This is a genomic window from Methanobrevibacter sp. (genome assembly GCF_045577275.1).
In the GTDB taxonomy this organism is placed as follows: Archaea; Methanobacteriota; Methanobacteria; order Methanobacteriales; family Methanobacteriaceae; genus Methanobrevibacter.
Genome location: NZ_JAZNIB010000252.1, coordinates 1 through 46,871, shown reverse-complemented (window position 1 = coordinate 46,871; position 46,871 = coordinate 1). Strand labels below are relative to the sequence as shown.

General features: G+C 34.8%; 67 protein-coding genes. 64 read left to right on the top strand and 3 right to left on the bottom strand.

Annotated elements, in window-relative coordinates; translation table 11 throughout:
• The 3 genes from ACKI67_RS07435 to ACKI67_RS07425 form a co-directional block, all read left to right on the top strand.
• Positions 1-691: TIGR04255 family protein (locus ACKI67_RS07435; RefSeq protein ID WP_407462844.1), on the top strand; the 691-nt coding region annotated here is incomplete at its 5' end.
• On the top strand, positions 684-1,169 hold the full coding sequence (locus ACKI67_RS07430) for a hypothetical protein (RefSeq protein WP_407462843.1): 486 nt from the start codon (positions 684-686) through the stop codon (positions 1,167-1,169). The genes ACKI67_RS07435 and ACKI67_RS07430, both read left to right, overlap by 8 nt.
• Before the next feature lie 5 nt (positions 1,170-1,174).
• The gene (locus ACKI67_RS07425; protein WP_407462842.1) at positions 1,175-1,537 is read left to right on the top strand and encodes a hypothetical protein; all 363 of its coding nucleotides are present in this window, start codon (positions 1,175-1,177) and stop codon (positions 1,535-1,537) included.
• A gap of 404 nt (positions 1,538-1,941) precedes the next feature.
• Here the strand turns inward: ACKI67_RS07425 and ACKI67_RS07420 are convergent, their stop codons facing one another.
• Positions 1,942-2,118 carry a hypothetical protein gene (locus tag ACKI67_RS07420; RefSeq protein WP_407462841.1) on the bottom strand — a complete coding sequence of 59 codons (177 nt, stop codon included), beginning with the start codon at positions 2,116-2,118 and terminating at the stop codon, positions 1,942-1,944.
• A gap of 187 nt (positions 2,119-2,305) precedes the next feature.
• Between ACKI67_RS07420 and ACKI67_RS07415 the strand changes: the two genes are divergently transcribed.
• From ACKI67_RS07415 to ACKI67_RS07340, 16 genes are all read left to right on the top strand, one after another.
• Positions 2,306-2,485: a hypothetical protein gene (locus ACKI67_RS07415; protein WP_407462840.1), complete on the top strand. Its 180-nt coding sequence runs from the start codon at positions 2,306-2,308 to the stop codon at positions 2,483-2,485.
• On the top strand, positions 2,485-2,718 hold the full coding sequence (locus tag ACKI67_RS07410) for a hypothetical protein (protein WP_407462839.1): 234 nt from the start codon (positions 2,485-2,487) through the stop codon (positions 2,716-2,718). The genes ACKI67_RS07415 and ACKI67_RS07410 overlap by 1 nt, the downstream gene beginning before the upstream one ends.
• Positions 2,719-2,886: a hypothetical protein gene (locus ACKI67_RS07405; protein WP_407462838.1), complete on the top strand. Its 168-nt coding sequence runs from the start codon at positions 2,719-2,721 to the stop codon at positions 2,884-2,886.
• A gap of 91 nt (positions 2,887-2,977) precedes the next feature.
• On the top strand, positions 2,978-3,157 hold the full coding sequence (locus tag ACKI67_RS07400; protein ID WP_407462836.1) for a hypothetical protein: 180 nt from the start codon (positions 2,978-2,980) through the stop codon (positions 3,155-3,157).
• A gap of 20 nt (positions 3,158-3,177) precedes the next feature.
• Positions 3,178-3,609 (top strand): hypothetical protein, encoded by a 432-nt coding sequence (locus tag ACKI67_RS07395; protein ID WP_407462835.1) that lies wholly within the window; start codon positions 3,178-3,180, stop codon positions 3,607-3,609.
• Complete coding sequence (locus tag ACKI67_RS07390; RefSeq protein ID WP_407462833.1) at positions 3,610-4,596, top strand: hypothetical protein; 987 nt, start codon at positions 3,610-3,612, stop codon at positions 4,594-4,596.
• Positions 4,593-4,889 (top strand): hypothetical protein, encoded by a 297-nt coding sequence (locus tag ACKI67_RS07385; RefSeq protein ID WP_407462832.1) that lies wholly within the window; start codon positions 4,593-4,595, stop codon positions 4,887-4,889. The genes ACKI67_RS07390 and ACKI67_RS07385 overlap by 4 nt, the downstream gene beginning before the upstream one ends.
• Entirely contained in the window at positions 4,882-5,349 is a 468-nt protein-coding gene (locus ACKI67_RS07380) for a hypothetical protein (protein ID WP_407462830.1), read from the top strand. Before ACKI67_RS07385 ends, ACKI67_RS07380 begins: the two co-directional genes overlap by 8 nt.
• Positions 5,350-5,529: 180 nt before the next feature.
• Complete coding sequence (locus tag ACKI67_RS07375; protein WP_407462829.1) at positions 5,530-5,802, top strand: hypothetical protein; 273 nt, start codon at positions 5,530-5,532, stop codon at positions 5,800-5,802.
• On the top strand, positions 5,795-6,205 hold the full coding sequence (locus ACKI67_RS07370) for an HNH endonuclease signature motif containing protein (protein WP_407462827.1): 411 nt from the start codon (positions 5,795-5,797) through the stop codon (positions 6,203-6,205). Before ACKI67_RS07375 ends, ACKI67_RS07370 begins: the two co-directional genes overlap by 8 nt.
• A 110-nt stretch (positions 6,206-6,315) precedes the next feature.
• On the top strand, positions 6,316-6,594 hold the full coding sequence (locus ACKI67_RS07365) for a hypothetical protein (protein WP_407462825.1): 279 nt from the start codon (positions 6,316-6,318) through the stop codon (positions 6,592-6,594).
• A gap of 4 nt (positions 6,595-6,598) precedes the next feature.
• Positions 6,599-7,075, top strand: coding sequence for a hypothetical protein (locus ACKI67_RS07360; protein WP_407462823.1), 477 nt, complete (start codon positions 6,599-6,601; stop codon positions 7,073-7,075).
• On the top strand, positions 7,075-7,233 hold the full coding sequence (locus tag ACKI67_RS07355; RefSeq protein WP_407462822.1) for a hypothetical protein: 159 nt from the start codon (positions 7,075-7,077) through the stop codon (positions 7,231-7,233). The genes ACKI67_RS07360 and ACKI67_RS07355 overlap by 1 nt, the downstream gene beginning before the upstream one ends.
• Positions 7,234-7,419: 186 nt before the next feature.
• A complete protein-coding gene (locus tag ACKI67_RS07350) occupies positions 7,420-7,629 on the top strand; it encodes a hypothetical protein (RefSeq protein ID WP_407462821.1) in 210 nt (69 codons plus the stop codon).
• 189 nt (positions 7,630-7,818) lie between these two features.
• Positions 7,819-8,016: a hypothetical protein gene (locus tag ACKI67_RS07345; protein ID WP_407462819.1), complete on the top strand. Its 198-nt coding sequence runs from the start codon at positions 7,819-7,821 to the stop codon at positions 8,014-8,016.
• Positions 8,013-8,177 (top strand): hypothetical protein, encoded by a 165-nt coding sequence (locus ACKI67_RS07340; RefSeq protein ID WP_407462818.1) that lies wholly within the window; start codon positions 8,013-8,015, stop codon positions 8,175-8,177. The genes ACKI67_RS07345 and ACKI67_RS07340 overlap by 4 nt, the downstream gene beginning before the upstream one ends.
• 29 nt (positions 8,178-8,206) lie before the next feature.
• Here ACKI67_RS07340 and ACKI67_RS07335 read toward each other — a convergent pair whose 3' ends face one another.
• Positions 8,207-8,341 carry a hypothetical protein gene (locus ACKI67_RS07335; protein ID WP_407462817.1) on the bottom strand — a complete coding sequence of 45 codons (135 nt, stop codon included), beginning with the start codon at positions 8,339-8,341 and terminating at the stop codon, positions 8,207-8,209.
• Positions 8,342-8,425: 84 nt separating this feature from the next.
• On the opposite strand from ACKI67_RS07335, the gene ACKI67_RS07330 reads away from it, so the two are divergent.
• The 15 genes from ACKI67_RS07330 (at position 8,426) to ACKI67_RS07260 (ending at position 17,336) form a co-directional block, all read left to right on the top strand.
• Positions 8,426-8,782, top strand: a complete 357-nt coding sequence (locus tag ACKI67_RS07330; protein WP_407462816.1) for an ASCH domain-containing protein — start codon at positions 8,426-8,428, stop codon at positions 8,780-8,782.
• On the top strand, positions 8,779-8,916 hold the full coding sequence (locus ACKI67_RS07325; RefSeq protein ID WP_304103838.1) for a hypothetical protein: 138 nt from the start codon (positions 8,779-8,781) through the stop codon (positions 8,914-8,916). The genes ACKI67_RS07330 and ACKI67_RS07325 overlap by 4 nt, the downstream gene beginning before the upstream one ends.
• Positions 8,892-9,110 carry a hypothetical protein gene (locus ACKI67_RS07320; protein WP_407462815.1) on the top strand — a complete coding sequence of 73 codons (219 nt, stop codon included), beginning with the start codon at positions 8,892-8,894 and terminating at the stop codon, positions 9,108-9,110. Before ACKI67_RS07325 ends, ACKI67_RS07320 begins: the two co-directional genes overlap by 25 nt.
• Positions 9,097-9,366, top strand: coding sequence for a hypothetical protein (locus ACKI67_RS07315; protein ID WP_407462814.1), 270 nt, complete (start codon positions 9,097-9,099; stop codon positions 9,364-9,366). The genes ACKI67_RS07320 and ACKI67_RS07315 overlap by 14 nt, the downstream gene beginning before the upstream one ends.
• Positions 9,363-9,842, top strand: coding sequence for a hypothetical protein (locus tag ACKI67_RS07310; RefSeq protein ID WP_407462812.1), 480 nt, complete (start codon positions 9,363-9,365; stop codon positions 9,840-9,842). The genes ACKI67_RS07315 and ACKI67_RS07310 overlap by 4 nt, the downstream gene beginning before the upstream one ends.
• Positions 9,843-9,848: 6 nt before the next feature.
• Complete coding sequence (locus ACKI67_RS07305; RefSeq protein WP_407462811.1) at positions 9,849-10,010, top strand: hypothetical protein; 162 nt, start codon at positions 9,849-9,851, stop codon at positions 10,008-10,010.
• Positions 10,011-10,348: 338 nt separating this feature from the next.
• A complete protein-coding gene (locus ACKI67_RS07300) occupies positions 10,349-10,681 on the top strand; it encodes a hypothetical protein (protein ID WP_407462810.1) in 333 nt (110 codons plus the stop codon).
• A gap of 186 nt (positions 10,682-10,867) precedes the next feature.
• A complete protein-coding gene (locus ACKI67_RS07295; RefSeq protein ID WP_407462809.1) occupies positions 10,868-11,119 on the top strand; it encodes a hypothetical protein in 252 nt (83 codons plus the stop codon).
• Between the two features lie 556 nt (positions 11,120-11,675).
• Positions 11,676-11,870 (top strand): hypothetical protein, encoded by a 195-nt coding sequence (locus tag ACKI67_RS07290; RefSeq protein WP_407462808.1) that lies wholly within the window; start codon positions 11,676-11,678, stop codon positions 11,868-11,870.
• Positions 11,871-11,967: 97 nt separating this feature from the next.
• Positions 11,968-12,549 carry a hypothetical protein gene (locus ACKI67_RS07285; RefSeq protein ID WP_407462807.1) on the top strand — a complete coding sequence of 194 codons (582 nt, stop codon included), beginning with the start codon at positions 11,968-11,970 and terminating at the stop codon, positions 12,547-12,549.
• A complete protein-coding gene (locus ACKI67_RS07280) occupies positions 12,542-13,816 on the top strand; it encodes a PBSX family phage terminase large subunit (RefSeq protein WP_407462806.1) in 1,275 nt (424 codons plus the stop codon). The genes ACKI67_RS07285 and ACKI67_RS07280 overlap by 8 nt, the downstream gene beginning before the upstream one ends.
• A 5-nt stretch (positions 13,817-13,821) precedes the next feature.
• Complete coding sequence (locus ACKI67_RS07275; protein WP_407462805.1) at positions 13,822-15,120, top strand: phage portal protein; 1,299 nt, start codon at positions 13,822-13,824, stop codon at positions 15,118-15,120.
• On the top strand, positions 15,110-16,705 hold the full coding sequence (locus ACKI67_RS07270; RefSeq protein WP_407462804.1) for a phage minor head protein: 1,596 nt from the start codon (positions 15,110-15,112) through the stop codon (positions 16,703-16,705). The genes ACKI67_RS07275 and ACKI67_RS07270 overlap by 11 nt, the downstream gene beginning before the upstream one ends.
• A gap of 62 nt (positions 16,706-16,767) precedes the next feature.
• On the top strand, positions 16,768-17,001 hold the full coding sequence (locus ACKI67_RS07265; protein ID WP_407462803.1) for a hypothetical protein: 234 nt from the start codon (positions 16,768-16,770) through the stop codon (positions 16,999-17,001).
• 185 nt (positions 17,002-17,186) lie between these two features.
• Positions 17,187-17,336 (top strand): hypothetical protein, encoded by a 150-nt coding sequence (locus ACKI67_RS07260; protein WP_407462802.1) that lies wholly within the window; start codon positions 17,187-17,189, stop codon positions 17,334-17,336.
• A 6-nt stretch (positions 17,337-17,342) separates the two neighbouring features.
• Here ACKI67_RS07260 and ACKI67_RS07255 read toward each other — a convergent pair whose 3' ends face one another.
• Positions 17,343-17,852, bottom strand: a complete 510-nt coding sequence (locus tag ACKI67_RS07255) for a GNAT family N-acetyltransferase (RefSeq protein WP_407462801.1) — start codon at positions 17,850-17,852, stop codon at positions 17,343-17,345.
• A gap of 184 nt (positions 17,853-18,036) precedes the next feature.
• On the opposite strand from ACKI67_RS07255, the gene ACKI67_RS07250 reads away from it, so the two are divergent.
• The 30 genes from ACKI67_RS07250 (at position 18,037) to ACKI67_RS07105 (ending at position 46,720) form a co-directional block, all read left to right on the top strand.
• Positions 18,037-19,101: a hypothetical protein gene (locus tag ACKI67_RS07250; RefSeq protein ID WP_407462800.1), complete on the top strand. Its 1,065-nt coding sequence runs from the start codon at positions 18,037-18,039 to the stop codon at positions 19,099-19,101.
• A gap of 59 nt (positions 19,102-19,160) precedes the next feature.
• Positions 19,161-20,204: a phage major capsid protein gene (locus ACKI67_RS07245; RefSeq protein ID WP_407462799.1), complete on the top strand. Its 1,044-nt coding sequence runs from the start codon at positions 19,161-19,163 to the stop codon at positions 20,202-20,204.
• 66 nt (positions 20,205-20,270) lie between these two features.
• Positions 20,271-20,762, top strand: a complete 492-nt coding sequence (locus ACKI67_RS07240; RefSeq protein WP_407462798.1) for a hypothetical protein — start codon at positions 20,271-20,273, stop codon at positions 20,760-20,762.
• Between the two features lies 1 nt (position 20,763).
• On the top strand, positions 20,764-21,102 hold the full coding sequence (locus ACKI67_RS07235) for a hypothetical protein (protein WP_407462797.1): 339 nt from the start codon (positions 20,764-20,766) through the stop codon (positions 21,100-21,102).
• Entirely contained in the window at positions 21,102-21,473 is a 372-nt protein-coding gene (locus tag ACKI67_RS07230; protein ID WP_304093943.1) for an HK97-gp10 family putative phage morphogenesis protein, read from the top strand. Before ACKI67_RS07235 ends, ACKI67_RS07230 begins: the two co-directional genes overlap by 1 nt.
• On the top strand, positions 21,474-22,088 hold the full coding sequence (locus tag ACKI67_RS07225; protein ID WP_304093941.1) for a hypothetical protein: 615 nt from the start codon (positions 21,474-21,476) through the stop codon (positions 22,086-22,088).
• On the top strand, positions 22,085-22,330 hold the full coding sequence (locus ACKI67_RS07220) for a hypothetical protein (RefSeq protein WP_407462796.1): 246 nt from the start codon (positions 22,085-22,087) through the stop codon (positions 22,328-22,330). Before ACKI67_RS07225 ends, ACKI67_RS07220 begins: the two co-directional genes overlap by 4 nt.
• A gap of 12 nt (positions 22,331-22,342) precedes the next feature.
• The gene (locus ACKI67_RS07215; protein ID WP_407462795.1) at positions 22,343-23,506 is read left to right on the top strand and encodes a hypothetical protein; all 1,164 of its coding nucleotides are present in this window, start codon (positions 22,343-22,345) and stop codon (positions 23,504-23,506) included.
• A gap of 2 nt (positions 23,507-23,508) precedes the next feature.
• Positions 23,509-23,916 (top strand): hypothetical protein, encoded by a 408-nt coding sequence (locus ACKI67_RS07210; RefSeq protein ID WP_407462794.1) that lies wholly within the window; start codon positions 23,509-23,511, stop codon positions 23,914-23,916.
• Positions 23,917-24,046: 130 nt separating this feature from the next.
• Positions 24,047-24,796 (top strand): hypothetical protein, encoded by a 750-nt coding sequence (locus tag ACKI67_RS07205; protein ID WP_407462793.1) that lies wholly within the window; start codon positions 24,047-24,049, stop codon positions 24,794-24,796.
• 211 nt (positions 24,797-25,007) lie between these two features.
• Positions 25,008-28,370 carry a hypothetical protein gene (locus ACKI67_RS07200; protein ID WP_407462792.1) on the top strand — a complete coding sequence of 1,121 codons (3,363 nt, stop codon included), beginning with the start codon at positions 25,008-25,010 and terminating at the stop codon, positions 28,368-28,370.
• Positions 28,371-28,376: 6 nt separating this feature from the next.
• Positions 28,377-28,895, top strand: coding sequence for a hypothetical protein (locus ACKI67_RS07195; RefSeq protein ID WP_407462791.1), 519 nt, complete (start codon positions 28,377-28,379; stop codon positions 28,893-28,895).
• Positions 28,896-28,908: 13 nt separating this feature from the next.
• Complete coding sequence (locus tag ACKI67_RS07190) at positions 28,909-29,844, top strand: transglutaminase domain-containing protein (RefSeq protein ID WP_407462790.1); 936 nt, start codon at positions 28,909-28,911, stop codon at positions 29,842-29,844.
• Positions 29,845-29,856: 12 nt separating this feature from the next.
• Complete coding sequence (locus ACKI67_RS07185) at positions 29,857-30,948, top strand: hypothetical protein (RefSeq protein WP_407462789.1); 1,092 nt, start codon at positions 29,857-29,859, stop codon at positions 30,946-30,948.
• Between the two features lie 14 nt (positions 30,949-30,962).
• On the top strand, positions 30,963-31,607 hold the full coding sequence (locus tag ACKI67_RS07180; protein ID WP_407462788.1) for a hypothetical protein: 645 nt from the start codon (positions 30,963-30,965) through the stop codon (positions 31,605-31,607).
• 6 nt (positions 31,608-31,613) lie between these two features.
• Complete coding sequence (locus ACKI67_RS07175; RefSeq protein WP_407462786.1) at positions 31,614-32,048, top strand: hypothetical protein; 435 nt, start codon at positions 31,614-31,616, stop codon at positions 32,046-32,048.
• A complete protein-coding gene (locus ACKI67_RS07170; protein ID WP_407462785.1) occupies positions 32,045-33,199 on the top strand; it encodes a baseplate J/gp47 family protein in 1,155 nt (384 codons plus the stop codon). The genes ACKI67_RS07175 and ACKI67_RS07170 overlap by 4 nt, the downstream gene beginning before the upstream one ends.
• A gap of 1 nt (position 33,200) precedes the next feature.
• Positions 33,201-35,591: a hypothetical protein gene (locus ACKI67_RS07165; RefSeq protein WP_407462783.1), complete on the top strand. Its 2,391-nt coding sequence runs from the start codon at positions 33,201-33,203 to the stop codon at positions 35,589-35,591.
• Positions 35,592-35,594: 3 nt separating this feature from the next.
• On the top strand, positions 35,595-35,984 hold the full coding sequence (locus tag ACKI67_RS07160) for a hypothetical protein (protein WP_407462782.1): 390 nt from the start codon (positions 35,595-35,597) through the stop codon (positions 35,982-35,984).
• On the top strand, positions 35,981-36,667 hold the full coding sequence (locus tag ACKI67_RS07155) for a hypothetical protein (protein WP_407462781.1): 687 nt from the start codon (positions 35,981-35,983) through the stop codon (positions 36,665-36,667). Before ACKI67_RS07160 ends, ACKI67_RS07155 begins: the two co-directional genes overlap by 4 nt.
• A gap of 3 nt (positions 36,668-36,670) precedes the next feature.
• On the top strand, positions 36,671-39,166 hold the full coding sequence (locus ACKI67_RS07150) for a hypothetical protein (protein ID WP_407462780.1): 2,496 nt from the start codon (positions 36,671-36,673) through the stop codon (positions 39,164-39,166).
• Between the two features lie 3 nt (positions 39,167-39,169).
• Positions 39,170-39,922: a hypothetical protein gene (locus ACKI67_RS07145; RefSeq protein WP_407462778.1), complete on the top strand. Its 753-nt coding sequence runs from the start codon at positions 39,170-39,172 to the stop codon at positions 39,920-39,922.
• A 67-nt stretch (positions 39,923-39,989) separates the two neighbouring features.
• Complete coding sequence (locus tag ACKI67_RS07140) at positions 39,990-40,601, top strand: hypothetical protein (RefSeq protein ID WP_407462777.1); 612 nt, start codon at positions 39,990-39,992, stop codon at positions 40,599-40,601.
• Positions 40,602-40,604: 3 nt separating this feature from the next.
• Positions 40,605-41,888, top strand: coding sequence for a hypothetical protein (locus tag ACKI67_RS07135; protein WP_407462776.1), 1,284 nt, complete (start codon positions 40,605-40,607; stop codon positions 41,886-41,888).
• A 29-nt stretch (positions 41,889-41,917) separates the two neighbouring features.
• Complete coding sequence (locus tag ACKI67_RS07130; protein ID WP_407462775.1) at positions 41,918-42,916, top strand: Ig-like domain-containing protein; 999 nt, start codon at positions 41,918-41,920, stop codon at positions 42,914-42,916.
• A gap of 193 nt (positions 42,917-43,109) precedes the next feature.
• On the top strand, positions 43,110-43,286 hold the full coding sequence (locus ACKI67_RS07125) for a hypothetical protein (RefSeq protein ID WP_407462774.1): 177 nt from the start codon (positions 43,110-43,112) through the stop codon (positions 43,284-43,286).
• Positions 43,258-44,325, top strand: coding sequence for a cysteine peptidase family C39 domain-containing protein (locus ACKI67_RS07120; RefSeq protein ID WP_407462773.1), 1,068 nt, complete (start codon positions 43,258-43,260; stop codon positions 44,323-44,325). Before ACKI67_RS07125 ends, ACKI67_RS07120 begins: the two co-directional genes overlap by 29 nt.
• 12 nt (positions 44,326-44,337) lie before the next feature.
• The gene (locus ACKI67_RS07115) at positions 44,338-44,514 is read left to right on the top strand and encodes a hypothetical protein (RefSeq protein ID WP_407462771.1); all 177 of its coding nucleotides are present in this window, start codon (positions 44,338-44,340) and stop codon (positions 44,512-44,514) included.
• A gap of 23 nt (positions 44,515-44,537) precedes the next feature.
• Positions 44,538-44,879: a hypothetical protein gene (locus tag ACKI67_RS07110; protein WP_407462770.1), complete on the top strand. Its 342-nt coding sequence runs from the start codon at positions 44,538-44,540 to the stop codon at positions 44,877-44,879.
• 119 nt (positions 44,880-44,998) lie between these two features.
• On the top strand, positions 44,999-46,720 hold the full coding sequence (locus ACKI67_RS07105) for a phage minor head protein (RefSeq protein ID WP_407462768.1): 1,722 nt from the start codon (positions 44,999-45,001) through the stop codon (positions 46,718-46,720).
• The last annotated feature ends 151 nt before the right edge of the window (positions 46,721-46,871 follow it).

Below are 46,871 nucleotides of genomic sequence, written 5' to 3'. Positions count from 1 at the left end.
TAATAAAGAAGCTGCAAAAGATTTCCGTGAAAAAATCTCTAAAGAATTCCCAAACCTAACCATAAAAAGACATCATGAATTAAACATAGGGATTGATGTAGAGACAGGCGAACCTACAAAAATAACTCCAGATGGAACTTACATTTGGGTTTTCAAAAACAGGTTACATAACAAATCTGTAGAATTAACCTCAAAAAGTTTAATTCTCCATTATAAAAAAGGGGCTTACACACACTTCAGATATTTCCTAGATGATATCATCCTATTAACCGATGCAATAAAAGGTTATGATCCAAAGGATATCTCATTTTTGGGTTTAAGATACATCAACCAAATCGATGGAAAATCTATTCCTGAACTTAAAGAACGCATTGAACCAAAATATTTCTCCAGTTATATTATGGACCTTGATGAGGATGAAGAGTTCATACAGATTTTAAACAGATTGTCCATTAAGAAAGGAGATTATATTTTAAATTTCCAATATGGTTTATTTAATGCTGCATATCCTAATCCTAATTTTGATAAGGATTTTATCCTGGACTTGGATTGCACCACTAAAAAGGTTAAGGAAATTGATGAAGTTATTGATGAATTAAAACAAATGAACAGTTTTATATGGTTCAAATATAATGCAGCCATTACAGATGTTTTAAGAGAAGAAATGAATAAGGAGGATTCACATGAATGATATAGCTACAACTACCACTATAAGAGACACTGTATCCATTAATGATAATATGGGGACAGAGGAATCATTTGATGTTAGTTTTAGTCAGGACAGTTCAAGTATAAATGGAAGTTACTCTGTTACCAATGTTGAGAATTATCCTTCTATTGTATATTTCATTCAAAATACTTTAAGTAATTTTGATTTGGTCAATGAGGATGATATAATTGATTTTATTATTAAAAATATTGGTCTTATCGAATTAATCGAAAAAGTTGCTCCCGTATTAAAAAATCATTTCCCAAGATATGGTTTTGGTCTAGAGTTTGATAAAGATCCGGAAATCCCAAGCTTCAATAAAATAATAGTGTATGTAAAAGGAGATGATGGCTCCTTTGATGAAGATTGGGAAGAGGTAAAAAAAGTCAATAGGGAGATTAGAAAGTTATCTCTTTATGATGATTCAGTGAAAAATTTATTATCTGTAGATTTGTGGTAATTATTATGGTTTTTGATTGGAAAGAATTTAATGATGTGGGGGTTCATTTGGAAGAGCATTCTTCAGAAGAGGCTTATCAGCGTTCTGCTGTAGGACGTTACTATTATTCCTGTTATCATCTTGTGAAGAATTATTACGAAAAGAAGTATCATTCTTTAGGGTACCAAAAACATCCTCATGAAACATTGATTGAGCGTTTAAATTTTTATGGGGATGAGGAAGAAGTTGATCTTGCTGAGGCATTAAGTAAGTTGAGGACTTATCGTAATAGGGCTGATTATTATCAAGGTTTTAGGAATAATATTATCCGAAATGCTAAAAAGGCTCGTGATGATATTAATTCTTTATTAGAAAGTTTAGAAAATTAGTTTAATATTTATTGGTGTGGTTATGTTATGTGAGAAGTAGTAAATTTATAATGCATTGGTTATAATAAAAATGAGTCATTTATGGTTAATGGCATAGTTTCAAGCGAAATACTAGTAGTACAATGGCAGTTGTCTACACAGTATTTCATCAACTATGCAGACATCAGAATAAAAAAAATAGCTAAAACGTCCAAGTGATAGTATTTTTAGTGTCTGTGTCGTAATATTATATATTGTTATGATTTTATTTAAACTTTACTTACAGGAATAGTTTAATATAAGATACTAAAATTTTATTGTCAAGTGGTAGAAATGGAATTTTGTAGAGATGGTGTTCTTTACAGTTTCGCAATATCACGAACAAAGCTATTTTTAAAAAAAATTTTTTAATAAATTTAAAATTTTTATTCTGATTTTTCAACAATTATTACAATTTTATCATTTTCACTATTGATTTTCCATTCAAGAGTGTCCCCTGCTTCTAATTGTAATATTTGTTTAACGTTTTGAGGTATAATTACTCTTAGGGAATCATTTATTGTGTTTGCTTTCCCTACTTTCGATTTTACTTTCATTAGCATATTCATACGCTCCTTTTTATTTTTTTATAATATTAAATATGTAATATCAATTATATATATTTATGTATATTAAGTTGCATAAATAATTGCATAAGTATATATATAAGAAAAACATATATAACTTTAAGTGAATTTTTGTGAATGGCAGTTCCAAAAATTTGCAAATTTATTGTCCAAGTGATAGTTTATGGAATTTTGTAGAGATGGTGTTCTTTACACTCACAAGGAACATGACGAAGCACAACGTGCAATCGCATGCGTCCACGAACTGCAAAGAACACGAAACGGAAAATCCACAACAAAAGTGGATAAAAATGTAACTGGTTTTAATACAAACAACAAAGCAGTCGTTGAAGGTGGTAAATGATGGAAACAATAATCCCCATCTACTCCACCAACCACACCCCCCTCAAAAAGGGTGAGATCATCTACACAACAAGCGCATGCTTCAAATTCGACAACAGAACCTCCCACTTCAACACAGAGGTAAAACTCGTAGGCGAAGCAAACTGCAAACACATGGAAACATACAAGGATCCAAGCCCAAGCGGAAACACAAACTACACCTATGACAAATGGGAAATCCTCGAGGTGATCTAAATGGTACGCAAAGAAAACAGTTACCTCATAATCCACAACAAGGGAACCTCCCACATAAGAGGACTAGAGGAAACAGCCAAGGAAGCAAGAGACAAATTCCACCCAGAAGGCCAAATCTACCTAACATGGAGTGAAAATACAGGCCACACCAGGGAGCTGATAGAATGAACACAGATTTCTTTGATGAGCTAGACCAAGACGCAAAAGAATGCCTTGAAGCAATTGAAGACCTTAAAAACTTTGAGGAGGACTACTAAAAATGTTCACAAAACCAAACAGTTCAAGAACACTTGAAAGAGCAGACCCAAGACAATCAATCCTACAGAATGACTTGGTGATTAGAATAAGCATCACAACACTAATCATCCTAGCCATTATATTATTCCTAATTGTTTGCTTCATACTCATACCTCCAACCTATGGATATTTCCACTGGTAAAAATGGGGAGGCGAATATTTATGGTTGCAAGCATTGAGGAACTAAAAAGGAAATATCCCGAATACCCTGAGGATATGAAAGTGTTCAACGATTTCATACAAATCAACAAAACACGGCTCTTGCTTTTAAGGGAAAAAGCCAGAACCAACAATGACGAAAGGCTATACGAGGCAGTCCAGCACCTATTCGAGGACTACTTCCAATACACACATGACAAGACATTATATGACCATTTCCCACTTGAATTGGGAAATGGGGATTATGATCCATACCTATTATCATGTGTAAAAGAGGAAGCCGAAAAAGTGAGAGACCATTACGCTCCAATGTGGAAAGACAGCAGAGGAATACCATTATACAATGGAAGACACCATAGCGCAGGTGTCATCCGTTGGGGCGATGCAGCCAGCGGCTGCAATAGGTTAGCAACAGACATAAAGAGGAGGATGTGAATGATGAATTTACCAATGACCAATGAAAACAATGTTCCTGATGTCAAGACAGCAATAGCCCAATGGGACGCTTACCAGGAACTATGCAAAGGATTACTGAATGACACAGATTACCAGGAAATCACTGTCAAGCAAAAAGATGAAAACGGAAAATATGTTAAAGTCCAAAAACAGTTCAAAAAGAAATCAGCATGGCAAAAATTGGGAAGAGCATTCAATGTTGACACAGAGATAGTGGCCCGTGAACTCGAAAGAACAAACACTGGTAGGGTTAAAGAGGCATATTACTGCATACGTGCCAGCCTTCCCAACGGAAGGCATGTGGAATCTGATGCCATATGTTCCAGGTCTGAAACTGGAAAAGATAAATCAACTGACCACACTATCATGTCCACTGCAAAGACTCGTGCAACTAACAGGGCCATTGCAGAACTCATAGGTGCAGGCGAGGTAAGTGCTGAGGAATTGGACCCAAGCTATAATAACCTGCATAATGATGTCATTGAAGCGGAAGTTGAAGAGATAGTCGAATCAGCTTATGATACCAGTTTCAGCACTGCAAAGGAACTGAAAGAAAAAGAAAAAGCTGAAGCAGAAGATGGTGAAGAGGACCCGGATAAGGTCTACAGGACCATCGGTGACGTCATTGCATACGCCACCCGCTTGAGCAAAAACAATGATCCTGGAAACATACTTAAAGTCATCAACAAGCTGCACGCTCCACTTGACTTGAAGCAAGGCGCTAGGGAGCAATTGCTACAGAACAGCATCATGATCAACAAGTATGACACTAAATTGACATGTGCCCAAATATTCTTTATCGTCAAGTCAAGATTAGACATTGAGGATTGTGAGAGAAAGCCTTCACTTGCTATGAAAGTGCTTGGAGGGTACAATAAAAAAGGATTATGTGATGAGGAAACCTGCAAGAAAGTCGCTACATACATTATGGGCTTGAAGCTCGATGAAAAAGGGGAGTTCCTATGAACACTCCCCATATTATCCATGTAGCAGAGGATGATACTGTTGCATTGTACCGTGTACGTTCTGACTCCAATCCTAACATTAGCTATGGTGTTGACATTGACAAACAGGAAGGCACTGTCTTTTGCGACTGCCCTGATTTCCGTTTTAGGAAGCAGACAGAAAAGTATGGAGGCGCAAACATCAATGACAAAAGGAATCATTGCAAGCATATAACGGAAATACTTAAGATCAGGAGGGATGATGTTCCTGTGTATCATATGTTGGCTGTTGCGGAGGTGCTGATGGATGGCTAAAAGAAAATGTACAGTAACATTGGATGCTGAGCTTGTGGATCTCCATAAGCTTAAATCTTCAGTGCCATTAAGCACTGATTTGAATAATTATCTGCAGGAATCATTATTGGTTGCTGATGAGCTTGATGAAGTTAATAAGCAGATTGAAAGACATGAAAAGAAACTTCAGGCATTAAGGCCTAAACAGGCTAGATTGGAGCAGATTAAAATCAATGAAATCAACAATAAGAACAATTATGCTCTTCTTTATGATACTTTAGAGAGGATGCAGAATGCCAATGATTGTATTGGCAAGAATCAGATTCGTTTGTTAGCGGAGCATCGTAATGTTGATTTTGACGGTTTGTTGGCTTATGCTGAAGAGGAAGGCTTTAAGATTGTTGAGGTTAGTAATGGGGAAACCAGGAAGCAGAAGCAGAAAACAGTAGGTATGTTGAATGGTGACACTAGTGGTTACTGAAAAATTTCGGTCTGGTAGGTGGAGTATGTATTAGTATGTATAGTATGTATTAGTATGTATTTTTGTTTATATTTTCAGTTTCAGATGAAATTTTTTTTATTTATTATATTATATTATAATATTTTTTTTTATTATATTATATATAATATAACAATTGTTATGTAAAGGAGGAAAAAACGTATGGGAATTTTTAACAAAATCGGAGACATAAAGAAAAGGAAAAACCAGTTCAAGCTTTTCAAAATGCTGATGCAGATGGGATTGAACAAGCCTAATGAGATGACAAGTGTCTGCGCTACTGTCATCACAAGCATTGCAGTAATGCATGAATTGCCGGAGGAAGACTTCAAGCAAATCACCAATGGAATGTTGGAGAAATATGCAGAAGTGAAAAATGATCCTGAAATCCAAGAAGAAATGAACAGCAAAATAGTGAGGGTCCCATATGATTAGTACAAAGTTTGGCAATGCATATCAAAGAAAAGACGGATACTGGCAAATCAGCAGTGGAGTTCACCAAGGTGAATTGTTGCATCGTTTAGTCTATGAAGATGCATTCGGCCCTATACCTGAAGGGTTCTGCGTACACCACCGAGACAACAATAAGGAAAACAATGCCCCAGACAATTTGATGATACTTTCTAAAAGTCATCATCATAAATTGCATATGAAAGGAACCAATCACCCAAGATGGGACAATGGCCGAATAGACCACGCAGGGGGAATCAATTTTCTTTCTGCAGAGAAAAACAAGGGCAAAACTATGTCTTCTGTTGCTGATGAATTAGGTTATACTCAATGTGTGCCTGTTCACCAATACTTGAAAAACAGGAATTTAAGGTGGAATCAGTTATGAGTTTTCAGATTGACTTAAGGTTCTTCTACCTTGAAGAAGGGGTACGTGATATGCTGATAAATGATCTGAAAAGCAAATGCAATTTTCTTATAGGGAGGAGATGATTTAAGATGATTGGCAAGAAGAATATTCCTAAAGCCAAATGCCTAATCAAAGCGTATCTCTTGACTCATCCTGGAAAACATTCCAGTAAAGAGATTAGCGATTGGATAACACGTAACGATTTTGGGATATATAGGGGAGTGACTCCTGGTGAAGTTGGAGCATTAATCAAGGAATCCACTATGGCCAGTGGCAACCGTAATTTCCTGGATATGGTCCAGTCTGCACGCAAGCACCCTAACAGTGGACATAAATTATACTGGATAGAGCAAAAAGGAGGCAAATAAGCATATGTTGGATTTTGATTATAACAGTTGGTACAAGGAGCATATTCATGAACTCGAAGTTGAGCATGCTCCAATGGCCACTTACATTTATTGCAAGGAGGGTGTTGATAGGGAAGAGGCCCTAAAGGATACACGGGTTCATGTGGATATGGTGAATAAGTTAATGGAGGTCATTTCTAAGGCCTTGTTGTATCGTGGCCTTAACCATGATTGGACCAAATTCGATTTCCCTAATTTGACCTTTGAGGAGCATATGAAAATTGAACGCCATCATTTGAACATTTCTACAGGGGTTCATGATGATGTTGATCTGTTGGATGTTTTGGAGTTCACCTGTGACTGTGTGAGTGCAGGACTCCAAAGGAGTGGGAAATTGAACTTGAATTATTTGAAGGTTCCTGAAGATGTTTTGCAGATGGCAGTTTATAATACTGCCTGCAAGCTAGTAATGTTATGCAATATGGAAAGAGGTGATGAATGATGGCTATCAAGGGGATTGGTGATGTAAAAATTAATTTTATCTTAAAATGGAAATGTTCCGAAGAGGAACTTTTAGAAAAATGCAGGTCATGTGAAACCTATTCTGAATTAAGGGATGTTTTGTATGATAATATGATTATTAGTGTAGGTGGTTTTTGATGTGTGATGATTGCAAGCATAGGACTGATGATTATTGTGAATTGTTTGATGATGTAATCTGCTTTGAGAATTACATTTTCAATGGGGGAGATGATGAATGATTTATGATACAATCGCTTTAGTGGTTTTATTAAGTGTCTTGTTTGTTTCTTTCATTGTTTTATTCTTTTATTACAGGTGATAATGATGAGTGGTACATTATATGTATGTGGCTTGTTTGAGCAGGAACTAGTCAATAAAGGGATAATGAAGGAAGGCCGTTGCAGAGATTGCATGAATTATGAAGGATTTAAAAGCAAGGGCGAATTGTTTATAATTTGTGTAAAAGACGGTAAAACAAGAAGATTAGAAAAAGAGAGAACTGATTGTCCTGATTGGGTGATTGATACAAGGTGATGGAATATGATTAATGATTTTTTATGGTATGTTCTTTGTGGTTTTATTTCAATATTAATTTATAGGTGGTTAAATGAGCGATAAACGATTTTTCCCTAAAAAGCATTATTATAAATGTCCTTTTTGGAATAAAAACATTAATTCACTATACAAAGTATTTCAAAATATAAAAAAATGAGGCTAATAAAAATGATTGAAAGATATCGAATCATGAAACCACGCAACAGCAACAACATATACCTATACGATGAAATAACCCAAGACATCGTCATTGAAATATGCACAGGAAACAAGCAAATGAACAGGATCATGATGCAAGCATGCTACCAACTATTGCATGGAGCAGAAACTTTAGAACTGAAAAAATTAACAGAGGAATCAATATGAATTGGAAAGATAAGGAAGTGGATAAGTTCCAAGTGAAAAGGAATGATAACCCTAAATCCAGTTGCCCCATAATCTTCTGCACTCCAGCTATAAATTATGGATTAACCAGGGAAGATTTCAATAAGATAAAACAAAGGGTAATGGAGTTTGATATCGAATGACAATAAAGACCAAGAAAGGACGAGACTATCTATTGGATAGGTTTTCCAGGATAAAATCTAATGTCCTTAGCTGTGGGGTCTACAGGAATGAAGAGGGGAACCCTTTGGTAAGAGTTACCATGAAAAGTGGTAAGATTTATGACTTCACGGGCAAGGATTGGCATTGCAAGGTTTTTGCTAGGGATTTCAGAAGAAAAATCCTGAATGTGTACTTTTAAAAAAAGTGTTGTAGGAGAAGTGATCTGAAAATGAAAAAATTGAAATTTTATGGGGAATATGTGGAGCCTATTAAGGAACACATAAAGACAAGCACTATAAGACGTCACTTTGACGGAAAGGTGGGAGATGAAATTCCAGCTTATGAAACTGAGGGTAACCCTTTAGTCAGTGGCAGGGAATTATTTGGTTATATTAAAATCAGAAGCATACAGTATATACGTTTTGATGAAATTGATAAGGAAATTGCAGGAACTGAAGGCTATTTGCATGAAGACCTGCTGAAGGAAGCATTGTATAACATTTATGATGATTTGGAAGAGTCAACTTTATTGTATTACATAAAGTTCAGATTCATGCCTAAAGAGAGTATGGAGTCAGAAGAATGAATCAGCTGAACGAAAAATTGAGGGTATTAAGGACTCAAATCAGTGCGGAGGAAATGAAGCCAAGGCCTGATTTGAATGTTTTGAAGATTTTACGCAAGGAGGAGAAATCATGCTTGAAGCAGCTTATGAAATAACCATATTAATGATATGTGTTTTTGTAGCAGGGGCAATGTTAGGATGGTTTTTACAGGAATGCTGGAATACACATGAGAAAATAAAAGAAAAGGAAAAGGAATTATATTCTTGGAATGTTCCAGACCATGTTAATTGCCGATGTTCAATGGGTCTAATATATGAGGATTTGGGGGATGATGATGAGCAACTTTAAATTATTGAAAAGTGAGGTCACTAACTTAAAGGAAAACATCGAAGTTGTAGAATCTGAAGATGTTGAAATGAATAAATTACACAATAGGATTTATTCCTTGAAAATGAGCATACTTGCTATAGATGAGCAACTTCAAAATGAATGCAAACCCACATTTAGCTGCCTAAGGGAATCAACTTTCCAAAAACTAGTGCAATTGGGAAACCTGAAGGAAACATATAAGATAGAACTGGAAAACCTGGAGTTACTACTATGATCACTATTAGAAGAACCAAGAATGCTGACAGCAGAACAGCAGATGAAAACCTAAGTTATGAAACCTTAAAAGACGATACAGTCCAACATATCCATGATGTTGAAAAAGGCATGGAATTTATCAGCGGATCCATTCAGAGAAGAGGCAATCTGCATGACTATACTAAAATAATCCACTTTGATGAATATGCAGAAAACGTCCTAAGTAGACATACCAATGAAGAGTTTACCAATAAGGAATGGTATCAGAAACATATTTTTAAAGAAAGACACCATTTAAATGCCAATTGCCCATTGGATGTAAACCTTATAGATGTGATTGAGATGATAGTGGATTGTGTGATGGCAGGAAAAGGCCGCACCGGCCACATAACCCCAGAATATCTGAAACTTAAAGACCCAAATCTTCTAGAAAGAGCCTATTGGAATACAGTCAAGCTGTTGGATGAGAATGTCATTGTTGAGGAGGATGAATAAGATATGATGAAAGAAACAATAATAGTCAAAAGAGTATGCAGCCAATGCAAACACTTCATAGTATGGGATCATAACATTACAGACTGTTATCTTGGCCGTTACATTGAACATAGAAAGGCACAAGGCGGATTGACCACTTGCCAATTCTGGGAGGCTAAAAAACATTAAGCTGAAAAACATCATTAACCTTTTATTGAAGGTTGAGGAAAAGCACAAAGGAAACATAAGAGTGTTTTACCTGGACAGTTATGGAAACATCCAAGACATTGATAATGTCCAGGTAAAAAGCATCCCTTTCCTTGGAGAGGTTGTCATACTGGAACAGGAAGATACAGAATTATGATAATTGTTCAACTTTAGATAGCAAATGTTGAACATGAAAAAATGAAACCTATGTATTTTCCAAAAATATGATTTAAACTGTTCAATAAATATATAAAAATATTGAACAATTATAAAAATATGGGAAAATTTTTATTGCATTAGACATGAGTGGAGAATTTATTATGAGTAAAAAATGCATATGCGCTTGGTGTGGAAAAGAATATGAGAAAACAAGCAATAGGCAAGTATGCTGCAGCAAAGAATGTCAAGAAAACCGAAACAGAGAATTAGCTGCCAAAAGGCAATCAAGATACTATTACCGACATAAAATAGGCAATACCAACAGTCGCAACATCACAGACTTAGGAAGCAAAGGAACAAGCCAAACTTCCCATAGCAAAGAAAATTTTCATGATGAATACCGAAGCATCCAGTCAGAAAAAAAGAGGTTAGGCCTAGAGTATAATTTCATTTCTAAATCGTTAGAGCATAAGTTAGAGGAAACTATATATTAGAAAAATTTTTACCATTTTCTTTCATATAGCCCCTCTAGATTATAACGTAATCTCGTACTACAAGATATTACATACATATGTTATCGCAAATCTTCAAACAAAAAGACAAAAGCTATTAAAACTATGTAAAAAATTCTCTACAAAAAGAAATATGCAAAAGCTTTCATTGATAATGGTGCTAATCCTATGAGGTCCACACAAGAAGAACAAGATGATCCTCCTAAAAATAAAAAAATAAGAATATCTTGCACATTGTGTGGAAGCACCAACCTCTGCTTTGAAGAAGACGAAACCTATTGCCGAAAATGTGGCCTGGTAATACAGGGAGTGCCTTCAGTAGACCATTACCCCCACGGATACATAATCGGCAACAAAAGACTAATGTACATAAACAAAAGAGTGAAGGTGAAAAAAGAAGGTAAAAAACATATTGGATAATATGGAATAACTGTCATGGGGAAAGAAAAAAACTATTTTTATCTTGTTTTTAAAGTTATTTGGTGTAATTTTTTGGTGTTAATTCTTGTCGTGTTCTAAATTTTCATTTATAATTCTTTTCTTGTGACAGTTATTCCATCCTATCCGATGAAAAACTACCATTTTTTTCACTGCCACATAATATCACTATGTGCAAAAACAAATGAGAGATTAAGCCTGGAAAAAAAGTTAATTGTGATGTCACCCCCTTTCCGAAAAAAATAATAATAAACTATTTTTTTTTTAAACATTCTTTTCCTGGGCTTGATCCTCATTTTACTTTTCAATAAAAAACTGATCTTTTTTTCATCCTTATACTTTTTTCACATTAAAAATACTAAACTATTATTTTTTTTTATTACAGGAGTGTGCCAATGCCTTGACAAATCATGCCAAAGAGATATGTGAAAACGAAACAAGAATAGTTACTCTAGAGCAAAAACTAGGATACCAGGATGAAAAATTTGAAAGTCTAATTCAAGACAATAAAGAAATAAAGAAAGATATTAATGAACTGGTGGTAGCTGTAACGGAGCTATCGAATACATTGAAGATGCGTGAACAGGATTCACGCAAACTGATAGAATTGGAAAATGAAATATCCGAGTTAAGGGCAGGGATAAAGACATTGAAATATATTCTGCCTATGATATTTACAGTTGTTACTATAGTTGTGAGTGTGGCAGGAGTAATCGTGAACATACTAATGTAAACATTTTTTTTCGTTTCAATTGTTTCATTGAAACGTTTCGTTTCGTTTCACTTTCTGAAACGTTTCACTAAAAAAATATGACTTGATGGTGATAACATTGGCAAGAAAAAACAAAGTAGAAGAAAGTCCTCATTTTAATGAAATAGTCAAACGATTAAGTGAGGGAGAAAGTGGAAGAAAAGTATCTGCTTGGTTGGAAAATACATATAACGAAAAGATATCATTCGCTGCATTGAACCGGTACAAATCCAAAAATATCAGAATGGAAGATCGTGTTGAAGCCGAACTTAATAAAAGAGCTAAAAAGAAAAAGAAAAAACCCAAAAAGAATAAAAAAGTTCAAGCTCAAACAGAAAAAGAAGTGCAACGTCAAGCAGATGAAAAAGAAACTGCAGAAGAAACAATAAATTCCGTTGCTGAAACGATTGCTATCAATATGGAAGGAGTTGCCCGTGTTGCAGCCCAGTTTCCAGAAAGATTTGAAGAAGCATGTAAAGATGCGAAAGACCCGGATAGTAATGTCACCTCGAAAGATGTTGCAAGATTATCTTTAGATGCAAATAAGTTATATAATGAATATTTCAAGCAAGATGAACCAGTAGAAGTTAACATTAATAACGGATTAATAGGGTTGGCTGAGTCAATTGAAAAAAGCAAAAAAGAGTACTCTGTTGAATAAAAATTATTTCCATTATGGGAAATGGGGACCAACAGCTATAAAATTCCTGGAAAACAGTACATCCTGGATAAACATATGCCATGGAAGCGTAAGGTCCGGTAAAACAATCGCATGCAATGCAAGATGGCTATTGTTCCTATTGCAATCAAATTCAACAGAATTCCTTATCAGCGGTAAAACCAGCCAATCATTAAGAAGAAATGTGATAAAACCATTAATCCAAATGATGAACACTGACAATATCCCCTATGAATACCGTAAGCATGATGGGGAATTGGAAATCAGAGACAAGCTCTGCTACTGCATGGGCTTTAATGATGAGAAAGCTGTGGATGTCATTGCAGGTATGAGTGTGGGAGGATGGTATGCTGATGAGATATCAAGATGCCCTCAATCCGCAGTGGAAATGGCAATAAGCCGTTGCAGTGATGAAGGAGCTAGAATGTTCTGGAACACCAATCCAGACAGTCCCTACCATTACATTTACACAAATTATATCAGCAATAAAAACTTGATAGACTCTGGATCAGTCAAAGTTTTTAAATTCCTCCTCGAGGATAACCCTAACCTTCCCCGAAAATATGTTGAGGAACTCAAAAGAGTCAATATGAAAAGTGACGTGTTCTACAAAAGAAACATCCTTGGCCAGTGGGTCATTGCAGAAGGAGCCATCTACGACCAATTTGTAGAATCCGAAAACACATTCACCACTAGGCCTGAACTTCATGAAATGAACATCTGCTGCGACTACGGTGTCAGTACTGTAACCACCTTTGGGGTTATGGGGATACAGAAAAACGAAACCTTAGGAAACAATTACTACCTCTTAGAGGAAACTTATTATGATGCTGAAGAGCAGGGAGTTACCCAGTCAGACAGCCAAAGGGTGGAAGACATACTCTACCTGCAAGACAAATATGAACTAACCAATAACAATACTCTTTTTTTACCGCATGATGCAGCAAGCCTAAAGAGCGCTTGCGAACAGGACCCACGAATACTAATGAATGTGGAAACCTATGCACCTAACACTTACGAAGACATTACAACAATACAGGACCTGATAAAGAATAGGCGATTCAAGATACATACAAGCTGCAAGCATAGCATAAGCCAAGCACAAACCTACAGTTGGGATAAGAAAGCCCAACAGCGTGGGGAAGACAAACCATTAAAGATAGATGATCACTGCCCAGACATGTGGCGTGGAGGAATACTTGGCCCAAGAGACAATGGCAGCATAATTTTAGAAATAATTGACATGTGATACTTATGGGATTAATTGATACAGTAAAAAATCATTTGCCAGGAATACGAAGACCTGAAAGAAGCAGCTTGGTAGACGTATTCATGAATGAATATGGGTGGAGTTTCACCACTCCAGACAAACACATAGGAGACCTACGGACCTACTATGATGCCTATGACAGTTGCGTATGGGTAAGGCGCTGTTGTGGAGTAATATGTGATGAAATACTAAGCACAGGTTACCAAATCAATAATCCTAATAAGGAACAGGTCAACTTTGAAAAAGTGAATTACCTGACAGACCTTTTCAATGCACCTGGAGGAAAATATGCTGATGACACATTCTCATCATTCATCAAACAGATAGTGCCAAGCTGGAAGGTTACAGGTGATGCATTCATAGAAGTCAACCATGACAAACTATTCGGAAACGTGCCTAATGGGTTCCGTTTCATACCAACCGAGTTGATGGGCTATGACTATGAACTTGGAGCATGGCGCCTTCGTAACACTGAACATGTCTTTGAGCCGGAAAACCTCATACACATTTACGAACCGAAAATAACTATCCGTGGGAGCAAATGGGGAACCAGTCTTATCGATACAGCTTCAATGGACATAGCATTGGAAGTATTAGGTCTTGGCCATAACAAGGACATTTTCTCCAATCATGGTCTAGATCCAAGAGGAGTATTGAACTTTGACAAGGACGTATCCTCAAACATTGTCAAAGGTAATATTGCTAGGTTAAAGAAAGAGAAAGAGAAAAAAGGAATGATTGTCACTCAAGGTGCCAATTATCAGGCCACCAATAACAGTAACAGGGATATGGAGTTTTTGGCATTGTTGCAGTATGCTCGTGACCGTATCATTACAATGTTTGGTGTTCCACCGGCTAAGGTGGGAATCATTGAGACCGGCAATATTGGTACTGGGACTGGTGAGTCTCAGGACAAGAACTTTGGCAAAGTCATCAATGGGGACTGCCGTGTGATAGAAGATGCCTTCAATAAGAACCTTGGCCGAAGTGGTTTCCAGGAACTGTTTGAGTTTATCCGTGAAGATCATGAGAACAAATTGAACCGTGCGGATATAGAGGACAAGCAGTTGCGTAATGGTACCACTTTCATTAATGAGGTAAGGTCTGGTTATGGTTTGCCTCCTGTTGAGTGGGGTAATGTCCCTATGAATTACTCACAGTTTGCACTTGCTGCAAGCCCTGAAGCCATTCAGGATTCTACTTTGATTCAACCGACTGAACAAGTGAAAATGCTGAAGAAGGCTTTATCTCTGGAAAGATTAGGTAATGAATATGATTTCTGAAGAAAGAATCAAAACTAATCATATCCTTCTTACTGAATTGGATATGTGGGATGCGTTTAGTGTTAAAAGCATCAATGATGAGTGGACTCTGAGATACTACAACACAATCATGAACCTTCTCAACAGTCAAGTAGATAAGGCGGTTAACTGGTTGGAAAGTGAAGAAGCAGAACAGATGTTCAAAGAGGAGGCACAGTATCAGCATGAACTCTTCCAATCCCTAGAAGACGAATGGGATAAGATTCTAGAAAGCAAATATCCTAGTGTTGAAGCATTGTTGCAAGAAGTTTATAATCGTGGCAAGGCTAAAGGTTATGCAGATATGAGAGAACACATCCGATTCTCAGATACAGACAAACTAGCTTTAGATTTTGTTCGAGATTATAATTTTGGACTAATGACTCGGATAGATTTTGATACACGTTATCAAATAAAAAATAATGTTATTTCCGGAATTATTTCTGGTCAAAATCCAAAGAATCTGGCACCTAAAATAAGAGATACATTAGGTACACGACTTGATGGATCTACATTTTCTCCTATGCAACGTGCAGTGATGATAGCAAGGACTGAAGTAAGCCGTGCCCAGAATACAGGGATACTGCAATCTTATGTCAACGAGGGATACACAGAAGTAAAAATCTTAACCGCTGAAGATAGCAATGTCTGTTACACTTGCTTAACTTATGCTTTTGAGTTCAACGAAGATACTCCAGTAATCTTTGAGAACCATGGAGAAGAAAAAATACACAATATCCTCGAATTACTTAAAGGAGGAATGTTCCCTCCATTCCATCCCAATTGCAGATGCACATACACAAGCATATGGAAAACAAAAGGAGAGCCTCCAAAAAATCCGATTATTGTTCATTTATTTGATAATAATTCCTATGGAGTACCATTAAGGGGATTATTCTCTTCATCATTAAAAGGTAATGAACACAGAGTATCCAAAAAAAAATTAACTGAAATTGATAAAGAGTATTTCATTAATCAAATTAAAGACTTTGTCGATGATGGTGAGGATGAATGGATTGCAAATCTTGTATCTCATTTTAGAGAAGAATTGCCTAATGTATTTTTTGAATTTATGAGTGTATTTATTAATAATACTTTTTTAGGCTTTGGAGATTGGGAAACTGATAATGTAAATCTCCCATTATGGATTAAAGAAACTGGTAAAGATGGGGAACTTCTATTTGTAATTCATAATCATCCATTCAAAACATCTAATTTCCCTTCATTTGATGATTTTGTAAATTTTACTACATTAGGAATCAAATATGGGGTTATTACAAATGATTATGGGACAATAATTATTAAAAATAAAGAAACTGAAAAAAATAAAAAAGCATTTGAAATTAAAGACGAAAATGGAAATTCTATATTAAAAAAAGGTATTGATAAAATCAGAGACAATATGATTGATGATTTTGAAGTAGAGAATAATATGGAATTTGATGAGGATAATCCAGAACATAACAAATTAATTAGTGAATTTGTAGATAATGATAAAGAAAAATATTGTGAACAATATCAAGATGTGTTAAATGATTTTGATATGAAGATAATATTTATTAAGTAGATCATACAAAATATAAGTATATAATTTTATTTATGAAATTGAATATTTATGTGGGGGTTTTTATGAATTATTCATGGCGTGAAAATACTGGTTATGGTGATTGGGGGAATACGGCGAAAATTCGCCGCATAAAAGAAAAAAGTCTTGAAGAACAAAAAGCCTATATCAAGGAGTTATGGCAGGAAGATCCTGAAAAGTATTATGAATGGAAAGAATACTGTATGGATGTAGGTGGGCTTCCAGATCTTTTTGGAACTCCTAATAATCCTATTCCTATTGACGAATCTAAATTATAAAATCTATTTTTACATTTTATTTTTATTTTTGGTCACTTCACTTATGTGAGTGGCCTTTTTTAATCAACCAATTACTATTAAAACCAATTAATAACTTTTATATACTACGGAACCATAAATTATATATACTAATATATAAAATTAAAATTATAGACTATGAAAATTTTACACGACATGGTGATAATATGGCAAAACCAATTAACGCAACTCCTGTTTTAAAAGGGGAGGATGCAAAAAGATTTATAAAAAATTTGAATAAACCTTATATTGCAAGAAATGCCCCATCTAGATCAGATGTGACAAAAATTTTTAAATCAAATAGGATTAGAAAATAAAAATTGTTATTCGTTATAAATATGTAAATCTTTATACATAGGGATATTTTCTTTATCCTCATTATCTTTTAATAATGCCCTAAATGAATTTTTATTATAAAATTTTATAACTTTCCCATCATTATAAGCATCTACAGACACAAACCTCAAACCAATTTGCTCTTGTAGTTCTAAACATAATCCATCTACCCACTGTAATAAGTAAGAACCCACTCCTTTTCTATGGTAATTTTTAGCTATTGCCAAACGACCTACTTTAATAGCTGGATATGAGGGATATCTCACTTCTAATTTTTCTTCGAGGGAAATAGAATCTGATGAAATTGCTATGTACCCAATTATGTCATCATAATACTTACATAAATATATTACACTTAAATTGTTATTTAAATTAATAAAAGAATTTTCTAATAAAAACTCATTTAAATCATCATCCCCACAATCAAAATCTATATTTTGCAAGTTTTCATAATCTGCTACAATTATTTCAATTTTATTCTTATCTACTTCACACATAATTTACTTTTTATTTTTATAAACTTATAAAGTTTAATTAATTTTTAGATTTTTCTTTTGTGGGATAATATTTTTTAAATTTTAAATTTTTACTAAATTTTTTTCATTAATGACTTAAGGGTTTGAGTCCCTAATCCCACACCTCAAAAAAAAACAACTATTTATGAATGGATAGTGAACAGTAATGTCAACTAAAAGCATAACAAAGCAATTTAAATTGTATGCACCATCCACACAGAAATCATACGAGTTAAACCCTGACGGAACACTCACCATAGAGGGAGTTGCCTCAACCACCAATAAGGACCTTCAAGGGGATATAGTGTTGCCATCAGCTATTGACTCCATGAAAACACAATTGCTCTCAAGCAGCAAGAACCTTCATGGGGATCATAGGTATGACTTGTTTGATGGTATTATCGGCGCTATCAAGGAAGTGATGGATACAGATGAGAATGTGTTGAAGATCAAGTCTGTTATCCGTTCCAAGTTTGCAGCTGAGATAAAGGAAATGTTGGACATTGGTATCAATCTTGGCCTCAGCATTGGTGGTCGGATTAAGGAGTATAATACTATTCCTGATGGGTGGGAGATAAAGGATATTGACCTTTTGGAAATCAGTTTAACTGGTATGCCTGCCAATTGGGACACCTACGGCACCATAACTGCAAGTAATGGTGTAGTGGAGTCCAAGTGTTTGACCGGTGCATGTCATGTTATACGAAAAAACTTAATGGATGATAAAATGTCAGAAGAACAAAAATTTGATGAAACTCAGAAAAATGTTAAAGAGGAGTCTGATGTTTTCACTAAAGATGATGCAGTAGACCTTTTTAACGAGTTGATGAGTACTAAACAAGAAGAAATCGCTCGTGAAACTGTAAATCAAGTGAGCAAAGAATTAGAAACTATCATTAAAGACCAGTTTGATAAATTGAAAGCTGACTCTAATGATGAAGGAAAACCTGATGAAGACGAAGATGAAGAAGAAAATGGAATAGATGAAGAGAAAATGAAATCCTTCATTGAATCTACAGTCACCAAAGCAATGGATGAATCCATGGGAAAACTCTTCAAAGAATTAGGCGATAACCGTGACCCAAAATTCCATGTTGATGATGTAAAAGAAAAATACTTGCAAGATGAAGAGTCTGAGGATGAGGGTATGACTAGCAAACAGATTGCAGAGCAAATGTTCGCTAATCAATCTCAAGATGAATTCATCAGAGCCTTATTAAATCAAGATTAATTTTTCTCCACAAAAAAATTGAATGAATTTGAATTATTTTATACCGAGGTAGATTATTTATGACCGCAATAGATGAGATTAAAGCACAATTTGCTTCTCAAAACAAACAATTACAAGCTTTAAGCAAAGCTTATGAAGACTTGAAAAAAGACATGATGACTACTGATAATGCACCGCAATCCAGTCAAATCGCATACAGTCCAGACCTTAAAAGTAAAGTGTTTGAAAAAGCACCATACTTCAGATTCCTTGAATCCAAAGGCCGTGTAGATGACAGTTTCGGCTCCACCTATGCAGGTTTCTACAAAGAAACAGATAACAGTGCTGCAAGTTGGATTGACGAATCAGATGACATCCCAACTCAAACCGCTTCCTCTTATGCAGAAGAAGTTAGCAAGATGAAAACCTTGATTCACCCTATTGATGTCAGTTTGATGGCTCAAATGGGTAACAATGCAATTGATATCCTTGCCAGGGAAATCGACAAAGGTTTCATTAAAGTCACTAACCAATTGGATAGCACCCTTTTGCAAGGTGCAGGAACTGCAGCTGCTAAAGATTTCAAAGGTTTCACCAAACAAGTCTCTACCAATGTAGATACTCTTGATGCTGATGAACCTATTAGCGAAGATGCTATTGATGACATGTTAACCAGTATCATTGACGGCAATGGAGGTGTAGTTGATTGTATTGTCACCACTAATGCTGTTGCAAAACAACTCAAGAAATTAGTTGCTCCATACAGACGTTTCAACGATAAGATTGATATTGGATTAGGTCACAGGGTTATAGCTTATGAAGCTCCTAATGGTTCTGAAATCCCTATCCTTATTGATTCCAACTTGGCTCAAATCAACAGCAAAGATGTGATGTTATTCGTTGATTCTTCCACTATTGAAGTTAAACGTTTACTTGCACCTACCTTGATGACCAATTTGCCAACCAATAAGCTCGGTACTAAAAATGCAGTTGTCAGCTTTGCCACTGCCAATAATATTGCTGAGTTCAGAAATGGTATGATTAAAGGTATCGATACCAGTTTGGAAGTTGCATCTCCTTACAATGTGACTGTTAATGTTCCTGAAGCTGAAGGAACAGGATAAAAATTTAAACTTTTGATTTTTTAATTTTTAAACATTAATTTTTTTTTTGAGAGGTGAAAAAGTCCGATGACTGATGAAAGCAATATTAATGAAGATGTCCTAAAAGACAAACTTCTAAAACGTTTGGAAGTTGAAGTAGGTTTGCCTCTCATACCTAAATCCGCTAAAGAATTAGAAAGAAATTTCCAAGGTTCTGAAATAATATTGTCTTACTTTCCAATCCGTTCAGTTGAACTATTGAAAATTGATGGCAATGCCCTGGATCTTGAGGAAATTATCATAATTGAAGATGAAGGAATAATTCATTTGCCTAATGAATATTCTGGGAATCTTTTATACATTGAGTATACTTACGGTTTGCCTGAAACTGAATTTAACCCTATAATTGACTTGATGATGGAACATGAACTTGATACTGATTGGAAAAAGGATGTTTCCAGTGTAAAAGAAATCAATGTAAGTGTTTCATATGATACCAGTCTAAGTAAGGGTGCGACTATTCAGAATATGATTGCTGATTTGCGCAACCGTTACAATTGTTTGGTGAGGATGATATAAGATGCCAGTCCTGTTTCCCAATGAAGAGATGGATATATACACTTGTCAAAATGAAAGTTTCGATTACTATGGTTCGCAGAATGAATATGTCTATAAGGAAACCATAAGTGTAGACATGCAACTCATTTCTCCTACATCATCCTTGAGAGAATTTGGTAAGATACTCCAAGACACCTACAGAGTCATCATGGATGAAACTGTAGAAATCAATGACACCGACCAATTAAGAATCAATGATGCCAAGTATGAGATAATTGGGTCTATAGAAAACTGCAATCATGGATTGATACCTCATAAGGAAATGGTTATAAAAAGACAAAGAAAAGAGGTGCAGGAGTAATGGCTGACTTTAGTGTAGATATCAAATTCGATGATTCCTATTTTAAAAAATTAGGATTAAAAGAAGGAGGATATGAAGATGCACTAGACACTGCCGTTGACCACACATTACATGATGCAGAAAACACTATGAGACGTGAAGCTCCGATTGACACAGGTAACCTTCGTAGGAGCATTAGCAAATTCAAACCAGGGAAATGCCAAGGCCAAATACACAGTTCCTTGCACAACCCTCCTTACTGGATTTATCTCCAATATGGAACCAGCAAAATGAGTCCTAACCCTTTTGTAACACGAACTGCTAGGAAAGTAGGGCCTAAACTCACAAGGTATATTCATGAAGAACTTAAAAATAGTGGGGTGTTTGAGTAAATGCATAAGTTGGAAAAGGCATTCATAGATTTGCTACGTGGACATTTAACAGTCCAAGATAATAAGATTTACACAGGGAATCGCTACAGGCCAAGTGACATAACTCCATGTGTAAATGTTTCATTGGCTGATGAATCAATAATCAAACAGAAATATGTTGAAATTGACAATGTCCAGTATATCAGCAAAAGATATTCTGCAGATATATGGATTAACATTTGGTGCAACTCAGAAGAAGAGCGCCAAACATTAATCACAGAAATCAATAACAGAATACTTAAGGCAGAAGCTAATCACTACAGCGCTTGTGCCAACTTCAACCCAGTAAACAGTAAGTGCAATGCAACTATGAATGAATGTGAAGCGTTAAACACACTCAACGGACGAACCAACAAAAAGCAATGCCCAAACCTCCAGAGTTACCAATCTTTCTTTAAGCATAACAACATTGTAAAAAGAACATTTTCAATTAATAGTGTAACAGATTTGGATGAACTAGACACTAGCGAAACAATACTCAGAACCATTTTTAAAACTCAAATGGAATATTACACTTTCTATCGAATTGGTGGAAAAACTTATGACTCCATAAATATTAGAGAGGATTTATTATGACAACCAAAAAAGAAAGTACTAAAAAAACTGATGCTGCTCCAAAGCTAAAGAAGGAGAAGAAAATCCTTTTTGAAGCAGTAAAAGAAAACAGTACTTCAAAACATGTTATAGTTGGTGCTTTATCTTTTGCAGGTTTACTCAAACAATACCGCTATGAGGAATCTGTATATGGGAAAGAGGATATTGAACCAAGCATTACAGATGATGAATTAGAAAAAATTATTAAAAAATTTATAAACTAAAGGTGAAACCTTATGGCTATTACAGAAACTCCAAAAGTAAAATATTTTGAAGGGACTTCCAATCCAACCCTTTCAGGAACAGGAGGGGAAATCCCAATAATTATCGGAATCTCCAACAATGCAAATCCTGCATCAGGCATCCAAAAGTTTAAAAACTTTTCTGCATGCAATGCCACAGTAGCAAACGGAGGGTTAGGAACTGATACCACCAACAACCCTTTACTTGCATTTTTAAAAGAATTCTTTGAAGAAAACAAAAAGAAAAGTTCAGACGAACTTAGTGTACCTTATGTGTATGTTATAGATCTCGGAACTGGTATGACTACTGGAGAAACCCCTGCTCTTAAAACTGCTGACTGGACTAATGCAATGACATTAGCAAAAAGCAAAAGAGAAGTGCAAGCAGAAGTATTCGTAGGATTTAAAAAATCCCACACCTTAGCAACCATTACCAGTCTCATGGATTCTGCAGTTGACAAAATCATAGATGACAGTCAGACAGGTAATCCAAGAGTGGCATACTTCACTATCGAAGGATGCACAGATGCAGAATTAAAACAAATTGCAGATGACAGTCAAACAAATTATATTCAAAACAGCAGAGCTGTATTATGTGAATTCCTTTTATTTGGAAAGACTGTCGCTAATGTATTAAATACGCCTCCTGAAGAGGAACCAGGTTACACTGATTATCGTAGTGTTTCACCAGGAACTTTCATTGAAAGAACCCCTGAGGAAGAGGATGAATTGCAAGCTGCAGGAGTGATTTTCAATCGTGATGAAAGAGCAGGCTCTGAAATCCATCCAAGAATCAACCTTGCAGTAAGCACTGCATTTGCAGCTTCTCCAGATAGCAGGCCTAATGATGCATTATTGCATGCAAGAAGAAATGTGGATCAACTCATACGTGAAGCATATATGAAATTGTACACACAGTTGAAACGTAATGAAACTGAAATCAATATCAATTACTTGCAATCTGACTTGGATGTATTGGTCAATGCTAAAATACGTGAAGGCATAATGAAAGACGGAACCGATATTATAGTGGTTGAAGATGAGGTTAATCCATGGGATTTGCATGCTGAAGGTGTGGCAGTACCAGTTAACAGTACTTTACTCATTGGTTTCAGCATGTATATAGAACAACCTAATGCAATTAGTGGAGGCGCTTAAGCATGGCTATTAAAATAGACCCTACAGATAACAGTTATGAAATGGCAGAAATGAGAATTGATTCAGAAAGAATCTATTCCAATGAATTTAACATGGACCTTGGTGAAGATGGCGGAGACCCTAAAAGCGTAACAAATAGTGCAGACCCTATCCGTTACGGCCGTACCAAGAACACATATGAATGGGGAGCTTCAGGTGTTGAACCAGAATTTTATGATTTCCTCGTTGAAGCAAAACTCAAAAAGAAAATTTTCCCTATAGGAGTTTTCCGTTTTGGCCCTGATGGAGATTACAAAGCAGTGGGCACTATGACCAATGCAAGAATCAGTGAAGTTAACTTTTCATATGGGGATGATGGAGTAACTCTTGATGTTTCAGGTACTGCTTTAGGCTTTGAATTACCAAGATAAATCTTAAATAAAAATTTACTCCTCATTTTTTTATCCACTTTTATTTTATTTTCTTTTTTTTAATTTTTTATTATAATGCAATTAATATCCCTTTTTTTATCCTTTAATACAGTCAGGAGAGATTATTTTTATGATGAATGAAATTGACACTAAAGCAGCAGACAAACATAACCTCAGAACAAGATTCCCAGAGGAATGCAAAAGACTGCCTTACGAATACTTAGAACCAAATGAAAAAGAACTTGTAGACAAATGCATAAATCATGAAGAATTCACTGAAGATGAATTATCCAGTTTGAAAGAATTACTGGCAAGATACAGGCCACATTTCAATGATTATGATGTAGTAAGCATAGAAAAAAACTTGGATGATAACTTGAGAATCATCAAAACAAGTGATGAATTATTACGATTATTAAATGACCCTAACCGTTTCCGCATCGATATGAATTACCATATTGGTGATGAAACATTCAGATTAAAACTTAAAATTAAACAATTGCCTGATTCAGATTACATTAGATTGCTTGACACCCAAACAAGAGTTTTCAGAGACCTTAATGACACTGAAAAAAGAGTGTATGCAAAAGCAGCAAATGGTGGAAACAATTTAAGTCCTGAAGAGACCAATATGATGAAGCATATTCAGGACAAAATCAATGAAAAGGTAATGGATTATGAAGGAAATGCGCAGGATATTACAGAAATACTTGCACGCATTGTTGATTTTGTTGATGATCCAGAAAAACCATACACAGAAAAATTGGATTTCTGGAAGCAAATAGACCTTCCAACAAGAATATTATTGTTCAATAAGATAAAAGAAAAACTCAACATCAGTGATAAAACTGAAGAAGAGCTTTTTCCAACTCCTAGATAGTTTCCTAGGGGAAGTCTACTTTCGTGTAGCAAAACACTATGGTATCGGAATACTTGAAGTAATGAACCGGTTCTTTTCCCATGATCTAGAGATAATGCTGCTCATGAGGAAGTATGGTGAAGAAGTGAAAAATGAACAAAAAAGGGCTAAAGAAATAAAAGAAGAAGCTCGTAAGAACAGATTAAGAAGAAAATTAAGGAGATAATGCAGAATGGTTAATCTTAATGAGCAGATAATGCTAACTATTGCAGCTAGAGATAATGCTTCAAATGTTGCAAAGAATATTGACAGCAGTTTTCAAGGAATGGCAAGCAACCTTTCCAAATCAATGTCAAGCATAAGCAATTCTATGATGAATTTCAGCGCCATATCTGATAATGCTTTGCAAGGATTAACCGGAAAATCAGCACTTGATAACATTTTAGGCACCAGTTCCAAAGCTGAAACTAACAAGGTTTTAATTGGAATGATGACTGACACGGAGAATGCTGCTGATTCATTATATAAAACGGTAGATAATGTTACTAATGAAAGTTTGACATCTATGCAAGATTTAATTCCTGCAATGAATGCATTTAGTTCCGCTACTGGTGCTTCAGATAAGGAACTTGAAAGCATCACTGATGAAATGGCTAACTTTGGTGCAGCAGTTTTGGCACAGACTGGAAGTACTGACCTTGCACAAGGTGCTATGATGGACTTAAGCAAGGGTATTAAAGGTGCTTTTGCAAGTCTAGACCAGTATGGTGTGAGTGAAGACGCTTTAATGAGGACCAATCTTTGGTCTGGGAAGGAAGATGATGTTAAAGGGTATATGGCTGCAGTGGAAAAAGTCATTGGTGATACTGATGAATTAATGGATACTAATCAAGGTTTGGATGCATTAATAGGCAAATCTTTTAGCCGTGCAGGAAAAAAGATAGGTAATGAATTCTTACCGCAACTGAAAGAAATTAAAAAGGCATTTATTGAGATAGATGAGGAAACTGGAGGGGCTCTTGCAGGGTCCATTCTTGCTACTGGCGGAGCTATTGAAGTAATGAACCAAGGTTTATGGAATGTTTCCACTACTGTTCAAGGAATCAAAGATTTAAAAGAGGGTTTTGTTGCAGTTAAAGATGCAGCCAGTGGTGCTGCAAGCATGATAAAAAGTTTTGGCAAAACTACTGAAACAGTTACTACTGCTAGTGAAACTGCATCTATCCTCACTGATTTATCCCCTGAAGCTATACAAGTAGCTCAAGCTCATGCCGGAGGAAATTTTTTAAAAGATAATTCCTCAGAATATCTTCAAGACATGTTAGATCATCAAATTAGCAGTATAAATGAAGCGGATTACAGAACTGCATTGCTTGAAAAGAAATATGAAGATTTAGATATTAAATCCAATAGATTGAAGGATGTGTCAAGTAAAACTAGCAAAAACTTGGAAAAAACACAGTCTAAAGGATTATTCAGTAAATTTTTTAAGAGTACTGAAGAAACTGTTGATGCGGCTGCAGGAATTGGTTCTACAAGTTCAAAAGCAGCAGTTGTAAGTGCAGAAGTGGAAGCAAGCAGCGGAATAATGGCCGGATTATCCGCAAGTTTTACAAGCATGATTGTACCCTTATTAAGTCTTGCAGCAGTTATAGCGGTTATGATTCCTATTGCAGTTGCATTAGCTGCAGAAGCATTGCTCGGACTAAAAGCAATTCAGTTAGTATTTGATGCATTAAACTTTGATGATATAGATTTATCCAAGTCGGTTGATAGCATTAAAAAATTAGCTGAAGGCATTGCATGGGTAGGTCTAGCTATGGGAGCCATGTCATTTGCTGGTCTCATGACTGGATTAACATATATAACTGGCGGTTTCCTCGGAATGACTGCTCCTCTTCAATTGGCTACTGATACTTTAACAGAAGCAGCAAGTATACTTCAGCAATTTAGTGCAGTTTCCATTGATGATTCAATTCCTAAAAATCTACAAAACATTGGTAAAAGCTTAAATTCAGTTTCAGATGCAATGATGGCATTAACCTCCACTAACATCACTACAGGATTCAGTGATTTTGTTGCATGGGCTCTCGGTTTCGGAAGTGTGACAGATGGTTTAGAACAGGCTAAAAATGATATCATAAGTGCTTCTGGTAAACTTCAGGAATTCAAAGATTTAAAACCTTTTGATGATGCCACTGCCAGTAATATTCAGAATGTCTGTGATAGTCTTGCTAGTGTAGGAAAAGCTATGGAAGCATTACGTAGTGTTCGTGATGGAGTAAACTGGGATGGTGCATTAGGCCAAATATTTGGTGGAGCGGATATTCAAACTGCATTAACTAATGTAAAAGGGGACATTGTTAAAGCAAGCCAAGCATTAAGGCAATTCACTGGTTTAGAAGAAGTTCCTAAGGATGTTGGAACTAAGATTAAATCTGTTTCAGATGCTTTGACTAGTGTTAGCGATGCATTCCAATCATTACGTAAGCTTCGTGATGATACCAATTGGGATAGCTTTATGGATCTAGGCGGAGCAGATATTGCAACAGCCATAACAAATATTGGAAATGACCTTAGAATGGTTTCAGTAAGATTGGCAAGCCTCTCAACTATTGCCAATGTTAATGAGGATGTAACAGAGAAAATAACAAAAATCAACACAGCACTTGGAAAAGTTTCAGAAGTAGTTAAATCTATGACAAATGTACCAACAATGGAAGGATTTAGCAGTGAAACAATTACAACTGCAGTAACTAATGTAAGAAATGCTGCGACAGAATTGAGTAAACTAAGTGGAATCACACTTGGTGAAGATTCCACAGGCATACTTGGAACTATCCAAACTGCTATGGAAAGTTTAAAAAACACTCTTTCAAGCGCATCTGGTTTCTCTGCACCTAGTATGAGCATTGGTTCCCAAATTGTCAATGGCGTCAAATCCGGTTTATCCCCTTTAACTGGCACTGTTCAAGGGGCAATAACCTCTGCCACTAGCAGTGCTGCTAGCAGTGGATGGACTGGAGGAGCATATATTGGAACTTCAACAACCAATGGTATGAATTCTGCCTTAAAACTAAAGGAAACAATGTCTACAGAATTAGGTTACACCTTATCTGCTATAACTGACAAAAGACAAGAATTCTATAATGCTGGTGTAGACTTAGGTAAAGCAGTTAAAGAAGGTTTTGAATCACAGCCTGCTATCAACCCTGGTTCTCCAGGTAACCTTGCACATACTATGATGGATGAAGTAGCTTATATTAAAGAGGCTATGACTAGTAAGTATGGTGTGATGAAAGCAACTGGAGCCAGATTAGGTAATAGCATTCTTACAGGTTTCGGCAATCCAAGTCTTGGTTTAGGATTAGACAATTCCATTAGTGATTTCACTTCCAGTCAAATGGGATCTTTGCAAACTATCTTAAGCCAAGTGCCAGGTAACGGAGCTTATAGTAATGTAACCATTATTGTTGGTGAAGGGGCAGTAAATGTTGATGCACGTAACAAAACTGAAAGGGAAGCACAGCAAATAATGATCACTGCATTAGAAAGTTTAGACAGCATTACAGATATTAGAGTAACTGGAGCATGATAAAACATGGTTAATATGTATAAAGATATTAAAGTTAATGTCAGTGAAAACATTGAAATCAATGGTTATCCTTTCTTTGCAGAAAATATTAGTTCTGATGAAGCATATAATAGGCGTGAATTGAATCGGAACAGTATATTGGGAGGTACTGAAATAGTGACTAAAGGGAAATATGTTCCTCGCAGCTACAGTTTCACAACCACTATTTATCACCCTGAAAACAGACCAGATGCTTATGAAAAAATTTTAAGACAGATCGTATCTAATACAGCAGAAGTTATTTCTCCATATATGGGAGGTAAATTAAAAGCAGAAGTTTTAATCCAAAAGAACATTGAAGAATCATCCCCTAACCATATGGTCCTGGACTTTACTGTCACTGAGATTCCAAGCTCAAAGTCCAATATTCCTGGTGAGAATTTCACTGTTCCTAAGCCGAAGAAAGTTAAAGTCACCACCAATAGGAATAGTAAAAAATCCAATTCTAAAAACAAATCCAAATCTAAGAAAAAAGCAAAAAAATAGAGAGGATATGATTATGGTCCAAGTAAAACTAGCAAAATCCGGCCTAGAAATATACGAAACCAAAGACACAAACATAGAACGAACAACTGAAGAAGATGAAAAAGAAGGTTTTGTATTGCATAATGGGCAAATAACGGAAATTGCCTACTATGATAATATTCTTCAAAACTCATTTGAACAGGACTATGAAGACATAAGCTCAAATGGGTCTATTGCTTTCCCAAATGTTAACGAACAAAGATTTTTCAAGGGCAAAAAGGTTTGTCTAAAAAAAGCATGGAAAAATGAAGATAAAAATATTAAATGGGAAGATTTAAATACGGTTTTGCTTGGATTCATCACTGAACAGAAATATTCTACAGACAACATTGAACTGAAAATTAGCGGAATGAGCAAATTACTTGATCAAGAAAAAGAATTCACTTTCAAAAAAACCAAAAGATCTAAAATCATTAAAAGAATTATTGAATCTTCCGGCCTTAAATGCAAAATCAATACGAAAGGTTTAAAGGATGATTCAATCGATTACACTAATGTTTCTTCTACAAGCTCTTCCACTACTGGAGGGCAAGGTGAAGACATAGATGCTAAGGTAAAAGAGATCATTGGAAATGAAACGGATGATTATAAAAAAATGGTTCTTATTCATGAATGGTTAAGAAAAAACAATAAATACTCTTCTTATAAATGCAGTAAAAAAGATTCGGCCAGTGCTGCACTTAAAAGCTTACACAATAATTGTGCAGACACATCCTTATTGAGTTGTGCAATGTATCGTAGTGCAGGACTTGAATCACAAGTAGTCCATGGTCCTAACCATTTCTGGACAATCATCACTATCGATGGAAAGGAATATGAAAGTGATGCAACAAGTCGTCAAAGAAAAATTAACCAAGTATGGAAAGGATTAAAATATTCTAAGAAATGTGGAGATAAACCAAGTTGTTAAGAGGTGTGATTATTGTCAAGCATTATTCTTGGTTGTGATAAAAACAAAGTCTCGGAAGATAAAAAAACACAGAGAACTATTAAGAAAATCCTCGAAAAAGCAGGACATACAGTTACTTTAGCAGATGTCGGTCCTGGAAACTCTCAAAAATTAATGGGAAAAAAGAAAAATAAGGGCAAAATAATTGTATTTCTTGTCAATGGTGCAGACCTACAAACCTATAAGGACTTTTACACAGGTATGAAAAACGGATATTATCATACAAAATATTGTTATTTTGGTCTTCAGGGATGGATAAACAAGAAAACCTGCACATGTGAAGCTGCAAAAACAGTAAAACTTAAGAAGGCATCAGATGATTATTCCTCAAAATCTTTCACTTCAGATATTGTTGGAATGACAACCGCAGAAGTATGTGAAAAATATTCCGATTATATTGCTTATGCTTGTGGAGCATCTGCAGAAGAATTGGGTAATAACCTAGTAAAGGCAATGGGTGGAGAAACAAACTCAACATCAAATACCAATTCTGCAACAAGCATTAAAGAAGCATTAAGAGATGTTTTATCTGGTTGGGATGGTGATGTGGAATGTTTTATTCGTGATGATACTGTTTATGTTCAAAAGATTAGTGATCCATCCACCGCAGAATTATCACTTATTGAATCCCAGGATATTTTCTATGATTCTGTAACTGTAACTGATGTAAATCCTTCCACAGTTAATCATCTGAAAGTCATTTATGATAATCATATCATCACTGTTCAGGATGATTCATTAATAAAACGTTTTGGGAAAATCAGTTCCACAATCTCGGCTAAAAACTCTAAAACTCTTAAGGAAGCGCAATCATTTGCAAGACTTGAATGGGCAAAGTTACGTCGTGACAATGGGCATAAGCTTGAATGCAAAGTCTTAGGAAATTCTAAATGGAAAGTGGGGAAATGGTGCAGGGTTTATCTTCCTTCCTTTAATATTGATGATTACATGTACATCATAAAAGTTTCTCAAGAAGATGATGATGGAAACTGGGTTTGTAGTTTAGCTCTTGTTGATTATCCTCCAAGTTTGGGAGAACCTGAAGAGGAGACAACTAACAATTAAAGGAGGGAAAAATTATGAAGTCAGATAATGTTACGGTTACACAAGGCCGCATGAAACAAGCTTTCTCAAATAGTATTGGTCAAATTGTGAAAAATGAAACTACAAGAATAGTTCAAGAAGCAATAGATGATTCAAAGATATCTGCTGGTGTTGTAACAAAGTTTTACCCTCATCTTGATAAAGCCGAAGTGCAAATATCAAATTCTAATAAAAAAGTTTTATGCAAAATATTGCACCGTTTTGGTGGAGAATTAATTGATTTTTACACTCCCAATGGGGATTTAATCTTTGATGAAGAAATGAAGGAAAAATGCATTATTCCACGTGGAGACTTAAATTGCCTTATTGTGGATATCAATAGTTTTGATGATGAATATTTGTTATTAGGATATTATAACAATGAAGAGTTAATAGGAATCAATCCAGCATCTCAAGGCAACTTGAAAATATGTACTGAAGGAGGAACCAATGAGTTTTTTATAAAATTTGGTTATGATGGATTAGACATTCGTTTACCAACTTCCATGACTATTAATACTGGGGAAATGGATGAAGATATGATTGAAGAGGAATATGTTAATCCTGCTGATGTTTACACTAAAAAGGAAATTGATCAAATGTTGGAAGAGTTAAAAGAGGAACTTGCTCAAGGGAGTTGATACTAGATGGTGTTGGCAGTTGATGTTGAAAGTGATGATTATAGATTTTACAGATCATTAAATGAAGATGTTCAAATTAAACCAGATGCACTCAATCGTTGGGATCTTCAGATGGAAAACGGAGATTATGTAAATGTTGCTGGAAATCAATCACTTCATAATGCTATATGTATTGCAATAATGACAAGATATGGAGAGCTTAAAGATAATCCATTATATGAGGAATTTGGTTGCCATTTACATGAATTGATTAAAGCAAATAAATCGCCAATGGTAGAATATAAGATTGAACTATTTGTCATTGAAATCCTTGAAAAAATGAGAAGAATACTGGAAGTGAATTGGATTGAAGTAACCGATTCCGAAGATAATGCATACAAAATAACTTTCAATGTAACAAGCATTAATGATGAAATAGTGGAAGGAAGTGTCGAAATATGAATTACTCTCAAAAATATTATGAAGAAATCTTTGAAAAGATGTTAAATGACTCTGTAGAAAACGGACTTATAAGTCATGCTGAAGATTTTACCAGTTACATTGAAAATAAAGAGGATATCAGCAACTATTATGTTATGGACAAATCAGTGATAGCAGAAATGTTTGCATCATTCTATGAAGATCTAACTGCAGTCTACAACAGTATTGATATAGACATTGCTGAAGGCAAAGACTTGGATAACCTTGGGAAGATTGTGGGAATATCAAGGCCAATGGCAACTTATGCTATGGCAGAAATCACTTTCACAATAAGCCAAATACAAAACGAAGAGGAAATTATCATAACTGATGAGATAATAGTTTCAACAGAAAAGGGAATACAATACCGGACACTTGAAGAAGTATACATTCCAATTGACGAAACAAGCGCAACTGTTCAAGCAATAGCATTGGAACCAGGAATAAGCAGCAAAGTAATTGAAAACACATTAACTAATATTGAATCAGAATTTGACATTGAAGGAAACATAACATGCACTAATATGAAATCTTCATCTGGAGGTAGTGAAACTTACACAGACTCCCAGTATAGGGAATTATTGAAGAATTGGATAAAAATCAATCTAAAAGGGTCAAATGAAGCTTATGAATATTATTTTGCAAGTTTTGATGGTATTGACGGTTACCGTATTGTACCTAATTGGGATGTTACAGGTACAGTTAAAGTCATTATTGACCCTGGAACAGATTACCAATTAAACGAAGCTTATGAGGGATTGCAAAATATTGTTTCTCAAGCTACTGAAGATATTATAATGTTTGCACCAACTGAAAAACTGATAGATGTTTATGCTATAATTAATGTTGACATTGACCAGATAAACCCTTATAGTGCAGTTGAAAAAGAGCAAATCAAATCAAAAATACTGGCCTCCATAAAGACATTCATTGATGGAGGATACACTAATGATGGGATGTATTATATAGGGCTTGAAATAGGGGAGGATTTCATACCTCATAAACTAGCCGTATTCCTGGATGAAGAAATTCCAGAATTGAAAAGCATAACTTTTAATTATCCTACTGATTATATTCCCATTCTTGATGATGAAAAAGGGGTAAGTAATAATATAACTATTGAGATGATATGAAATGACAAAAGATAGTTTAAAAAAGTTATTGGATAAATTCCCTTATTTTATTGATAAAAGGGAAAGCTCTAATTTTTATAAGTCTCAAGATGTTACCAATAAAAGATTCCAGGAATTGCATCAATCAATATTTGAGGCTGCTGAAAGTTTCAAATTGTTAAAAAAAGTTTGGATTTGGAAAGAGCAAAATGTCCCATTTGATTATGTCATACATTTTGTTGCCAATTATCCTCATCTAAAAACTGTTATTTGCTATAAAAATGATGATGTGATATGTAGGGAAGACTATTCCTATGATGACAATGTTTCATCATTCCTTCATCTCTACGATAGCACAATGGAAAATGATACTTTAATAAGTATCTTGAATGATACGGAAGGGGAAAATGAAGAAACAGAAGACTATGTTGAAGAGGAACAATCAATCATTCCACAAGATAAATTCCACATATATATTGAAACATATGATGAAATTATCATTGAAAAAGGATTCCCAGAAAATGATGATACACTAAATGATATTTTTGACCATGACACTAGTCTCGACAGAATTGGATCTTTAAATAATATTCCAAGAAAAAATTATATTCCAACAGAAGATTACTCCCATACTGAACCTCCCTATAACAATCAACTTACTGAAGATGATTACCATTACATGAACCGTATCATAAATTACCTTTCACGTTTACATACTACCCCGTTACCTGTTCTTGAAATATGGAAGTTATATGGCTTGGAAGCAAGTATGGTCAATCGTGAAAAGTATTTGTTAAAATTATTCGATGAAACAAGACATGATTTTGATTATGAAAATGAGCATGTTCTCGATTGGATTCCTAAAACATGGGAACATAAAGATGGTTTTGGGGATTGTACAGATGATTTGGGAAGATATTTCTTTGTTTCAGCCAACACTAATTTCCCTAAAAAATGGTCAAATGTTCTATTCAGCTTTAAGCTAATGAATAATCTTGCTGAAGAACTTGATGAAAATTTCACGGTAGAAATATTATTTAACAATCAACGTTTCGAAAGCAACGGATCTTCTTTTTTTGTGCCATACACATTACTTGATGAGGAAACTACAAATATTTTCACTTTCATAGCCCGCAATGATAATGATATAATTGGTACAGAGGAAATGGAAATCAATGTTCAAGGATGTAATAATGCCGATTTCTATGTATCAAGTAATGGGGATGACAGCAATGACGGAACAATAGATAATCCATTTTTAACAATTAATAAAGCTCTGGAAAAAGTTTCAAATGTAAGAAATATGATTGTTGTTCAAGGGGAAGTCACTGTAAATGATTCAACTATTATAAACGACAATTGTACAATATTGGGTTGTGGAAATGCCATAATCCATAATGATTTATCCAATAAGTTTTTCCACATTACTGGAAATAAAAATTTAACATTATCCCTGCTTGATATTACATTGGATAGCAATGGTGCTCAAACATATATCAAATCATCAAATTACACTAACAATAATGTGGATTACAATAATTATTTAACTGTGCTTGTGAATGGAGGAACTCCATTAATAAGTTTAAGTACAGATAAGCAGAATTACTTTACAAGTTATGATAATATTGTTGTTTCAGGAACAATGAAATCAAAAGAAAATAATGGGATTAAAAATGCCAATTTGAAAATCATACTTGCAGAAACTGTTATTGATACTTCAACAGATAATAATGGGCAATTTACTGCCACCATTCCTATACGGGAATTAATGAAAGGCGATTATGATATTGAACTTATTTTTGAAGGTTCAGACACTTATATATCTACAGAATTAACCCAATCTGTAGAAATAAGCAAAGAACCTATAGATATAATGACAGCTTATGGAAATTCCATAACATTAACCTCAACAGGCCACAATTCCGGAGAAACTGTGAAATTCTATAAGGATAACACAATCATAGAATCAAAAACAGCAGATTCCCATGGAATAGCAAGTTTAGATTATCTTCCAGAGTTTGGATTAACCACTATCTATACAAGTTCTGATGGAACTAGTGTCAATAATGAATGGATAATTGAAACATACCTTTCTATAAATGATTTGCCTACGGAATCATTTGTAACAAATATAGTTGTAAAGGATAACGGTGATCTCACAGTAGAAGAAACTCCATTAACTGACTTCCGCACTATCAATGATCTAGAGGATGTATTGCTGGATGTTTCAATAGATAATGAAAACATTTTCTTAAATAGGTTTAAATCTAATAAGAATGATGTGGATTATTTAGAACAAAACAACCTATGTTATGAGGACATTAAAGATCTATTCAATGCAATAATAAGTTTAAGCATCAGTGATGATTCATTAATTTGTACTCGTATGGGAGATTTAACTGAAGGAGAATAATCAATGCCAGAAAATATTGAAGAATTCGAAGAGATATACGAAGAAAATGAAGCTGCTGAAGATGTTGAATTGGAAGGAGAAGGGGAAGAAAATATTGAAATCATTAATGAAGATGAAACTATTCCTCTCCCCATATATGAGGGTGAATGCAAATCTTTCCACCAAGAACCATATATGACCCCAAATAATTATGATTTAACATTTGACCATAACAACATTCCATCTAATATCTCACCGGAAACTGCTAGATCTTTACAAATCAGACTGCAAAAACTAATGCCCACAAGCAAGATTATCCACTTAAAAATAGGGGATAACCAGATAAATCAAACTAATTTTTTAAGGATTAATACAAGAATGAAAGTAGATGGGCAGGAGGTAAAATTCATATGATGTTTAAAGGTAACTATAAAATTCACATTCCCATTCAAGGAATGTTCTTAAATAAGACAATAACACTACATAATCAAAACATCATCACTTTCCTCGGAGAATCCTTTTTCCTTAACAGAGCAATAGGGAATGAACTTTCTCCAATACAATATATTTGTCTAGGAAATAGTGCTAACATACCAAGAAAAAAAGATATCAACCTTGGCAATGAAACAATACGAAAAAAATGTGTCAAAACAGTAGATTTAGATAAAAAAACAATTAAATTATCCGCTAGTTTTCAAGCTAAAGAAATCCAAGGCACTAAGGAAATAGGAGTTCATAACGGGGAAATATTAATTACCCATGATGTTTATGATGACATAGACTCCTTTTTAACCGCAACCACTGGTGAAATAACAATAGATTATTACATTGAATTAAGCAGTGGAGCAATTAGAAATACTGAATGGGCACCAGTTTCAGGAATAAGTAATGTATACTATCTAGTTGAACCGAATAATGTTGTCGGAGTATTCGAAAACAACACTAAAAACGGATATACTAGAGCAAAAAGCATAATTGAAGTGGAAGAAAAGAAGGCAACATACTACTATAACAATACCACTAAAAACTTGTATATTCATACATCAACAAATTTTGCACCTACTGTTGAAGAAATAATAATACTTACAGGTGAATAATTTATGTCAAAATGTGCTGCAAATTATAAGAATCTCAATAGAATTAAATCGTATTCAGAGCAAGGATATGCTACGGTTCAATGGGCTAAACAAGTCTGTATGAATGATGAATGGTTAAGACAACAAGTAGAACAATTGAAATATTTGTCCCCTCCAGCAGTTAGAAAAAGGTTTGCACCTATTCTATTAAATCAGGATTACTCTTACGGATATATGATAAGCAATGGGGATAAAGTTATTTTCAGCAACAGCATAAGTGATGAGATCAATGTTGATTTCCAAAATATGAATCTTGTTGATGAAAATAAATCTGATTGTTCTTTTGAGACATATGTAGATAATTATGGTACTCATATAAGGGCTGTTGTTCCAATGGAAGAAGTTCAATCCACAGATTTTACTGTGAGAAACCATCAGGGCGGAGGAACCAATAGCTATTGGTATGTTGGTTTTGATAAAAACAAATCTTACCAGATAAGGCCTGATTGGATTAAAGACGAATTTGACCATGAAATCCCAGCTATTTGTAGAGCACAAACAATAACAATACCTGCAGGACTTATTGGTAAACTTGTTAGTGTAGATCTGCAAATACAAAATAACGGCACTACTGTGAGTAATTGGGGCAGTCCTTTGTATGTCCAAATTTTCAGAACAGAATTAAAGCATGTTGAAAAAACAGAATGGAATAAAAAACTCAAAAAAAGCGAATCTCACGATCCAAAACAATATGAAGACATATATTGGCCTATAGGCCATCCTCATAATGCATTAGCAACTGCAAAATACCAACCAAGCAAAACAAATCCTAGCTGGCAAAATTTCCTATTTGATAAGGCCATTGATGTGGGAAATGCTAATTCTGATGAACATTATGCTATTGTAATATCATCCCCTCTTAGCCATTGGGAACATTGTCCTCGTATTGGGGGTTGGGGCCGTAATTGTGCAAAAGCAAAAGACATGTCTGGTGATGCATTCTTGTCTGAAAACAATGGCAGAAGCTGGATTAGATATGGTCGTAACGATGATAAGGTAAAGGATTATAAAATGGGACAGTTAACCCCATCAGATTTTGCCTATCAATGTCATATTGACACATTCACTAGCGGACGTCACACAAGCACTGATTATTACCTCTACTTAAAACCAATACTTGCAAACCCTATAAAATCACTTAAAATTAGTGGAGAATATACTGGGGAAACAGTCGCTGACAATGAAGATGATAAATTCTTAGACTTTGAATTCAGCACAACTGGACAAGATGAAGATTGGACAAGCATTCGTAGTGGGGAATGGAAACATTTAACAGAAACAAGCCAAATCTTATTCATACGTGCTAAAATGAAAACACTTAGTGGCAGCAAAACACCAAGTATCGAGAATATGAGCATTGATCTTAAAACGGAATTGCCAAAAGAAATGTACGTTCGCACTCATTTTTATAATCCAAAATTATCCCCAATGATAGGTGCTGCATTGTGGGGTAGAATATATGCCCCATTTGAATTAAGCCCAAATGATAATGGTATTAATGCTTCTGCAGAAATTATCCAAGACAGGTTAGTCACTGAACATTTTACAATCATTACAGTAAGTGATTTATCAGATTATTTAGAATTGCTTGATTCTGAAGGCAACCCTATATTGGACAGTGAAAGTGTCATCGGTGTGGGAATTGACGATGATGACAGAGCAAGATATTTGTTTGATAATCCAACTGTAATTGAGTCATTAAAAAATTATAATGTTTATGTGAAACCTTACACCACAACAATAGATAATAAGGTTTTAACTTATTATCTCAGTTTTGATGGAGGGTTAGAAAATGAGGGAACCGATGATGAGAAACAAATTATCAGTGGCTTAAAATTGAATAATAGTCCAGCTTATCCAATTCAAGAATGCTTGCTACAACCTAGTGGTGGAGATGAAGTTGTAAGCTTTGGAGAATGGTATGATTACATAGTTGATTATGATGAGGACATCATAAATCTTGATAAAACAATTTTAACCAATATTCCTTCAGGAGCACTAGGAATCTCATACAACCCAGTTTTCCTACAAAATTTAACCTTGGAAGAGGTAGGCCAATCAATTGATGAGGAGACAGGATTAATTTCAGAAGGACTCATACTTGATTATTTCAAACAGGAATTTATCATTGATGAAACTAATGTTGAAACAAGGAGAGTAAGTCTAAGATGCGCTCCTGTAGACCCTATAAAACAGGTGATTATTAACAAAGACTCAGATAATGAAAAAGAGTTGTATGAAGATATTGATTTTAATGTGGATTATGATTCTAAAGAACTTGTATTCCCAATCGTGAATAATGATAATAAATCAAGTGTTCTACAAGTAAACGATACTTTGGAGGTGGTTTACACTCCAAATTTAGAGGATACAGGTATTTCAATAGGTTACCGTGCAATAAGAAATGATACAAATCATCAATGCACTATCAAACCAAACTATATAGAATATAAGGTGTGAATTATGGTAGATTTTAAGTCAAAAATTTATTATGCTGAAGAAGATGAGATAATAGGAGCGGAAGTTACTGTGTACTCCGAAGAAGGAGACAATATTGGGAGTATACAAGTAACAAGCAAAAAAGATTTTGATGATTTGAAAGCTAAGCTTGATGGTTTAGATGAAACTTACATCTCAATTGATAATTTGGAATCCACATTATCTAAAATTAGTGTTAATGCCCAAACATTAGACAATTATTCGTCTACTGATTTTGCATTAAAAGAGCATGAGCATCTGGATAAATATGCTCCCACAGACCATTCTTCCAAAGATAATGTGTATGGTTTAAGCAATCAAACTATGTATGGGCATGCAAAAATCATTAATAATCTTACAAGAAGCATCTATGCAGATGGAGAGGCTTTATCTGCAAAACAGGGATATGACTTAAACAACTTGATTGATACTCTCCGAACTGCTATTGGAACATGGCAAACTCAAAAGGTAGGCAGTTATGGAACTTTGAAGATCAATCCTTTGTTGAGAATGGTAATTTTCATTTATTATCGTGAAAGTTATACAGTTAGCAAAAACGTAACACTTCACTCAGGAGCCATACCTCAGCAATATCGTTTTACAGGCACTCAAAGAACATCTCCTTCTGATGCTTACACAATATTGGCAGTAAATAATGCCGGAGACATTATTCTAAAAACTAGCAAAAGCACATCCTATACTGGAGATATCAGAGGCACTTTTGTATGGTTATATTAAAGAGAAAAAATTAAGAGAAAATTTCTAAAACTTTTTTTTATCAAATCTTCAATGAGGTGAGGTTATTGTGGATTTAAATTTTGAAATTAAAAAACAAATTATTAAAAGATTAGATGAAAACATTTTGGTGAATAAATCTAAGAACTATGTAAAAGCAAATTTCACATTCTCTACAAAGGAATGGAGAGGTATAGAGAAATTTGTCATATTCAAAGACAGTTGGGGGCATGCATATACACAATCATTAGGACAAAGTTGTGATTGTACATGTGATGTGCCTAATGATGTTTTGAAAGGAACACACATCAAAATTAGCGTTTATGGTGGGGACAGAGTAACAAGCAATGAACTCACCATATTGCTTATCCCCTCTGGTTATACAACAGAGATAAGTCCTGCAAGCGAGGGATCAAAGGATGTTTTTGTCAAGATTTTTGAAGAGCTTGAATCTAAAATCGATCAAGTTGAATACACTGAAACTTCAATAGTATGTTATGCTAATAATGAAATTATTTGTGAAATACCAATAATCACAACAGTTGATGATGAATTAAGTGAAATTAGTCTGAATCCGGTGCAGAATAAAGTGATTAGCAATGCATTAAATAATAAAGAGGATATTTTTGATTTCGTTGAAAAGATGGATATTACAATACAGAATCTTATAGGGAGAGTTTAAAATATGAGCTTAAGCGATTTATACAATCATTTTAAGACTTTAACCAGTCAATGGCATTATTTGAAAAGTGAAGTTGATACAAAATTAAATGAAAAGGCAAATAGCAGCCATAGCCATAGTGATGCAACCACAAGCGCTTCAGGATTTATGAGCAGCAGCGATAAGACAAAACTAAATGGAATAGCCACTGGAGCTAACAAAACTACAGTAGATAGCAGCTTATCTGCCTCTAGCACAAATCCTGTTCAGAACAAAGCAATTAACACTGCATTAGGCAATAAGGTAGATGCAGTAAACGGCAAAGGTTTATCAACTAATGATTACACCACAGCTGAAAAAAATAAATTGGCCAATATTGAAAGTGAAGCAAATAAGACTACTGTGGACAGTGAATTGAGCAGTACCAGCACTAATCCTTTGCAAAATAAGGTAATCAACACAGAATTGGGTAATAAAGTTGATAAAGTCAATGGCAAAGGTTTGTCTACAGAAGATTATACTACTGCAGAAAAAAATAAATTAGCGGGCATAAATGAATCTGCTGATGCTGTAAGTTTCACAAGGAATTTAACTAGCGGCACTAAAGTTGGGACCATTACAATCAATGGGACTGATACTGATATTTACTGTAATAATGACACTAACACCACTTATACCCCTGCAAGCGCTACACCAAGTGCAGACACCACTTCTGGTGCTGTAGGAACCAGTGTCAAATATGCACGTGAAGATCATAAACACCCAAAAAGTTCACTCTATGCTGAAGCGAATCACACTCATGCTGCAACTGGAGTGACTGATTCTACCGCTCATGCAAACATTGGAACCAGTGCAGGAGCAAACCAGGCAACTATAAATGCAGCTATTGATACAAAAATGGGTAGTTTGTTAGGTGTGGAATTGATTGAAGTGGTTTCTACACGTCCTACCGCTTCAGCCAGTACTATGAATAAGTTGTATATGGTTCCAGAGACCACTGCAGGAACTGAAGATGTTTACGAGATTTTTGTAACTGTCAAATCAGGCAATAATTACAGTTGGGAGAAAGTTGACACTGCACGCATAGATCTTTCCGGTTATGCAACCATCACTGCATTGAATAATGGATTATCCGGAAAAGCAAATAGCACCCATGCACATGGAAACATTACTAGTGCTGGGGCCATCGGTTCTACAAGTGGCAAATTGGTTGTGACTGGTGCTAGTGGAGTGCTTACCGTTAGCGATATGGTTACTGAGATGAATAATGTTGTTGAAGACTTAATTGAATATGGTGGAACATTATAATATTCAATCTTAAAGGATGGTGATTATTTATGGCAAGCGTTGCCGAATTGTTAACAAATTTTAAAACTTTAATGCATCAATGGTTCCCTTTTACTACTGAAATGAATTCTGCTATCAATAATGTAGAAGATAGGATTGATGATGTTGCTCTAGAAATATTTAAGAAAACAGGGGTCATCGATAAATTAGAGGCCTGTTCCACTATAGTTGATCTTGAAACTGTAGTCCATAATGAGTTACAGATTCTCGCCGAGTCGTATGAGGATTGGTTAAGCGAGAATGGTGTGGAAGAATGCATATTATATGCTGTAACTGCTCATAGTTATGATAATGATACTGTTTTCATTGTTCTTGACCATTTCTATTTTTATGACTCTGCAGAAGGCACTGTTTCATTATTGAATGATTATGATGTTGAACTTGAAGCTTCCAGTTATAATGTCAATATTAATGGTTCTGTTACTTTGACTGCTACTTTAACTGATCAACTGGGGAATCCCATACCTTACAAGAATGTTGAAATTTATAAGAATGGAAGTTCGTTAAGCAAGGGAATAACGAACAATAAGGGCATTGTAATGTTTACGGTCACTTGCAATGCTGAAGGACTAATAACATTTAGTGCAGGAAATGCAAGCATACAAGTAAATGTAATATATGATACTGGTTGGGTGGACTTGTCAAGTCAGCTCTATTCAACCATATCTGCATATGAAAATTCAGCCAGTAACAAATTAAAGGCACGAAGAATTGGCAATATCGTACACCTGAGAGGAACACTCACCTATACTGGAACAAGTCAAATAGGCAATGGAGCAACTGCAACTCAAATAGCTCATGCGATTAGTAGTGAGTTCAGACCCATAACTTCAGAGAGGACTTTGCAACAAGCCAGTGGGAACAAGGTATTCCTTTTTTCTGTCAATTCCGATGGAACATTGAGTGTTGCAAGGACAAGGAATGAGAATGGAAGCACATATATCAGAAATGGCGAATGGATAAACATTTTTGTAACTTATATGGTATAAAAATCTTATGCAATCTATGGTGCAAAGATATGGTACAACCAATTACATAACAGTCTCAAGCGGAAGTTGGTTGAATATATATCTACATGGATGGTGGATTAATCTAATCTCCAGCATTTTTACTCGAATACTAGATTAACTCCATGAAGGTAATCTACTCTTCAAAGGATAAGTTTTAAGGAGAAATTTTTTTATGAAAGAGACGTCCTGTGAAAATTGTGCTTTTTATAATCCTGAAAGCCAATATTATTGTGATTTTTCAGATGAAAATCCAGTTATCTGCAGCGTGGAAATAAAAAAGATGAAAGAATTTAAAAAGAAAAAATTAGAGGTATCCTATAATGAAGATAAAGAAAAAATTAATTCTTAAAGAAGCAACAGAGATTAAAAGTTTCATTGAAAAAAACAGGAAATTGCCTTTATCCTGCACCCTCAGCAATACTCAATTAAGCGTATACTCCACTGCTTATTTGATGAGTGTTGCATTAAAGGATAAATTCAAATCAGATGCTTATAATCTCAGTCCAGTCATCATTTATAAAAATGCTCGTTTAACTGATACAGTTAATGAGAAGGTGATGAAAGAGGATTACTTGAAAATGACTAGTAATTTTGTCAATTTTTGTCATGAACATAAAAGAGTTCCAACTTACATTACCACTACAAAGTCAAAGGTAAAGGTGAGCTTTGAATTGTTCACATATTGTTTGGCTAAAATACTAACTTACTATCAAAATAATAAAACATTGCCCAACTATTGTAAGTTTAATAAGTCGGATTTGACAGTAAAACAAAACACCACTAAAACTAAAAAAACTACCAAAACAACATCTACATCAACCAGTAAAAAAGAACAAAACTCTTCTATTTTTGTTAGTGAAGGCCATTGCCTGAAACAAGGAAAAGATTGTCTTGGGCAAATAGATAATGTAAGTTGTGGAGTCCAGGCATTATGGGAACTCTTAAGGAAATTTGGAATTAAAGTTTCCAAAACACAACTGAAAAAATGGGCCGGAACCACCTCAGCAGGCACATCCCACCAAGGAATCAACACTGCCATTGCCATGGTGAACAAAAAATACAACGTTCATATCACTGTAGAATGGAAAAACTTTTCAGATTTAGGAAAAACAAGTAAGGAAAGATGGAAAAACCTGGGCAAACTTCTATCACAACCTAATGTTGGAGTACTATTGCATAATCTTTATAGGCTACTTTATGGCCATTATGAAGACATATGGAAAATATTATTGGATTCTTCCTCTACAAAAACCATGAACAGTTTAGGAGTAAGAAATGCAGATGGCAGTTTCCAAGGATATATTGAAGATAGGAGCTTCAAGAATTGGGAATCATATCTTAAAGGCATTTCCCAACCTAGCGTATGCATACTCAAATTCAAAAAATAGATGTGATTAAAAATGACTTATCTAAGATTATTGCAAAAATTAAACAACTTTTTTCATAGTATCTTTAAAGATGCAAGTTTTGTCATAAGCTTTCAAGCTTACATAAACACCAAACGCCATGAAAAAGACATTCCTGATAAAAGTGAGATTATCCACATTGATGAAGACCTAAACGAATATGTTCAATAAAAAAAATAAGGAGAAAAAAGATTATGGAAAGCTTAAAATACAAATCAAGATGTGTAACTGTAATTGTCACCATTGTTATAGCTGCACTTACCTACATTTCAACCATGAGTCCAGAAACCTTGGCAAGTTACCTTCCAGGATATGAAGGCTATGCTGCCTTGATCATTGTAATTGCCGCAGCACTTGTCAACCAATACAGTGAGGAAAAACGTGTTGAACGTGCCGAGGAATTGGCAATGCAAAAATCCACAACTGTATTGGGAGCTCCACTCGATGGTGGAATAGTTTTAAATGATGAGTATACTAGTCCAAATGATTCAGATGCTGAGGCAGAGAATGCTGATGTTTCTGATGATGGATGTTAATGAAGAAGTGGAAAAAATTAATTAAAGGATGTAAAAAAAAATTTTTAGGGGCCGGCTTGATAACATTACTGTTATGGGGTTTGGCCCCCTTTTTTTATTTTTAAGGGAGCCTAAGTATTATGGTTTCAGAGGAAAGAATAAAAACAAACCTGTTGCTGATGGATGAGTTAGATTATTGGGATGAGTTAACTGTAAAGGCCATTAATGACGAATGGACACTACGTTACTACAACCACATAATGAATCTCTTAAATAATCAGGTTGATGAATCAATCAAATGGTTGGACAGTGAAGAAGCAAAGGAACTCTTCTATGGAGAAGCAGAATACCAACATGAACTATTCAGAGCATTGGAAGACCAATGGGATGAAATCCTAGAAAACAAATATCCTAGCATTGAAGCCTTACTGCAAGAAGTTTATAATCGTGGAAAAGCCAAAGGGTATACTGAGATGAGAGAGCATATCCGTTTCACAGACACAGACAAACTAGCACTTGAATTCGTGACTAATTATAACTTTGCTTTAATCAGACGATTGGATGATGACACAAGGGAACAAATTAAGAACAATATCACAAGTGCAGTATTATCAGGTGAAAATCCTCGTAGCATAGCACCAAAGATTATGGATACTATTGGTACACGTCTTGAAGGATCAACATTCACGCCAATGCAACGTGCAGTGATGATAGCAAGGACAGAAATAAGTCGAACACAAAATACGGGAATACTCCAATCATATGTCAACGAGGGATACACAGAAGTGAAAATCCTGACAGCTGAAGACAGTAATGTCTGCTACACATGCTTATCCTACGCTTATGAATTCAACGAAGAAACTCCAGTAATTTTTGAAAACCATGGAAAAGAGAAAGTACATAACATTAAAGAGTTAATTAAAGGAGAAATGTTCCCTCCATTCCATCCAAACTGCAGATGCACATACCTATCAATATGGAAAAGCAAAGAAGAACCACCAATTGATGCAGAAGTTGTTGATTTAACTGTAGGTAATCAAATGAATTTAGACTCATTTATCCATAAGCAAGATAAATTTAAAGATTATTCTCAAAGTAAAAAAATTGCAAAAGAATTGGCTTTATCTTATGAAAGGGTAAATGGGAATGAAATATTTAAAGATTATAAAAATGGTGTTGAACTTAAGTTCAATAGAGAATTCCTAGAAAAATTGGATGAAATGAATTCAAATAATGAAATATATTATTCAAAATATGACATTCTAAAAATGTATAAAGATTCACCAAAACTATTTAAACAAGTTTCTAATAAAATATTATTTAGTACATATAATATGTCTGGTGAAGAAAATGCTACAGGATATTATAATGATAGAACTGAAACAATTACAATTCTTCCATTAGCATTTACAATTCCTCATTTTGAGCCTACTAACCTTAATTTAACTTTGTATCATGAGATGTCCCATGCGTTAGATCATAAAAAATCTAAAAATAATGGGAAATATGGATTATCCATAGAAGATGACACTTACTCCCTTTTTGTAGCTAATGATAAAAAATATCAAGAACAAAAATATGGTCAAGAATATTTTGTTTCAAATCATGCAAAAGATAAAGGGATTCATGAGGATTTTCCTGAATCTATGGCTATCACTGCATTAATCTTGGATGGGAAAAATGAATCAGCAATTTTAAGGTTGTCTAATGGTGAGAAATGTTCATTAAAATGCTGGAAAGAACGGTTCCCAAATAGATATGAATATTGTAAAAATATTTTAGAGAATCATACTTTAAAGAATTTTATAAAATATTATGTTGATTTAGAGGTTAAAAAATGCCAACTGTTAGGGAAATTCTAAAAGAAAACAATATTGAATTGGATATTTCTGAAATTGCTTTAAGTTTTGTTTTTGAAGGAAACTTCATATTTACTAAAACAGAAATGGTACAAAAAGGGGATCAATGGAATCATCCTAATGAATTTGTTTTGGGGTACTTTTTTTTTGATGG

Coding starts and splice junctions, on each gene's coding strand:
- ACKI67_RS07430 (WP_407462843.1), top strand. CDS start 684: ATGAATGATATAGCTACAACTACCACTATAAGAGACACTGTATCCATT.
- ACKI67_RS07425 (WP_407462842.1), top strand. CDS start 1,175: ATGGTTTTTGATTGGAAAGAATTTAATGATGTGGGGGTTCATTTGGAA.
- ACKI67_RS07420 (WP_407462841.1), bottom strand. CDS start 2,118: ATGCTAATGAAAGTAAAATCGAAAGTAGGGAAAGCAAACACAATAAAT.
- ACKI67_RS07415 (WP_407462840.1), top strand. CDS start 2,306: ATGGAATTTTGTAGAGATGGTGTTCTTTACACTCACAAGGAACATGAC.
- ACKI67_RS07410 (WP_407462839.1), top strand. CDS start 2,485: ATGGAAACAATAATCCCCATCTACTCCACCAACCACACCCCCCTCAAA.
- ACKI67_RS07405 (WP_407462838.1), top strand. CDS start 2,719: ATGGTACGCAAAGAAAACAGTTACCTCATAATCCACAACAAGGGAACC.
- ACKI67_RS07400 (WP_407462836.1), top strand. CDS start 2,978: ATGTTCACAAAACCAAACAGTTCAAGAACACTTGAAAGAGCAGACCCA.
- ACKI67_RS07395 (WP_407462835.1), top strand. CDS start 3,178: ATGGTTGCAAGCATTGAGGAACTAAAAAGGAAATATCCCGAATACCCT.
- ACKI67_RS07390 (WP_407462833.1), top strand. CDS start 3,610: ATGATGAATTTACCAATGACCAATGAAAACAATGTTCCTGATGTCAAG.
- ACKI67_RS07385 (WP_407462832.1), top strand. CDS start 4,593: ATGAACACTCCCCATATTATCCATGTAGCAGAGGATGATACTGTTGCA.
- ACKI67_RS07380 (WP_407462830.1), top strand. CDS start 4,882: ATGGCTAAAAGAAAATGTACAGTAACATTGGATGCTGAGCTTGTGGAT.
- ACKI67_RS07375 (WP_407462829.1), top strand. CDS start 5,530: ATGGGAATTTTTAACAAAATCGGAGACATAAAGAAAAGGAAAAACCAG.
- ACKI67_RS07370 (WP_407462827.1), top strand. CDS start 5,795: ATGATTAGTACAAAGTTTGGCAATGCATATCAAAGAAAAGACGGATAC.
- ACKI67_RS07365 (WP_407462825.1), top strand. CDS start 6,316: ATGATTGGCAAGAAGAATATTCCTAAAGCCAAATGCCTAATCAAAGCG.
- ACKI67_RS07360 (WP_407462823.1), top strand. CDS start 6,599: ATGTTGGATTTTGATTATAACAGTTGGTACAAGGAGCATATTCATGAA.
- ACKI67_RS07355 (WP_407462822.1), top strand. CDS start 7,075: ATGGCTATCAAGGGGATTGGTGATGTAAAAATTAATTTTATCTTAAAA.
- ACKI67_RS07350 (WP_407462821.1), top strand. CDS start 7,420: ATGAGTGGTACATTATATGTATGTGGCTTGTTTGAGCAGGAACTAGTC.
- ACKI67_RS07345 (WP_407462819.1), top strand. CDS start 7,819: ATGATTGAAAGATATCGAATCATGAAACCACGCAACAGCAACAACATA.
- ACKI67_RS07340 (WP_407462818.1), top strand. CDS start 8,013: ATGAATTGGAAAGATAAGGAAGTGGATAAGTTCCAAGTGAAAAGGAAT.
- ACKI67_RS07335 (WP_407462817.1), bottom strand. CDS start 8,341: ATGCCAATCCTTGCCCGTGAAGTCATAAATCTTACCACTTTTCATGGT.
- ACKI67_RS07330 (WP_407462816.1), top strand. CDS start 8,426: ATGAAAAAATTGAAATTTTATGGGGAATATGTGGAGCCTATTAAGGAA.
- ACKI67_RS07325 (WP_304103838.1), top strand. CDS start 8,779: ATGAATCAGCTGAACGAAAAATTGAGGGTATTAAGGACTCAAATCAGT.
- ACKI67_RS07320 (WP_407462815.1), top strand. CDS start 8,892: ATGCTTGAAGCAGCTTATGAAATAACCATATTAATGATATGTGTTTTT.
- ACKI67_RS07315 (WP_407462814.1), top strand. CDS start 9,097: ATGAGCAACTTTAAATTATTGAAAAGTGAGGTCACTAACTTAAAGGAA.
- ACKI67_RS07310 (WP_407462812.1), top strand. CDS start 9,363: ATGATCACTATTAGAAGAACCAAGAATGCTGACAGCAGAACAGCAGAT.
- ACKI67_RS07305 (WP_407462811.1), top strand. CDS start 9,849: ATGAAAGAAACAATAATAGTCAAAAGAGTATGCAGCCAATGCAAACAC.
- ACKI67_RS07300 (WP_407462810.1), top strand. CDS start 10,349: ATGAGTAAAAAATGCATATGCGCTTGGTGTGGAAAAGAATATGAGAAA.
- ACKI67_RS07295 (WP_407462809.1), top strand. CDS start 10,868: ATGAGGTCCACACAAGAAGAACAAGATGATCCTCCTAAAAATAAAAAA.
- ACKI67_RS07275 (WP_407462805.1), top strand. CDS start 13,822: ATGGGATTAATTGATACAGTAAAAAATCATTTGCCAGGAATACGAAGA.
- ACKI67_RS07270 (WP_407462804.1), top strand. CDS start 15,110: ATGATTTCTGAAGAAAGAATCAAAACTAATCATATCCTTCTTACTGAA.
- ACKI67_RS07265 (WP_407462803.1), top strand. CDS start 16,768: ATGAATTATTCATGGCGTGAAAATACTGGTTATGGTGATTGGGGGAAT.
- ACKI67_RS07260 (WP_407462802.1), top strand. CDS start 17,187: ATGGCAAAACCAATTAACGCAACTCCTGTTTTAAAAGGGGAGGATGCA.
- ACKI67_RS07255 (WP_407462801.1), bottom strand. CDS start 17,852: ATGTGTGAAGTAGATAAGAATAAAATTGAAATAATTGTAGCAGATTAT.
- ACKI67_RS07250 (WP_407462800.1), top strand. CDS start 18,037: ATGTCAACTAAAAGCATAACAAAGCAATTTAAATTGTATGCACCATCC.
- ACKI67_RS07245 (WP_407462799.1), top strand. CDS start 19,161: ATGACCGCAATAGATGAGATTAAAGCACAATTTGCTTCTCAAAACAAA.
- ACKI67_RS07240 (WP_407462798.1), top strand. CDS start 20,271: ATGACTGATGAAAGCAATATTAATGAAGATGTCCTAAAAGACAAACTT.
- ACKI67_RS07235 (WP_407462797.1), top strand. CDS start 20,764: ATGCCAGTCCTGTTTCCCAATGAAGAGATGGATATATACACTTGTCAA.
- ACKI67_RS07230 (WP_304093943.1), top strand. CDS start 21,102: ATGGCTGACTTTAGTGTAGATATCAAATTCGATGATTCCTATTTTAAA.
- ACKI67_RS07225 (WP_304093941.1), top strand. CDS start 21,474: ATGCATAAGTTGGAAAAGGCATTCATAGATTTGCTACGTGGACATTTA.
- ACKI67_RS07220 (WP_407462796.1), top strand. CDS start 22,085: ATGACAACCAAAAAAGAAAGTACTAAAAAAACTGATGCTGCTCCAAAG.
- ACKI67_RS07215 (WP_407462795.1), top strand. CDS start 22,343: ATGGCTATTACAGAAACTCCAAAAGTAAAATATTTTGAAGGGACTTCC.
- ACKI67_RS07210 (WP_407462794.1), top strand. CDS start 23,509: ATGGCTATTAAAATAGACCCTACAGATAACAGTTATGAAATGGCAGAA.
- ACKI67_RS07205 (WP_407462793.1), top strand. CDS start 24,047: ATGATGAATGAAATTGACACTAAAGCAGCAGACAAACATAACCTCAGA.
- ACKI67_RS07200 (WP_407462792.1), top strand. CDS start 25,008: ATGGTTAATCTTAATGAGCAGATAATGCTAACTATTGCAGCTAGAGAT.
- ACKI67_RS07195 (WP_407462791.1), top strand. CDS start 28,377: ATGGTTAATATGTATAAAGATATTAAAGTTAATGTCAGTGAAAACATT.
- ACKI67_RS07190 (WP_407462790.1), top strand. CDS start 28,909: ATGGTCCAAGTAAAACTAGCAAAATCCGGCCTAGAAATATACGAAACC.
- ACKI67_RS07180 (WP_407462788.1), top strand. CDS start 30,963: ATGAAGTCAGATAATGTTACGGTTACACAAGGCCGCATGAAACAAGCT.
- ACKI67_RS07175 (WP_407462786.1), top strand. CDS start 31,614: ATGGTGTTGGCAGTTGATGTTGAAAGTGATGATTATAGATTTTACAGA.
- ACKI67_RS07170 (WP_407462785.1), top strand. CDS start 32,045: ATGAATTACTCTCAAAAATATTATGAAGAAATCTTTGAAAAGATGTTA.
- ACKI67_RS07165 (WP_407462783.1), top strand. CDS start 33,201: ATGACAAAAGATAGTTTAAAAAAGTTATTGGATAAATTCCCTTATTTT.
- ACKI67_RS07160 (WP_407462782.1), top strand. CDS start 35,595: ATGCCAGAAAATATTGAAGAATTCGAAGAGATATACGAAGAAAATGAA.
- ACKI67_RS07155 (WP_407462781.1), top strand. CDS start 35,981: ATGATGTTTAAAGGTAACTATAAAATTCACATTCCCATTCAAGGAATG.
- ACKI67_RS07150 (WP_407462780.1), top strand. CDS start 36,671: ATGTCAAAATGTGCTGCAAATTATAAGAATCTCAATAGAATTAAATCG.
- ACKI67_RS07145 (WP_407462778.1), top strand. CDS start 39,170: ATGGTAGATTTTAAGTCAAAAATTTATTATGCTGAAGAAGATGAGATA.
- ACKI67_RS07135 (WP_407462776.1), top strand. CDS start 40,605: ATGAGCTTAAGCGATTTATACAATCATTTTAAGACTTTAACCAGTCAA.
- ACKI67_RS07130 (WP_407462775.1), top strand. CDS start 41,918: ATGGCAAGCGTTGCCGAATTGTTAACAAATTTTAAAACTTTAATGCAT.
- ACKI67_RS07125 (WP_407462774.1), top strand. CDS start 43,110: ATGAAAGAGACGTCCTGTGAAAATTGTGCTTTTTATAATCCTGAAAGC.
- ACKI67_RS07120 (WP_407462773.1), top strand. CDS start 43,258: ATGAAGATAAAGAAAAAATTAATTCTTAAAGAAGCAACAGAGATTAAA.
- ACKI67_RS07115 (WP_407462771.1), top strand. CDS start 44,338: ATGACTTATCTAAGATTATTGCAAAAATTAAACAACTTTTTTCATAGT.
- ACKI67_RS07110 (WP_407462770.1), top strand. CDS start 44,538: ATGGAAAGCTTAAAATACAAATCAAGATGTGTAACTGTAATTGTCACC.
- ACKI67_RS07105 (WP_407462768.1), top strand. CDS start 44,999: ATGGTTTCAGAGGAAAGAATAAAAACAAACCTGTTGCTGATGGATGAG.